A 41522-nucleotide genomic window follows, 5' to 3' on the forward strand; every position below is an offset into this window, starting at 1 on the left:
GCTACAGTAACCCCGGACTCCAAATGGTTCCGCTACTGAAAGCGGGGGGACGTCGTTCCCCCACATCGTTGCCTAAGCCCTGGACCTCCACATGAACACCACTACGAACCTAATCATCGCAGCCGCCATTTCCTGGTTCCTGCTCCCCGCATTCGCCGCTGGCATGGCATGGCTGTCTTACGACCTCACCAAGCTTGTCTGGGTGCTGGCTGCTTTGGCGACAGCCTCGGTGCTGTTCGAGACGCCGCGGGAGTGGATCCTCAACCGCTTCCAGTAAGCACATGCGCATCCTCGAATCCCACATCGACCCGATTTCCGGCCACACCTACGCCGTCATCGAGAACCCGATTGCAGAAGGGCTGGCCGAAGGTCCCGCCTTGCGATACCGGCTCATCTGTGCGCTGGACCCGGACTGGGTGAGCAGGGCTAACACCCTGCGGTCAATCTCGCGAACGCCTCGGGTACACATCTACGAGACCGTCGATGTCCTGGATGTCTACGAGGACCTGCCCGACAGCATGGAGCGCATCAACGCGCTACGCCGGGAGTCCCGAGACCTGGGAGGCGTGCCCTACAAAGAACAACTCCGGAGCCGCCAATGATCACCAACGAACGCTACTTCTCCCTGCTCCAACACGAAATCGAACGCGGTTCACTTTCCCGCTTGAAGGTGGCCATGGAGTGCATCAGGGCCGACTACGTGAAGGGCAAGGTCGAGCAGGGCCTCCTGAGCCCGAAGTTCGTCCGGATGAAGTCCATGGGTCTGATGGTCAGCCAGGGTCTGGTCGATGTGCGAGGCAAGGACGACCTCACACCCATCATGTGGACCTGCATGGTGTACCGCCAGAAGTCGCTGGACGGCGACCATCTAGGCGCCCAAGCGGCCGACGCAATCGCTGATTGGCTGCTGCAGGAGCAAGCGTCCGTGGGTGCCCAAGGTGGACGGGAAATCATCCGGAACACCGACCGCCGGACGGGCGATGTGATCCACGAGCGTGGCCGGGGCAAGACCATCATGGAAGCCCTGGGCTGGGACAACCTGCCGCCCAGCGTGCAGCACCACATCAAGCGCCGTCGCCTGGTGATCGAGCCCGAGCTGGCAGCCGCCTGATCCGTTGTCTCCCTCGGCAAGCCCAGCCACAATCGGGGCGATTGGGGGACAACCATGCCATCTCGCGCCAGCCTGACCTTCGACCACGCCATCCAGGACGCGGTCGACCTCGTCAACCACTTTGACAAGCTCAACACCCAGCCACCGCCGCCAGAGAACGAGGTCCTAAAACGGGCCAGTCTGGTCATGGCGCTGGCCGCGCTCGAAACCTACTTCGAGGACCGACTGGTCGAGGCCGTCGACGCCTTGTGCGGCGAGGGTGACTCCGCCCAGACCCGCTTCATGCGCGACAGCCTGGCCAACGACTTGAAGTACTTCCACACGCCCAGTACCGACAGGGTGCGTCCGCTGTTCCAGAAATACCTCGGGCTGGACATTACTGAGGGCTGGAAGTGGAACATGATGGAGCCCAGCGGCGCGAGAAACGAGCTGAACAAGCTGGCGAAGAAGCGGGGCGACATTGCCCACCGCTCGGGGCGTCCCGCCAATGGTGTGCCCGCCAAGCACGCGGTCTCCCGCGATGACCTCAGGCGCCACATCCATTTCATCCGTCAGCTGGTCGTGGCCACGGACGCAGTGTTGGCCAAGCCGGGCTAAGCCTGCGCTTCGGCCCATCGCCGGCACGCCGTTCCGTACCGAGCCACGATGGCCATCTCGTCTTCTGGATCGATGGGAAACGCGGTCGGTGAGCGGCGGGTCGCCATCCAGGACACGTAAGCCGCGGACGCTTCGCGGTACTCCCGCTCCACGTCTTCCTGTTCCCTGGCGGCCCTTCGCCGCTCCGCCAGTCGGCGCATCCGCAGGGCGCTGGCCCCGACTTCCCGCGCAGCCGACACGGGCAAAGGCACCAAGACTCCGCCCACCTTGCGGGCGCGCAGTTCACTCACGCTGGCTGACGACACCCACCAGTGGTCCTGGAAGTCGCGTAGCTCAGTGCGTCGACCGATGCCGATCACCCACGCGTTGGCGTCGATCAGTTGCCACACGACGCGGCGGAAGTCGGTGTCAGTGAGCGCGTACACGGTCAGCCGCTTGTCGCGGTGGAGGGGTGTTCCCCCCAGTCGGGCGAGCAGGTGCGCAAGTCCCTTGGACTCCCGGTCCCCGTAGCGCCGGGACACTCCCAAGAGGCAGGACCCGTCATCGGGTTGGGCAGCGTAAACACGCGAGCGCGGCATCGCATGACGCTGGGCCAGAGCTTGGCGAACCTCAGTTAGCGTTGCGGACTTGGGCAGGGAGGCGGGGTGGTTCTGGGAGAGCTGCAGCACGGCGAGGCGCTGGTCAGCGAGGTGGGCGGGAAGGTCAGGGAGGGTCAGCAAGTCAGTGGATGCGCGCGACTGCTGGCAGCGACGGCAGCACACGAAGAGGTTATCGACGGTCAGCGGTCCCCCCAGGAAGGTGTGCACACAGGTGGCAATGACGGGGGCGGAGAAGGAGCGGGGAGTAGTGCGATCGAAAGGTGAACGGCACAGCGGGCAGTGGTCGGGAGCAGCGGCAAGGATCTTGCGGCGGGCGTATCGAGGCGCACTCAAATGGAACTGAACATCGCGGGAGGCGATGGCTTGCTGGAAGTCGGCGAGCGTGATGGTGGGGCAAGCAGGCGTCATGGGATGGATGGGGCTGTTCTGCATTGAGTGTGGCGGGGAGCGCGATGTTGGCAAGGGTAGTAGGGCGCTGAGGCGTGATGCGGGCGGCGCGACGACTGGTCTTGGTGGAGCGTCAGACGCAGTCGTCGCGAAAAGCAAAAGCACGAGGCGAGTGGTCAGAAGCTGTCGGGGACGTCTGCTTGCGTGGCTGGTCGAACGAGCTTCGTCAGCAAGCGCAGAGCAGAGTCAGGGGCATGGACAACACGCACCTTAGGTGGATTGACGGCGGCGGTAAGAAATCGCCCGAAACCGCTTGAACCTCAACAGCGTCGCGGGCTTGCACCCTACCGCCACGATTACCGCCAATCCGCGTGTTGCGGTGGGATTCGCTAAATCTGTCAGTCGTTTACGCATTACCGCCATCTAGTGGTTGCCAGAACGGGCTACCGCCATACGGTGAATGGACCTCCACGGGAGTCCATCCCTACCGTTCATGGCTGCCAAGAAGACCAGCATCGCGCTCGACCCCCAGGATCTGCTTCGCTACCGCAAGGCAGCAGACCTCCGCGGTCTCTCCGTCTCGGCCTTCCTGAAAGACACAGCCGACGCGGCCCTGGCCACGCCTGACCCGAAGGCCGACCTGCGCGCCTTCGCGGCCGACTTGCGAGCTGACCTTCGCGCCGAGTTCGCCAAGGTCTACGAAGCCATCGCCCTGAACAACGAACGCCACCGTGCCTCGGCCGACGAGTTGCGCCGACTGCACTTGGCCTTCCTGCACGACTTGAACGAGCAACAAAAGGAGGCCGTAAAGGTCGCCCTCGGCATCGGCCGCCAGCACGGGCAGGCCGAAGCACTCGCCAAGAAGACCCCGGCCAACAACCTCCGTCCCTCAGCCACCCCCCTCGCCTAGGAGCCCTCATGAAGTCCCCGATCCTCTCCCTCATCATCGCCGCGGTTCTGGCAGCCAGCACTCCGGCGCTCGCCCAGGAGACGCCACCCGCTGCCGAGCAGAGCCAACCCAGCAAGCCCAAGGCGGACAAGAAGCGTCTGTTCAAGGCTGGCGGCATCGGCTGCATCACGGGTGGTGCGCTGGCGTACCTGACCGGCAACAAGAAGAAGGCGTTGGCCAGTTGTGCTGTTGGCGCCGCCGTCGGTTCGGTTGCGTCTTACCGCAAGCAGATGGAAGAAGCGCGCGACTTGGCAGCCGAAGCGGAGCGCGCTGGCATGTCGGCCACCGTAGACACCAAGCAGGTGGAAGCGAAGTCCGGCGAGAAGGTCGAGGCCTTGGACCAGGTGGTCATCGCCTACGACCCCGCTTCCATGAGCGCACGCGACCCGAAGACGGTGGCGGTCCTGGATCGCATTGCGGCGTTGGCGAAGAAGTCCAAGGAGCCGTTGTCGATCGCAGCCGAAGGCCGGGACATGAAGGCCTGCCAGATCCCACTGGCTGAACTCAACGCACGCGACGCCTTCCCTCCGGCGAAGGCCATCGACCGGTGCGGCAAGGGCAAGGCCCAGCTCGTCATCTCGCCTGTGCCCGACCTGACCTGATCCCACTAAGGCCGGTCTCGAGTCCGGGGCCGGCCACTAACTTGGACCTCCACATGATCCGCATAAACAACGACACCAAGGAACTCCTGATCACGCTTGCGGCTCACCCCGCACCGTTCGAAGGACTCACCCCCGAAGACATCTCGGCCTTCTTCGCCGAGCAACCCATCACGTCGCCGGAGCGTGCGCCGTTCCAGGGCTTCACGCCTGACGATATCGAAGCGCTCTTCGCTGATGCCACCCATACCGGCCTGGTCGACAGCCATGACTGAGCCGGACGATCTCTTCTCATTCCTGGATGAGCCCAGCGTCAAACCCGCCAGGCCCGTCCTCCCGAACCTCGCGGACAGCTTGCGGGACGAAGGGCTGCTCCCGCAGCAAGGCAAGGAAGAGTCGGCCAGCACCGAGCTGCAGGAAGCGGAAGGACGATCATCCCCAACGCTGGCCACGGTCGAGCTGTCGGTCTCTAACGAGATGCGGCCAGAGGTTGCCGTGACGTCTTCCGAAGACAAGGAGGCGGTTGCGCCAGCCACCGTTGTGCGGGACGAGCCTGAGGCCGAGGAACAGCAGTTGCCGAGCCAGCCTCCCATGTCCGCGCTTGTTGCTGCTCCCGCAACGCATGTTGAGTTGCCCACCCCCGTCGCAACGACGGTCCCGGACTCCAGGTTGTCTCGCAAGCTCATCGTTGCCAGTGGAGCGGTTGCCGGGCTTGCCGTCGTGGGCTGGCTGCTGGCCTCCTACATACATAAGGAGTCTGCACCGCCCATCGCCGTGCAGGCGCCGCAGGTGGGGGCAGCACCTACGTCTGCCCCTGCTCCTGTCGTGGTGGAGCAACCCGCTCCTAAACCCGTCGCGGTCATTACGGAGCCCATTCCAGAGGCACTCCCGCCACCAGTACCCGAGCCAGCGGTCACCCCACCGCATGCATCCCCGAAGCGCGCTCCACAGACGAAGGCAGCGAGTCCTGACACCAAGAAGATGGCCACGCCTGCGCCCAAGCCCGAGCCGCAGTGGCAAGACGACGCCATGGATGCGCTGGACGATTTGGAAAAGCGCTTATGAACTCGCAAGACGAAGGGTTGCCATTTACTGCATCCGTCTTAGCGTGAAGTCATCCACACGAAACCATCTCTCCCATGATCCTAGAAGCCATCTTCATCCAGTTGCGCCGCGGTCGGCCGACGAAGTTCTTTGCATCCATCGTGTTGTCGTTCTACGGCGACCGGTTCATCAAGCGCCCCACCATGGCTGACCTTCCCAAGGAAGCGGGCGAGGAGGTCAACCAGCGGATCATCGATACCTGGTTCAACGTCCAGGAAGACCGGCTGCCACCAAAGCGGCTTCCGAACTGGGAAGTCGGCCAGTTGAAGGCCTCCCAGATCCGCGACGTGGAACAGCACCAAGTCGCCCGAGCCGTCGTTCTCAACACCGCCATCCTCTGCACGATGTTGGCCGCTCTGGGCGGAATGGTCAGCAAGCTGCAGCCCTGGTGGGACAAGCACAAGGCCGCTGCCGCCGCGGAAGAGGCACGTGAGTACGCGATCAAACGAGAAGACCTGAAGAAGGAGTGGGCCACCGAGATCGCCGGCTACTCCGCCCAGAAGTGCCTGGACGAAGTCTCTGACCTACGAAAGCGCACCACCCCCGAGCAGCGCGATCGCTATGCGGCACTGGAAAGCGGTTGCGCCCAGCACCGAGAGGCAATCGCCGGCATCGCGCGCACTTGGTCGTTGGACGACTGCGCTGACTACGGCATCAAGGCCAACAAGGTCCTGGCCGACGGCGGACAGGCCACCTGGGCGGACCGAGTGCTGTTCCAGGACGTCTGTTTCCCCAAGTACGGCGACGCGCTTCAAGCGCTCGTGAAGTAAGGAGCTCCACATGACCGCCATGACTGCCTACGACTCCCTAAACCTGTTCGACAAGCTGGCATTCGCCATCCGCTCCATCGTGATGCGTTCTGAGACTGCACAGCCGCGAGACAACCGCAGCTGGGTGTACCAGCGCGCCCAGGAGCGCTTCGACTACCTCGTGGAGGGTGGGGACCTGATCAATCTGGCCCCGATCCCTGCAGGGGAGCCCTTGGTCAACGTCCTGCCAGAACACTGCGACCAGCTTTTGGGCTTGGGGGCGATCGAACGCGATGGCGCGTTCCTCATGCCCGACAAGCTGGACGAGGAGGAAATCTGGAAGTTCAAGGACTGGTTCCCGCGTGCGCCCAAGGATTTGGAGTCGCAGGATCTGAACTGGCATCTCACGCGGGACGGCAAGCCAACCAATGGTTGGATCACGCCCGAAGATCTGGTTCGTAGTTCCGACTCCACGGCGACCTCCCTCCTGATCGGTGCGTTCCCAGTCCTGTTCGCTGCCGGTCAAACGCTCTGGCAGTTTCCTGGGGTTGGCCCCACGGCAGCGATGGCTGTATGTGGACCACTGCTGGCCCTGCATGCCTTCGCGCTCTACCAGGCCGAAGGTGCGGGCACGGTGGCCAAGGCCATTGCCATCGGTGGCGGTATTCCGCTGCTGGGCGCCGGGTTCGTTGGCTCAGGACTCGATCCCACAACCATGGGTGCCCGTGGACTGACCATAGGTGGTCTGGGCTTCGTATCGGTGTTCGGGCTGTGTGCCGTCCTTGCTGCTGCGTTCAAGGGACCGGGCAAGCAGTCGAACCTGTTCTCGTTCTTCTCGCGTGCCAAGCACCTTCTCATGGTCGTGGCCGCGGTCTACGGGCTGAATGTGGCCCTAAGCCTCTTGCCGTCCTGGCTGGGCTGGCTGAAAGCGTTGGGTTGGTACCTGCCGGCCTGTGCCTACCCGCTGTACTACACGCTAGGCAACTTCAAGGCGCGCACCGCTCAACTCGAACTGCAGGACAAGCGGGGTCTAGGATCCACTAGCGGCTCGGCCAGCATGCTGGGCAAACGCGCGAACCTGCGCATGTCGCAGATCCGCAGCGCCCATCGTGACAAGTCGCCCTTCATGGAGCTGGGTAAGTCACTGGGGGTCATGTGCCGCTACGACCTGGCGCTAGCCCCGGATCGTGGCCAGATCATGGGCCTCACCCAAGAGGACGCCAAGACCCATCTGATCATTTTCGGTTTGAGCGGCAAGGGCAAGACCGCCAAGGGCATCCGCAAGTTGATGCTCGAACTGTCCAGTTTGCCCATGCCCATCGGCGCCTTGGGCGCTGACGGCAAGTGGGCCCTGGTCGCCGACACCCGCGACTGGTGGGACCTGATCATCGAGCCAGGCATCAAGTTCGCACCCTTCCAGGGCATGACATCCCTGCAAGTCGCCCGCGCCTTCACCGAAGCCAGTGTCGGATCGAACGACAAGGAGTCGATCTGGGTGCAGGGCGCGATGGATACCCATCGCTATGGTTTGGCGATCCTCGAAGCTCTGGTCGCCCATGAGAAGAGCCGTCGTTCGTCTGAGTTCCAGCGGCTCGATGCGCTGGAAGAGCAGATCGACCACTGGTGTTCCGAGAAGCTGCTACGCGAACGAGCGGGGCAGGACACGTCGGATATCGATGCCAGACTGGCCGACCTGGAAGAGGCTGCGGATCACGCTAAGGGTGAGGTTAGTGGGCCTCGGCTCTATCGCTGGGATCCGGATGCTTACGTCAAGCTGATCAATATCATCGGCTCGGGCGAAACCTCCGATGGAAAGACCTGGCGTCCCAGCGCTCGTGCCATGGCGCTTTTCGACTACCTCGGCTTCAAATCCTCCGAGGAACGCAAGCTGCTGGAACCCGACACGGTTCACGCGCACTTGGCCGACTCCAGTCGTGTGCTGTCCAACTCCTTGTTCTACTTCACGGAGACCTGGTTCAAGGGCAAGACCGAGGAACAGCGCCAGTCGTTCCTGTTGAACATCGACAAGGACTTGCAAGGCTTCCTGCAGAACGACGAGTTGCGCGGCCACCTCATCGATGGGGTGGATCACGGTGAGGAAGCGTGGTCTCACACTGAGGAAGGTGTGGACGTCATGCAGTGCCTGTACGGCAAGAAGGTAGGTCTGAACCTGTCCGACCGCTACGGCAAGACGGCCAAGGTCATCCACAAGCTGATCCAGACCCGTGTGTATGACGCGCTTCAAGAACGTGGTGAGAAGTACGGCGACAACTGGATGGAGAAGACGGGCCAGACCTACGTCGTGGACATCAAGGACGAATGCCAGGATCTCATCGGCCCCTCGGAACTGACACTGTCGGCCAAGGCACGCTCCCTGGGGCTTGAGATGGTGTACGCCACGCAGACCTTCGAGGGTCTGAATGAAGCCTTGGGAGGCAAGGCAGCAACCATCGCCTTCCTGTCCAACTTCCGCTCCCGCATCGTGTTCGAGTCCTCGGCCGAGACCTACGAGTTCCTGCAAGGCGTTGCCGGAACGGCCAAGAAGAAGACGTTGCCTGTCAGTGTCCAGGCCACGATCGACACCAGCCGCGCCCTCAACGTGCTGGACAACAGTATCTACTCCAACCCCGATCACCCATCTGCCTGGGCGCTGCGCGACATGGCCCGCCGTGGATCGACGCGGCTCCAGATCGTCGTTCAGGGCGTGAAGAACTTCATGGGCATGACACGGAAGGTACCCATCGACGAGATGGACGAGCAGAACTACATCCCCGTCCACCAGGGCGGTGAATACAAGGAAGGGCCGATCCTCGAAATGACGGACATGACCGCCAACCTCATGGAGGAAGGGGTGGCCCTGCTGTACCTCAACCGTGCCAACCAGCCGCGCATCGACTTCGCGCGCATGGAGCACATCACCACTGCCGAGTTCGCGCGACGTCTCCGCACCATCCGCGCACGCCAAGCCACCACCTAACCAGGAGCCCCCATGTCCGCCAACCACGAAAACGATCTATCACTGGGCCGCCGCTACAAGAAGTACGAGGGTGCCTACAACCTGGCCTTCGCGGCCGACCCCAACCCGCAGTTGCGCCACTTCGACGAAATGGCACCGAAGGACGATCCCCAGTGGAAGCGACTAGAAGTGTTCCGCGGAAACGATCGAGAGGCGTACCACGCCCACAAGTCCAACCCGAATGACGCACTTGTTCGGCCCACTGACAAGGAGCAGGCCATGTGGGATGCCAACCAGCAGGACAAGTGGCGCATCGATCGTGAGCCCGCATTCGGCCAGCACCCCATGACGAACAACAAGTGGTTCGACATGTCGTTGGAGCAGCGTCGCTCCGACTCGTCCCAGAACTACTTCAACAGCGTTGAACAGCGGCACGGCGACGGATACGACGCTTGGGCGGTAAAGGCGGGTAGTTCCGTCGTGGCCAAGGACGACTACCTGCAGACGATGGCGTCCCTGGACATCGAGAAGGCACAGACAGCGCGTGCACAGAAGCAGGCTCCACAGGCTGAGCCGACCCAGCAAGAGACGGAAGTGCCGGCCACAGAGCAGCAGGTGGCGCCGAAGAGGACTCGATTGTCGCTGGCCGAGTTTCAGGGTTCTGCGGGCCAGTACATCGAGCAGCGATCCCGTGACCTCGCATCGCTTCCCGACGAGGGCCTGCGACAGGTCAATGATCAGACGAAAGCCGACTACCAGGCCCGAGGGCTGGGTCGGATTGAAGATGCGGGTCCAAGGATTCAGGCCATCAATGCCTTCCACGCCCGCGAACAGCAGCAACGCAATACGCCATCACAGGAGGTGCCCTCCGAGGCGTTCACCCAACGACGAACAAGGCAACAATGATCAACAAGGCGAGGGCCTCACTGATCGCAGCACTGGTACTGGCAGGCAACGTCCATGCGGCGGTTCCGAAACACATCGATGGCATGTCGCGCACCACGCGCATGCATGCTTCCCAGGCCTTGGCCTGCTCGCAACGCCTAGGTAGGCATCCCGATCTGTTGATCGTGGCCGACATGCGCTTGCCCAGCTCGGCCAAGCGGCTCTGGGCGATCGACACGCGCAGTGGCGAAATCCTGGTGCGAACTGAGGTGGCACATGGCCGTGGATCCGACCCCGGGCGACAGGGTCTCGCCCAGGTCTTCTCGAACACGCCGGGCAGCCTGATGACTAGCGTTGGGCTGTACGCCATCGCAGAGCCCTACCGGAACACCAAGGACGGTTCGACTCGTCGCCGGTTGGACGGTCTCATGCCCGGTTTCAATGATGCAGCACGCGAGCGTGCTGTCGTGCTTCATCCCGCCCGCTACGTGCGCGACGGGTGGGCAGGGCACTCGGAAGGTTGTCCGGCTGTCTCCTACGCCGTCATGGACCAGCTCAACGACCGTGGTCTGGACAACGCCATCTTGTGGATCGAAGGAGACCAGGAAGGGTTGGCCGAGGCCGTGGCCTCCTGTTCCATGACCAAGCCCACCCATCGGTTCCGGTGGCCCTGGCAGAAGCTGCCCACCAAGCCTGAGTGGAAGCCCGATGCGTCTGACGCCGTGAACCCCATGTTCGACATCCAGGCCGAGGGGTTCTGCCCGGTGAGGACTGACCTCGTGTGGTTCAGCCAGGAGGCACCCCTGTTTGCCAACTTGGCTGGGGATCGTTGGCCACTTGCGATGTGGTAGCCCAAAAAAGAAGAGGGGGGCTTTCGCCCCCCTCTCTTGTAAGCCGCAGGCTTACTTTTCTTTACGAACGCCCTTGAAGGGCTGCTTGTCCGATTTCACGTCCATGAAACGACCCGTGTCGGCGTTCCGTTTGACGTAGTGACCCGAGGGCGTCTGGGTCTGGGAACGGTTGCGGACAGCGCCGTTGCGATGCCCGTCACCTTTGGGTGGATTGGTAGCCATGAGTGTCTCCTGTGATTGATGATGGGGCTAAGCCATTCCCGCCTTCCCAATGACTGGGCAGCATTGCTGCTGCCCAGTCACCTACGCGATTACCTTGCGGTGTCATCGCGTACCCAGATCGGCCAGGCTTTCAGCCCTTTGGAGGCGGCATGCAGCTTCTTGCCATTCCTCAGGGTGATCACAGGCCTGAAAATCAGCCTGTAACCTGGACGATGGGGGTAGATCGGCGGAGTCGTTGTCGACATGGCCGTAGCCCTCGTGTTGGAGGTATCCAACCGAGAACTCACGGGAGGGGGCGTCTTATTGACAGGCTCGAAGAGTAATAGATATACTTTTTCGGCTGTCTTGGCGGACAGGCGCTCCACCCGCAAGACCACACGATGCTGGATACCGTGCAAGCGTGGTTTTGGGTCTTAGGGTCGATTTACGAGATCGACCACTAGATCTAGGTTGTAAAAGAGCTTGAAACCCAACTTCTAGGGCTCGGCCTCAGCGCCGGGCCTTTTCGCATTTCTTCAAGATTAGCACTCGTCGATGCCGATTGCTAACTTTTTTCGTCCCCGCAGGGTTTTCCTGTCCGGTAGACCGAACAAGTCGATTCTCTCAGCCGAGTTCGGGGTTGTCAAACGGAAAGTTCGGTGTAGTAGTATTTTCCCGATCCCAGTACCCAGACCCACCCCATGGCGACACGTCTCGGCGAGAAAATCCGACAGCTCCGGAAGGAGCAGCAGATGACCCTGGATGCCTTGGCTCTCGCCGCGGGGATGAGCAAGAGCTACCTATGGGAACTCGAGAACAAGGAGTCGCCTCGGCCGTCGGCGGAGAAGCTCGATGCGTTGGCGAAGATACTTGGGCGACCTGTGTCCTACTTCCTGGATAGCGAGGAAGAGGTGCCAGAGGAAGAGCATCTGAACGAGGCCTTCTTCCGCAACTACAAGGACCTCGAGAAGGAAGACCGGGAACGCATTCGAATGATCGTGGAGTCGTTCCGGAAGCGCTCCTGATGGCCGACCCGCTAACGGCGTCCAAGGCCGCGTACAAGTTCACCCGAGTGCTGGACTTGTTCGCCGCCCATCACGGCACACAGCGGTTCCCGATCGATGTTGTCGCGCTCGCCAAGGATGCAGCCAACCAGTTCGGTGGCTCGGATCCCATCACCGAAGTGCGTGCCGCTGACATCAAACGGTTCGAAGGGGCGCTGGTCCCGGGCGAGGATCGCCGCGAGTGGATGTTGCTCTACAACGACAAGATCCGATCCGAAGGTCGCATCCGTTTCACGCAGGCGCACGAACTCGGGCACTACCTCCTCCATCGGCATAAGCAGGAGTCCTTCTCCTGTGCCGAGAAGGATGTGGTCAACCTGGAAAAAGACGAGGCTACGATCGAAGCTCAGGCGGATGTCTTTGCATCGACTCTGCTTATGCCGTTGAACGACTTTCGGGAGCAGATGTCTGGTTCCGCGGATTTCGATGGGATCGGCGCATGCGCGAACCGCTATGGTGTTTCGCTCACGGCGGCAGCCCTGCGTTGGCTACGCCATACCGATACCCAGGCCGTTCTGGTCGTTCATCGTGATGGCTTCATGCAATGGGCTTTCTCGAGCGAGGCGGCGTTCAAGAACGGCGCGTTCTATCGAACCAGAAGCCAGACTGTGGCGATTCCAGACGCGTCTTTGGCGGCGAACGCAAACGTGGATCACGAGCGGTGCGGCGTTGAGATGCCGGCGCAAACCTGGTTTCCACACGCACCAGCCGACCTCTCGTTGCGTGAAATGAAGATCAGCGCTAACGAATACGACTCAGTGATGACGTTGCTGGTACTGCCACGCGGATCAAGCGTGTGGCAACCCTGGAACGAACGCGGAGCCAGGTAGCAGAGTTCAGTGCAGCCCTGCGTATTCCATCGCGGGCCGGGCTAGACAGGCCGGCCAGGCTGCCCACCCTGTTGTAGGTGAAGCCCGCCACCTACGACTCCTTCGGTCCACCAGGAAAGCACATCGACGCATCGATCCCAGTGCGTCGATGGGACCTTGGGTTGGCCTATGGCCTGCTGGGCGGTGCCGCCGGCTTTCTGCCGGTCGCACGCTACGGGCTTGGCTGGCCCGATACCTTTCGCGCGCTGGCCCTGGATCCGGCGTTCTACTCTCGCCTCGACAATCCGCACTGGATGGCCGATTGGTCCACGCTGGCAGTAGCCACCACCGTTGGCTTGGCCATGGGTGGCGGTGCGGCCTGGCTCGGCTTGATCCCGCGCTCGAACCAGTGGGTCGTATCGGGGCCACGACTCCTGGAAGGCAAGGAAGCGATCCGTGCTGCGCGTCGCCGCTCGCCCAGCAAGCGGGAGCGCAAAGCAGACCGCTTCGGGATGTATCTGCACCCCGACCTGTGGCTTGCCAAGAAGACCCTGTCGCGCCATATCCTGATGTACGGATCAGTGGGCTCGGGCAAGACGCAGATCCTGCTAGGTCTCCTGCAGCAAGTCTTCGCCCACAAGGAAGCCAAAGCCCTGATCTACGACGTCAAGGGCGATATGACGTCGAAGTTTCCCCAAGCCCAAGCCAGCCTTTGCACGCCATTCGATGCCAGAAGTCGATGTTGGTGGGTAGCGCGCGACGTACGCACGGCCACGCAGGCTGCGGCGTTCGCAGATAGCTTGATTCCTGAGGACTCAGGCTCGGGCAAGTTCTGGACGCAAGCAGCCAGGCAGATCCTGCTGGGCGTCGTGCTGTCGTTGCAGAACGAGAAGCCTCAGCGCTGGACCTGGACGGATTTGGCGCAGCGCGTGTCGCTTCGCGCCCGAGAGATGGCGCCCGTTCTCGATCGGAACTATCGCAAGGCATACGGCCTGATCTCCAATCCGGACTCGCAGACGAGCTTCAACGTGCTTGCCACGCTGCAGGGCTTCACGCGCGTCATCGATGACCTGGCGCGAGCATGGCCTGACTACAACGTGGGCAAGAACCTGACGCCAGACACCCCATGGCCAGGGGAGAAAGGCGAGGCGAAGTGGAACGCGAAATGGCTTCGTGGACGCCGGCTGTTCTCGCTCACCGAATGGGCGATGGATGACTACCAGGGGCCGAAGAAGGTCATCCTGCAAAGCGGCCCGGACTCAGGACTGACGGCGGCCTACATCGCAGCCATGGTCAACGTGGCGGTGCCGGCCATCATCTCGCCGCAGCTACCGGACAATGAGAACGGCCGCTTCCTCGGCTTCTTCTTGGACGAGCTGGCCAGCATCGGCAGGCTGAACATTGCGCCGCTCATCGACAAGGGCCGCAGTAAGGGATGTGTGGTGGTGGCCTGTACCCAGGACCTGGCCCAACTTCGGACGCCCCAGCTGTACGGCGAACACATGGTCAAGGCGTTGCAGGGCATGGTGGGTACGCACATCGTCTGCCAGATCCAGATGGGTGAGACGCGAGAAGAACTGTCCAAGTTGATGGGCTCGAACAACGTCGCCCGCATGGACCACTCGCGCGAAGCGCGCCTCTCCAACGAGGCCAAGCCCGTGGTCTACCCGTCGCAACTCACGGACATGCTGGGCTTCCGCAAGACGCCCAAGAAGGATCCCGGCTTCGTGATCAGGGCCGTCGTCCAGCAGGGCGGTGACTTGCTGCTCTTGGACTTCCCGGGGCAGCCCATGCCCGACCTACGACCTGGGCAGGTGCCTGCCAAGTGGACGCAGCGGGCGGCCGGGTACGAGCAGGATCGCGACGACGAGCCCTTGGTGGCTGGATGGGCGGGTAAGGCAATCGGTGAGGCCTTCACGGAGCGTGAGATCGACGCGTTCTTCCAGAGCAAGACCATTGAGATCTAGCGAGACTGTTCGCACCCCGCGTAGTTGCCATTTACAGCATCAAGGACATGCTGGGATCAGGTCTCCACACACCTGTCTCCATGAGCCTCTTCAACTCGGCTGGGTTCCTACAACCCGCTTACCACTTCCGCGAACTGCTTCAAGCCGGTGCCGACCCCAACGAGATCTGGCGATCGGAGCCAGGCACAGCGTTCGATGTGCGAATGCCGTTGCTGGCGGCGGCCAAGTCCCGCGACGGGTCGGCCCACCTGCGGCTGCTCCTGGCTGATCCACGGACCGACCTAAGGGCTGGCGACCCGCAAGGCCTGACGGCCCTTCATTGGGCCACGGCCAATAGCCACCTGGAAGCCATGGGTCTGTTGCTGGGCGCAGGCGCTGATCACCGACTTGGTGATTGCTCCGGGCGTACTTCGCTTCACATTGCGTGCCAGTCCGTCGATGAAGGTCCCATGCGCGTATTGCTTGCCGCAGGCGCTGATCCGAACGCTACATGGGCAGGCCGCGCGGCCCTGCACGAAGTGATGTCGCGCTGGACCTCCTGGCCTAAGCCTCAGGAGGCAAAGGTGGTCTTGCTCCTCGCCTCGGGGGCGCGGGTCAACCAGCGAGACCGACAGGGCATGACCCCGCTGTACTACGCCGCCTGCTCGGGCTGGGCTCGCCTGACCTCGCTGCTCTTGAAGCACGGCGCTGACCCCACCCTGCGGGCCGACAAAGGTGAGCGTCCGTTGGACGCCGTCTTGCGCCAGGTCGCTGTGGGTCCGGGGCGTCATGAGTCCGGGTGGCAGGAGACGCTAGAAGTGCTCCTGGATCACGACCGTAAGGGTTTGCTTGCCTGCCTGGCCCAGGTGAGCGAGCGCGTGGCGATGCGCCGCGCCATGTGACTTGCCAACGCGGCCACTTTTCGGACACTAGAACATGCTCAAGCTCAAAGACCTCTCGGCCACAGGCCACAACGCCAACGGCGACAACGTCATCGACTACCTCATGAACACCGAGGCCCTGTCGAACTATTACGTGGGCCAGAAGGGCATGGAAGAAGAGACCATGCGCTGGCGTGGCCACGGTGCTGCCATGCTCGACCTGCTGGGTAAGCCCGTTGAAAAGCAGCAGATGCTGGAACTGGCAGCCGGCTACTCGCCCGACGGGAAGAAGACGCCGCTTTGCCAGAACGCAGGCGTGCTGCCCCAGAAGAAGTTCAAGCTCGATCGCGATGGCCAGCCACGCCTGGAAAAGAATGGCAACCCTGAGTTCGTCTGGCAGGGCGGCCACCAGGTGGGCTACGACTGCACGCTGAGCGCACCCAAGTCGGTGTCGTACCTCATGGCCATTGCGCCTCCCGAGGAGCGTGGTGAGATCCTCGCGGCGCACCGTGCCGCCGTCGACCAGGCGTTGGAGTACCTGGAAGGCAAGGTCGAAACACGCCGCGGGAAGGCGGGCAAGGACTTCCACACGGTCGATGGTCTCGTCATGACCTCTTGCGACCATCTCTGTGAGCGGACGAACACGTTCTCTCTTCACACCCACACGCTCATATACGGCGTTTCCTATGGACCAGACGGGGAGTGGAGGACGTTTGAGTCCAGCGAGCTGTATCGGCATCAGAAAGCGGGCGACGCGGTCTACATGTCCCACCTGGCCGAGAACCTGCGTCAACTCGGCTACGGTATCGAGCAGGATGCGCTCCTGGACAAGGAGCAGCAGGACACCGGCATCCGGTCCTGGCGTGTCGCCGGCATCAGCCGCGAGACCGAACTGATGTTCTCCAAGCGTCAGGAAGAGATCCAGCAGGCCATGGAGACAGGCTTGTCCCACCAGCAAGCATGGCAGCAGACCCGCAAGCATAAGGATGAACCCTCGCCCGAGGAGCTATTCGCCAACTGGCAGGAGACGATCAAGGGGCTGTGGCAGGAGACCGATATCGCTCACTACAAGGGCCGTCCCGATGTACAGGCGCCACGTCGATCAGACGATGACATCCTGGCTGCGCTGCACAAGTCCACAGCGGTGGTGACCGAGGCCGATATCCAGTGGGCGGTATACCGCGCTCGTGCCGGCGAGAGTCCCGACGCCCTGCAAGCGGACGTCCAGCGCTTCAAGGACACCATGGTCCACATCGCGCCCGAACGGCAGGCTGCCGTCGATCAGGGTGAGCATGTCTCCCGGCGCTACTCTGAAACTCGCTTTGCATGGTCGAAGATCGTGGACTGGGAACAAGAAGTCTCCCGGCGCGCGTCCGAACGCAAGGATGACCAGAGCGTCCGTGTTCCCAAGACAGTTCTGGCCCAGGCGATCGCAAGCTACCAGCAGGAGAAGGGCTTCAACCTATCCGACGAACAATCAAACGGCCTGTATCACCTGTGCTCGGAGTCGGGTGGATACGCCGTGCTGGCGGGTGTCGCCGGAAGCGGAAAGACCACCATGTCCGACGTATTCAAGAAGGCATTCGAGGCCAACGGCCAGCATCTGATTGGCGTATGCGTTTCAAACAAGGCGGCCAACAAGCTGCAAGAAGAGTCTGGCATGGAGTCCATCAACATCAAGAAGATGATCTCGCGTCTGGATCGCGGCAAGCCGTTGACTGACTGCGTGCCTGCGCTCACCAGCAAGTCGGTGGTGGTCTTGGATGAGGCGGGAATGGTGCCAACTTGGGAGGTGCGAGAGCTGATGCGCCACGTGGACGCCGTTGGAGCGAAGCTCCTACTTCAAGGCGACTCCAAACAGCTTCAGCCGATCGGGCCTGGCTCAGGTATGTCCTTGGTCTCCGAACAGCTTGGACAGGCTGAACTGACTGAGATTCGACGGCAGAAGCACGAGGCGGACCGTGAAACGGCCGTGTCGTTCTACGACCGCGACGAGCAAGGCCGCATCATCTTGGATAACCGCGGGCCCAAGTCGAGGCATGAGATCCACGAGAAGAGCGTTAGGATCTTCAATAGGCTGGACCGGGGCGGCTATATCGAGTCGTTCAATAGCCGACCAGAGGCGATGGATGGGCTGGTGCGCGACTGGCTCGATTGTCCGCATGCCATCGATAACCGACTGATACAGGTCCACGACCATGCCGACAGCCAAGCGCTGACCGCCAAGCTTCGCGACGGTCTACGCGAGCGTGGAGTCCTGGCAGGACCCGACCACACCTTCGTGGGACGACGCGATCAGCGGGAGTACGACATGAGCGTGGCCCTGGGCGACCGGGTCCGGATCACCAAGAACGACAATACGCTGGGCGTGGAGAACGGCGACATGTGCGAGGTCGAAGGCATCACGCGAACCAGCAAGGGTTCGCTCGCCTTGAACTTGCGCGTGGAAGGGCGACATGGCCAACCCAGCTTCGCCGTCGCTGTGGACACGGAGGAATGGAACCACCTGCAGCATGGCTACTGCCGTACCGTCCACGATGCCCAAGGGCAGGGAAAACCCGCGGTCTTCCACTTCGCCAACGCCAAGATGGTCGACAACCAATCGGCCCTGGTGGCCTTCACTCGTCTCACGTCCGACCGATACCGCATGTACGGCGCCGAGGTCGAGCTAGAACAGGTCCGTACACGACTGGGTGCTGACCGCTTGAAGCAGAACGCCACCCAGGAAGGCTTGTGGCGGGCCAGGACTCCGGTACCCTCGGCGGAGCAGCAGTACGACCAGGAACTGCGGCGGCGGCTAGATCAGGAGGTAAGTAGCGGGCTCCAGATGTAGGCGGGATGCGATCTGTCAAGAGACATCCTACACTTCACGAAGAAGTCAATGCCTATCGACAAGGAGAGGCCGATGTCGCGAGTACTGATCTATCCAATTGGAAGCCTTTGGATGGTTCGCGTGATTGACAATCATGGGAACTCGGAGCAGTTCTCCGGCGGAGAAAGTCAGAACGAAGCAAAGCAGCACGCCGCTGACTACTTCGCGCAGATCGGAAATGCGATGCCTAATGTGGAGTACTTGAACTCTAAGCCTCAGGCCGACATTGAGGCGACGAAGGTCAACGGCATTGTCTCCGTTACAGCTAAGGCCAATATGAGATCTAAGAGGCTTGAACGATTGACGAGCCTGTTAGGAGACTATGCAGACCCCACAATGACTCCTCGAGACCTCGGGGATATTTGGCAAGAAGTCGAAGGCGAACTCGAGGCTATCAAGGCCCTCAAATAGCCCTCAAATAGGCCACCCCACCAAGAACCGGGTTCGCCAAGCTTCCAGTCGTCGCCACCACGGCATACGCCGACCCAGGTTCACTACCAAGTTGGGCGGCTGGACGTAGACGGTCCAGCCTGCCGTATGGGCCACCCAGCGCCATACGTACTCCCGCCGCTCCGCATCGCCATAGGTGCCATCGATAGCTTCCAGGACAACCATCCTGTGGGGGCGCAGCCATCCGCTGCGCGAGGCGCGGTGCTGGCTGGCTCGCTGCCTAGGGTCGACGGACTGCCCGATGTAGACCGCACGCTCGTCATCGAAGACCAGCGCGTACAGGTGGCGGGTGCGCCGCTGAAAGTGAGAGCGTCGGACATGATGGGCCATCCCTCCAAGGTAGGAAGGGAGCCATTTCTGGCAACCCTGAAACAAGACGCCCCCGGCGAACCGGGGGCGGGGCATAGAGACCCAGCGGCGAGGGCGAGGGAAGCCCGCCGCCCTCTTACGATGCGCAGGGTCGGTCGGGAGTCAAGCGCGAGGCCTTTGAAGCTCTACACCGCGGTCCGCTTGGCCAGCACAAGGGCGATGACCTTGGCCGCTTCGTCAGCGGGCATTTCCGACAGCATGGATGCTGCAGCCTCGATCATGGACTCGTCTACCAACTCGCCCTTAGCCAACCGCCTGCGGTCGGCTTCTACCATCTTCTTGCGCATGGCATCAGCCTTCGGGTTGTAGTAGCGCATGAAGGAGCCGAGGTCTTCGTGGCCTGAGATCTTGGCGATCATCGCCGCGGGCATATCCTCGCCCAGTTCAGTGATGCGCGTATGGCGGAGGTCGTGGAGCCTCTTGTTCAACAAGAGGGGGGCGTCGTGCTTCTTTGCTGCTCGGCGGCGCGCCCGCTCCCACGCTTTCGTGACAGCGTCCGCCCAGATTCGATTGCCAGCAACGGTCAGAAAGACGGCACCTGATTGCGCCTTGCTGGCCTCACGACGTCGAGCCAACATTTCCTCGATGACGGGGACGAACGGAACCACGCGCTCCCGCTTCAACTCTTTACCATTCACCCGGCGACTCTTGGTGTTCGTGAGCCTGGCTGAGGTGTTGTCCGTGGCTACCCGCTCCCAGTCCAGCTTGACCGCTTCGCTTCGACGCATGGCGGAGTAGCGGTTCATCAGCACGATGTCGAGCGTTGCCTGATCGCAGTCCTTCATTTCGTCCAGGATCCATCCGAACTCTTCCTCGGTCAGGATCTCGTCGCGTCCAGGATCTTTGGGCAAGGGTGGCAGCGGAACCTTTGTAAGGTCCAGGTTCAAGCCCCACTCGCGGATGGCATGCCCCATCACCGTGCGGATAGTCTGGATCAGCTTGATGCTTGCGCCATTCTTCGGCAGCTCGCCGTTCTTGCCCTTGTAGTGGAGCAGGATCGCCCTGGGGTGAAACTTCGCGTGTTCGGTATAGAAGTCCGTGGGCACAAGTTCGTCCATCGGTTTGTCGATCACCGGGGCGAAAGCCTTGTTCTTGGCGTTCGCTCCCTTCTCGGCAATACCCAGCAGGACACGAACGCGGGAGCGATCAGAAGCGCAGGAACGGTACTTGATTGAGCCGTCATCCAGCCCTTCCAGATACAGGGTGAGCAACGCCCTCAGCGTCCACGAACTGGCCTGCGCACTGCGCGAAAACTTCTTTCCGGACTCCTTCAATGCGTGCCATTCGGCCTCAGCCCATGCTTCTGCCTGCTTCTGCCAATGGAGAAGATCCTTTTCGGTGTAGCCACCCGTCTTGGGGCTGATCGACAGCTTCCAGACATGGGTCTTGTCACGATGAGCGGTGTTTTCCTTTTGCCAGCGGATGCGTGCAGCCCATCGGGGCTCGCCAACGGCTATAAAGAAGACGCCCGGAACGGAGGACGGCCAATCCTGTGCCAGCAGCGCTTTGGACTTGGCCCTGGCCGCCATTACTGCCTTGGAAGGACGCGCCATTTTTGCCCCTGATTTGCCACGATTACCGGATGCTACCCTGAAATGATTGCAAAAACAGCAACATACGGAACACCTATGTTCCATCAGGAAGCCAAGATCGCGCAATCGGGCCTGACCGACCTGTTCCACCGCATCGAGGTCGTCTCGGAGAAGGACGAGGCCACGTACGCGCGCGTGCTGCGCGAACTGGACGTAACGCCTTCGCACTTCGCGATGATCGGCAATTCGTTGCGATCGGATATCGAACCCGTGCTCGCCTTGGGCGGGTGGGGCATCCATATGCCGTACCACGTCACTTGGGCGCTGGAGGCCGAGCACGGCGTCGACGCCGATGCGCCGCGCCTGCACGTGGTGGAGAACGCGGGTGGACTGGTGGATGCATTGGCGAGGATCGAGGCGACAGCTGATGCCTGACGACATGCGTGGTGCAGCGGCCCTGGGACACAGTGCCACGGTGAAGCGTGCGCTGCCGATGGCGTTCCTGTTGTCCTGCGCCCTGTCCATGGCGACCGGCATGCCCGCGTCCGCGCAGGAAAGCGCGGAGACCTATGCGCCCGCGTCCGGCGATACGTCGGTGGATCGCCACCTCGCCGACATCAACGAATACGCGGCCCGCTATCCCGCTGCGTTCGCGGACGAGATGGCGCGCTATTACGCCGTCCCGCGCGCCTATGTCGAAGCGATGCAGCAACAGCCCGACTGGACGGCCGGCGACATCTTCATGGCCTGCGCGCTGGCGCAGATCGTGGGCCAACCCTGCCGCGCGGTCGTCCGCGAATGGTCGCGCGACCATGAGGGCGGCTGGAGGGCCGTGGCGGGTCGTCTGCAGGCGGAACCGGGCGGCGCGCAATACCGTCGCCTGCACAGCGCCATCGACGCCAGCTATGCGCGCTGGGACAGGCCAGCGCCGCGCAACTGAGCGCGTGCCGGTAAGGTCTACGGCGCCTTGCGTGCGTACGTGATCAGCAGCACCAGATCGTCCGTGCCATCCTGGCGGATCGCATGGGTACTGCCGGGACGCGTCAGCATCGCATCGCCTGCGCGTACTTCCTGCGCTTTGCCATCCAGTTCGTAGATGCCTCGCCCGCTGAGCACGTAGTAGATCTCATCCTTGTGGTGCTGGTGCAGGCCGATGCCGGCGCCGTGGCGCAACACACGCTTGCGGAATTCGACGTCCAGCGCGGGCACATCCTTGAAGAACGGGTAGGCGGTACTGGTTCCCGCGCCGCCGTGCGGGCCAGGCTGGTCGATGGCGATATCGCGTTCGTGCACCACGAGTGACGGGCGGAGCTGCGCCTTGCGGTCCGCCAGCGCGGTTGCAGGTGCTCCGCAATCGGTATCGCGCTTCACGTGCACCCCGAGCGACGGGTCGATCTGCTTCCAGCCCGCGACGACCAGGCACGCGGCCATCACGGCACCGCGTTGCTGGAAATGGGTGTCGTCCTGCTGGTCCTGTGCCGGGACGTGCATGAAGTACGCCTTGCTTGCGTCGTCGCCGGCCGCGCGCAGCCAGTCCATGCTCAGGGCGGTCAGGTCGATCAGGCCCACCTGTTCGCGCTGGGCAAGGTCGCGCACCGCCTGCGCGTACACGCCATGGGTGTCGAGCAACTGACCACGGTCGAACTTGCGGCGTGCCACCGGCGTCACCAGGATCGGCGTCGCGCCCTTGTCGCGGGCCAGCGCGACGTAGCGCATCAGCCATTCGGGAAACGCGCGCTGCGGCTCGTTGTAGCGGGTGGGGTCCTCGATCTTTTCGTCGTTGTGGCCGAACTGGATCAGCAGCACGTCGCTGCGGCGCATCTCCTTCGCCATGCCATCGAACCAGCCCTCGGCGACGAAGCTGCGCGAGCTTCTCCCGCTCTGTGCGTGGTTGCGGACCACGTAGGCCTTGTCGTCGAGGAAGCCCTGCAGCTGTTGGCCCCAGCCCTCACGCGGCGCACGCTCCGGACCGTACTGGCTGGCGGTGGAATCGCCGGCGATGAAGACCTGTCGTGGCGGGGTGGTCTGCGCGAGGGCGGGCAGGGCGACGAGCAGGAGCAGCGAAGCGAGCGGACGGATCATGGCGACACCGTGTGGGCGAGTAGAAACGACACGGGCCGCGTCCGAGAAGAGCGCGGCCCGTGTTGCTGAAGCAGGAAGCGGAAGCTCAGCGTGCCAGCCAGCCGCCGTCGACCGGAATGACCGCACCGTTGACGTAGTCGGACGCGCGCGAGGACAGGAACACGGCGGTACCGCCCAGATCCGACGGTTCACCCCAGCGAGCGGCCGGGATGCGGTCCAGGATCGCCTTGTTGCGGTCTTCGTCCGCGCGCAGCTGCGCGGTGTTGTCGGTGGCCATGTAGCCAGGCGCGATGGCGTTGATGTTCACGCCCTTGGCGCCCCACTCGTTGGCGAGCAGGCGGGTGATGCCGGCGATGCCCGACTTGCTGGCGGTGTACGACGGCACGCGGATGCCGCCCTGGAACGACAGCATCGACGCGATGTTGATGATCTTGCCGCGCCCCTGCGCGATGAAATGACGACCTGCCGCCTGCGACATGAAGAACGCGGACTTGATGTTGACGTTCATCACGTCGTCCCAGTCCTTCTCGCTGAAGTCGACCGCGTCCGCGCGGCGGATCAGCCCGGCGTTGTTGACCAGGATGTCCAGACCGCCAAGGCCATCCACGGTTTCCTTCACCAGGCGTTCGACCGGATCGATGCTGATGAGGTTCGCTTCGAGATTGAGGAAGCGGCGGCCGAGCGCACGCACCTTCTCACCGGTGTCGGCGGCTTCGACAATGCCGGCGGCGGCGATGTCGGCACCGGCTTCAGCCAGTGCCAGTGCGATGCCCTGGCCCAGGCCGGTGTTGGCGCCGGTCACCAGCGCGACCTTGCCTTCGAGACTGAACGGATTGCTTGCCATCGTGGATTCCCTCGGATGTTGGGTGGCGCCGCGGTTACTTGAGCTGGCAGATGTCCAGCACGTGCATGTCGGTGTAGTCCAGGTTCTCGCCGCCCATCGCCCAGATGAAGGCGTAGTTGCTGGTGCCCGAACCCATGTGGATCGACCACGGCGGCGACACCACGGCCTCGTCGTTCTGCACGACGATGTGGCGCTGCGCTTCCGGTTCGCCCATGAAGTGGTAGACGCGGTCGTTCTCGGCCAGGTCGAAGTAGAAATAGACCTCGCTGCGGCGGTCGTGCAGGTGCGGCGGCATGGTGTTCCACACGCTGCCGGTCTTCAGCACGGTCAGGCCGAGCAGCAGCTGCGAGGACTGGCAGGTCGCCGGCACGATGAACTGGTAGATCGTGCGCTCGTTGCTGGTTTCCAGCGCGCCGCGCTCCAGCGCCACCGCATCCTTGATCGACAGCTGCTTGGTCTCGAAGCGCGCATGCGCTGGCGTCGAGGTCAGGTAGAACTTGGCGGGATTGGCGGCATCGTCCGATTCGAACGCCACGTCGGCGCTGCCCATCGCCACGTACAGGCCATCCTTCGGACCCAGCGCATAGCTCGTGCCGTCGACGGTGACTTTGCCTGAGCCACCGCCCACGTTGATCACGCCCAGCTCGCGGCGCTCGAGGAACGGCTTGCCGGCAGCGGATGCGGGCTCGGTCTGGCGCGGCAGGTCGACCTTCTTGGACACCGGCGCGGCGCCACCGATCACGAAGCGCTCGTTGTGCGAGTAGTTCAGCTGCACGGTGTCGTCGGCGAACAGGTTGCCGATCAGGTAACGGTCGCGCAGTTGGTCGTTGCTGGCGCCGTCCATCATGTCCGGATGGGTGGCGTGATAGGTCTTGCAGAACATGGGCGGAGCTCCGTCGGATGCAGGACGCCGTTCGAGCAGGGCGTCGGGGAAGGCGTGGGAAAGATTCTACGGTCTTTGGTAACCGGTGTCATTTTGCGTTGCGGCACCGGCGCGGCCGTGGGCGTGCCGGGCGCGGACTTACTCGGGGGGCTGGGAGGAGTCGCGGATGACCAGGTGCGGACGGATGCTGGCGGCGGCCAGCATCGGCGTGCCTTCCGGCTGGATCAGCATGGCGGCGGCGGTCCGGCCGGTATCGCGGGTATTGCGGCGAACCGAGGTCAGCGAAGGCCACAGCCGCGAGGCGAGCGGGCTGTCGTCGAAGCCGATCACCGACAGCTGGCGCGGGATGCTGATGCCCGCGCGCATGGCGACCTTGTAGACGCCGGCCGCCATCTCGTCGTTGCCGGTGAAAATGGCGGTGGGCCGGTTCTTCGACGACAGCAGTTTCTCGGCCGCGACCACACCGGACTCGAACGTGTAGCCGGCTTCGATGATGCGCGACTTCGGCAGTTCCAGACCCCGCTTGGCGAGGGCCTGCACGAAACCGTCGGTGCGCTCGATCGACGACCGGTACGCGGCCGGGCCGGTGATCAGCGCGATATCGGTGTGGCCCAGCGACAGCAGGTACTCGGCGGCTTCGGCGGCACCGTCGCGGTCGTGGGTGACCACCATGCGGGCGGGCTCGTCCATCGACACCGAGGCGATGCGCGTGTAGCGGCAACCGATCTCGGCCAGCATGTCGGCCAGCGCCTGGTCTTCCGAGGCACGCGGTACCAGCATCACGCCGTGCAGCTTCTGCTGCTGCACGAAGCGACGCACGCCGTCGATGTAGCCGGGGCTGCGGCTGTCGCAGGGATGCACGACCAGTTCGAACCCCGAATCACGCAGCGCGTCCAGCGCGCCGTACTGCATGTTCACGATGTACTGCGCGGTCGGGTTGTCGTAGACCATGCCGATCAGGAACGAGCGCCGGAATGCCAGCCCGCGCGCCATCGGGTCTGGCACGTAACCCACGTCCCGCATCAGCGTCTCGACCTTCTCGCGCGTGTCCTTACGGACCAGCGGCGAGTGGTTGATGATGCGCGAGACGGTCTTCTTGGAGACGCCGGACAGTCGCGCGATGTCGTTGATGGTCGCGGCCTTGCCGGCGGTGGGCAGGGTCGCGGGGATTTCGGGCTTCTTGCGCGCGGGCATGGGGCTGGGCGGGTCCGTTCGTCTGTCGGAAGGATTCTAGCGGCTGGGGGTGTCGTCGCGGGCGGTAGCCAGAATTACCTGCAGGCGCCTCATTTCCGCCATGACCGCAAGGAAAGCGTGGCCGGGCAGGGGCGAGAGTGCGTGCAGTCGGCGTCCAGGCTGATGGCGCTATCCCCGCAACGTCCGCGGCAGCCAGAGCGACAGCTCGGGGAAGAACGCCACGACCAGCAGTACCGCCAGGGCGGCCAGCCAGAACGGCCAGATCGTGCGCATGCTCTGCGCGACGGTGATCTTGCCGATCGAGGTGCCGATGAAGAGCACCGAACCCACCGGCGGTGTGACCAGGCCGATGCCGCCCGCCAGTACCATCACCAGGCCGAAGTGGATCGGGTCGATGCCGTAGGCTTTCACGACCGGCAGGAAGATCGGCGTGCAGATCAGGATCTTCGGCGCCAGGTCCATGAACATGCCCAGCACCAGCAGGATCACCACGATCATCAACAGCACGGTGCGCTGGCTGTCGGCGATCGACTGCAGGAAATCCACCGCGGCAGCGGGCACCTGCAGGTAAGCGAGCAGCCAGCCGAACACGGCGGCCGTGGCGATGACGAACAGGATCACGCCGGTCGTGCGTGCCGCATGCACCACGGCGCCCCGGAACTCGGCCCAGCGCAGCTGCCGGTAGAGCAGGGCGGTGACGAGCAAGGCGTACACCACCGCGATCGCCGCCGACTCCACCGCGGTGAAGATGCCGGCACGGATACCGACGAAGATCAGCGTCACGAGGCCGAGACCGGGCAGTGCGCCGATCAGGCGCATCATCACGGCACGCCAGCCCGGGAAGGGTTCCGTGCCGTAACCACGATGGCGTGCCACCACGTAACCGGTGATCATCATCGCCACGGTCATCAGCAGCGCTGGCACGATGCCGGCCGCGAACAGGTCGGTGATTGATATGCCGCCACCCGCTGCCGCGGAAAACAGGATCAGGTTGTGCGATGGCGGCACCAGCAGCGCCACCAGCGCGGCGGTCATGCACACGTTCACCGCATAGTCCACGTCATAGCCGCGCTTGACCATCTGCGGGATCATCGTGCCGCCGACCGCCGAGACGTCGGCCAGTGCGGAGCCGGACACGCCGCCGAAGAACAGCGACGACAGCACGCTGACCTGGCCCAGTCCGCCGCGCATGCGACCGACCAGCGACGACGCCAGCGCGATCAGCCGCTCGGAGATGCCACCCCGCAGCATCAGCTCGCCAGCGAAGATGAAAAGCGGGATCGCGATCAGCGACACCGAGCCCGAGCCCGCCGAGATCTGCTGGACCAGCACGATCGACGGCACATCGAGGTAGAGCAGCGTGGCCAGCGCGGCGACGGCGAGCGCGAACGCGACCGGTACGCCGAGCAGCAACAGCAGTACGAACGCACCCAACAGGATTGCGATGGCCACGGATCAGACTCCTTCTGCATGCGCAGGCGTCAACGCCTGCCACGTCTTGTTGAGCCCGAAGACGCAGATCAGCACGCCGCCGATCGAGAGGGGCAGATAGTTGATGCTCTGCGGCATCGAAGCGCCGGCGATCTTGATGTCCAGACCATCGAGCAGCAGGACGCCGCCCCAGCCGGCGATCATCGCGCCAACGGCGGCGATCAGCAGCGGACGTGCGATCGACAGCACGAAGCGTGCCGCCGCAGGAAGATTTTCGGCCAGCAGGTGGAAGCTGAAGTGCCGGTTGGTGTGTACGCCTGCCGCCGCACCCAGGCTCATGGCGGTGCTGAGCAGCAGCAGGGTCACCGGTTCGGTCCAGCTTGGCGAATCATTCAATACGTAGCGGGTGAACACTTGCCAGCCCTGCACGACGACCAGGCCGATCAAGGCGGTGGCGGCAACGCCGATGGCAATGTCGGCCAACCGGTCCAGTGCGCGCTGCACCGGGCCAAGGGGGGCGGAAGAGGCGGTCTCGGTCATCGGGCTGTTCTCGTCAGGCCAGGTCGCGGATGCGACGGTAGAGGGCTTCGATCTCGGGCTGGCGGTGATAGGCGTCCAGCAGCGGTTGCGCCGCTTTCCGGAACGCATCCATGTCGACCTCGTTGGTCCTGATGCCGTGCGCCAGCACCGCCTTGCGCGCCGTATCCTCGGATTCGTCCCACTTCGCGCGCATCACCGGCACCGATTCGCGCGCAAGCCTGGCCAGCAACTCGCGATCTTTCGGCACCAGCGACTCGAAGCTCGCGCGCGACATCACCAGTACGTCCGGCGCGTAGGAATGGCGCGTCTCGGACCAGTACTTCGCCGCTTCGAAATGGCGGCTGGAGTGGAAGCTGCGCATGTTGTTCTCGGCGCCATCGATCATGTGCGTCTCCATCGCAGAGAAGGTCTCGCCCAACGACATCGGCGTGGGGTTCGCGCCGAGCAGGCGAATCAACCGGATGAAGATGTCGGAGGCCGCCACCCGCATCTTCATGCCATGCAGGTCCGCAGGCGACGTGATCGGATGCTTGTTGTTGTAGAAGCAGCGGGCACCGGAGTCGTAGATCGCCAGGCCAACGAGGTCGCGCGCGCCGAAGCTGTCGAGGACCGCCTGGCCCACCTCGCCATCGATCACACGGCGGAGATGCGCCACGGAGTCGAATACGTAGGGCAGGCACAGCGCCTGTGTCAGCGGCAGCGCATTGTTGAGCGCGCCCGAGAAGACGCGGGTGATGTCGATGACACCGAAGCGCGCCATGTCGATGGCTTCCGATTCGCGGCCCAACTGGCCGGAGTGGTACTGGCGCAGCGTCAGGCGACCGCCGGTCTCCCGTGCCATCGCATCGCCGATCCAGCGCACGGCCTCGACCGTCGGGTAGTCCTTCACGTGGACATCGCTTGCGGTCAGCACGCGCCGGCCTTCGTTGGCGGAGACATGACGGCTGGCCAACGGCAGGGCCACGGCGGCACCGAGCCCGGTACCGAGGAAACGACGACGGTTCATCATGCGCGCCAATCCCCCTCGTCCTTCGGTGTCGCCGCGATGGCGAGGCATTCGATGCTGCCATGACCATCGAACTCGATGCGGGCCTGCTGGCCCGGCAGGATGTCGTGGATGCCGGTCGCGTTGCCGGTGGCGATCAGTTCGCCGGCCTTGAGTGGCCTGCCGCGCCGCGCCGAGCGCGCCAGCGCGAACGCGAACGCCGCGCGCAATCCGCCTGGCAGCGTGGTGGCGCCGCCCTGACCGACCTGCTGGCCATCGATCCAGGTCGAGCACGTCAGCGAATCATCGCTGCGTTCGGTCCAATCCGGGATCTCCGCGCCCATCACGAGCCCATTGTTGTTGCCGAAGTCCGACACGACGACGCGCGGACCGAGCTGGTTGATCGTGGCCAGCGGACTGCTGGCCACTTCCATACCGATGAACAGTGTCGACGGCACGGTGGCGGCTTCCTCCGGGGTCCAGTCGGTCTTGCCGGCGGGCGCATCCGCATCGAGGCGCAGCACGTACTCGGCTTCGACGGCGCCGAACCCGCCAGAAAATACCTCAAACCTGCTCTGACTACCGGTGGTCAACTGAAGCTGGCGTGCAAAGATCGGCCCGAGCAGGCGCTCGTCCCCCGACGCATCCCGGCGTTCGGGCGCGATGAAGCCGACCTTCCATCCGGCCACGCCGTCCGGCCACTGCGCGATCGCCAGGTCCTGCACGCGGTACGCGGTAACGAGGTCGTCCGGGATATCACCGGGAAATCCGGGCAAAGCCCGTCCCTGGCGGCGCGCACCGACAAAGGCGTCGGCGATGGCGGCCAGCGCAGGCGCGTCAGCGCGTGCGTCGGCGAGGGCATTCTGGTCGTTACTCAAGTGGGCTCTCCCCGCTGGGGTTTGCTGCACTGCCGAGTGACAGTGCAGGTTGATGGCCTGTATATGGTAAACCGGTGTCATTGACAATGTGCACTGCCGCAAAAACCCATCCCGATGCCACGATGCGTCGATCCACTCCTGGGAGGGAGCCAATGCTTCACATCCGTTTCCCCACGCGCGCCAGCGGATTGGCTTGCGGGCTGGCCGCCCTGTTCATCGGCTTCGCCGCGACCACCTCCACGGCCTTGGCTGCCGACACGCGTCCACTCGCCTTTCCGGGTGCGCAAGGCGCGGCAGCGCACACGCCCGGCGGGCGTGGCGGCAAGATCGTCCGTGTCACCAGCCTGGCGGCCGATGGCCCCGGCTCCTTCAAGGAGGCGGTCAGTGGCAAGGGTCCACGGACGGTGGTGTTCGAAGTCGGTGGCGTCATCGACCTGGGCATGAAGGAACTGCGGATCACCGAGCCGTTTCTGACCATCGCCGGCCAGACGGCACCGCATCCGGGCGTGACCATCATCAAGGGCGGCCTGACCATCGCCACGCATGATGTGGTGATCCGTCACCTTCGCATCCGGCCCGGCGACGGCGGCATGCCGAAGCGCTCCGGCGACATCGACGCCATCACGACCGTGCGCGGCGCGCATGACGTGATTGTCGACCACTGTTCGCTGACCTGGGCAACGGACGAGAACCTCAGCGCCTCCAGCACGCGTTTCCACGGCGAGAACGAAGCCGAATGGATGGCCAATGCCTCGCGCCGCATCACCTACAGCAACAACATCGTCAGCGAAGGACTGGCGCACGCCACCCATCCCAAGGGCGAACACTCCAAGGGCTCGCTGATCCACGATCACGTGAACGAGGTGCTGATCGTCGGCAATCTGTATGCGCACAACTACGAGCGCAGCCCTCTCTTCAAGGGCGGCGCGCGCGGCCAGGTGATCAACAACCTGATCTACAACCCCGGCCAGCGGGCGATCCACTACAACCTGATCGCGGAAGAGTGGCAGGGTCACCCGTATTCAAAGGGCGACATGGTGGTGCGCGGCAATGTCATGCGCGCAGGCAAGTCGACGGAGCCGCTGGCGTTCCTGATGATCGGCGGTTCCGGCGATCTGGACCTCTACGCGCAGGACAACCTGATCGTCGACCGCACGGGCCATACGAGCATCCAGGAGATGGGGAGCTACACCACGGCGCCGGTGAAGCTCAATCGCGTCAAGGCGGCACCAGCGCTGCCCTTCGGCGTAACGCTGCTGCCGTCCGGAAAGGTGCAGGACGCGGTCATCGAGACCGTGGGTGCCACGCCCTGGAACCGCGATCTGATCGATCGTCGCATCGTGGCCGACGTCATCGAAGGACGTGGCGAGATCATCGACAGCCAGGAGCAGGTCGGCGGCTATCCGCAATACAAGGAGAGCCGCAAGCCGTTCGTCGAGAGCGAATGGCATCTCGATGTGATGGAACCGGTTGCCGGTTATACGCGCGGCGAGCCGTTGCGCTGAGTCGTACCGGCACCGGCTTCCTCTGGCGGATCCGGTGCCGACACTGAGCCGGCCTTGAGGATCGCGCGGCGGAACGCCCGCCGCATTCGCACGATGGTCGCGATCCTTCCCAGCAGGCAGGCGGACGCACTTGTGGTTGCCGAGTGCGTCATGACGAAAGATCACGCATCCGGTCGGATCCGAGACGCGGGTCGAGGCATGGCGCCTGACCGGCAGGTGCGATCCTCGCGCGGGCCCGCTCGTGCGACGGTCCCCTCGAAGGATGTCGCGGCCGACACGTGCTGCCAACCGTGAGCCCTGTCCGGCGACGTCGGTGACACGCTGGAAGACGAGCCGCCTGGCCTGAGTTGCAGGGAATACGGCGGATCGCGGCAGAGGCGCTTCATGAGCATCTGCCGCCATCGCAGGCAGGATCAGGCGCTTGCGGCGCGTGTCATGCCAACGTCTTCCCGTTTGCGATGCCGGCGGACGCCGCGGCACGCAGTGCCGCAACGGACACGATGCGCTGGCGGTATGGACATCGGGGGTCCCGCGCACGAGCCGGCGACCCTTCGATGAAAGAAAACCCGGCCAGTTCCCTGGCCGGGTTTTGCGGGTGACACGCATGGTAATGAGCGCGTGCTGCGACTTGCTTCAGAACTTGTAGCGCAGACCCAGCAGATACTGGCGTCCGGTTTTGCTGTACTCGAGGGGCAGCTGTAGGGCGGGATTGGACACCCAGGACTCCTGCGCCTCGTTGGTCAGGTTGCTGCCTTCCAGGCTGACCTCCAGATTGCCGTTGATCTTGTAGCGGATCGACGCATCGAGGACGGTGGTTCCGCTCTGTCTGTGCACGCCACCGGCATCGCTGTTGAAGCCCACTTCCGTGCCGGGCACCTGGATCAGGTAGGCGGAGCGGTTGGTCGCCGACACACGACCCGACAGGCGCTTGCCTTCGTAGTACAGCGACGCGTTCCAGCCCGTCTTGGAAGTGCCGGTCAGCTGGTCCTTCTGTGCCAGCGCACCCGACGACAGCATGTACTGCATCTCCGAATCGACGTAGGTGTAGTTCAGCTGCGTGCCGAAGTCCCTCAGGATGCCCGGCAGGAAGGTGAACGGCTGGGTGTAGTTCAGCTCGATGCCGCGCAGGCTGCCGCCGGGGGTGTTGATCGGCACAGTGAAGACGAAGTCGTCCGTGGGCAGCGCCGTGGTGCCGGCCAGCAGGCTGTTGGGCAGGCCGCTGGTGTTGTACGGGCGTGTCTCGCGCGTGTTCTGGATGAAGCTGCCGATGTCCTTGTAGAACAACACGGCACCCAGCATCGCGCCTTCGTTGAAATACCACTCGAAGCCGAGGTCGTAGGTCTTGGCGCGCTGCGGATTCAGCACCGGATTGCCGGCAGAGACGGTCCTCGCGGAACCGCTGACGCTGACGGTCACGCCAGGGGTCAGGTTGCCAAGCGGCGGGCGCGCCATGACTTTCGCGGCGCCGAAGCGGATCAGGAAGTCAGGCGTGATTTCGGCGACCAGGTTCAACGAGGGCAAGGTGTCGCTGTACTCGCGATTGGCCGTGATCACCGTGGGTGTGCCGTTGATCGTGCCGACGCCGGTGGAACTCTGGCTGGTCCGCACATAGCGCACGCCGAAATTGCCGGAGAACGGCACCGGACCGAGATCCGTGCTGAACTCGCCCATCAGGTAGGCACCCCGGTCCTTTTCGCCGACGCGCTGGTCGCTGGGGGTGTAGTTGAGCATCGTGAACGTGCCGCTGTCGCTGAAGATGTCGTACATGTTGGCGACGGCGTCGAAATCCGGCACCACCCAGGTACCGGGCGCGCCGCTGATGCCGCTGAGCCGCGCCTGGATGATCTGGTTGCCCGGCAGGGGCACGGGCGTGGCGGAAGTGCCGCCGGTGGTGTTGGTCGGCACGACGGTCTCGGTCGCGCCACGGCGACGCTCCCTGGATACGAAGCCGAAGTTCTTGGCCTGGACGCCGCCCTTCAGGGTGAACGTCGGCGACATGATCCAGGCGAAGTCCAACTGACCGGTGTTGTAGTCGTTGGTGACGTAGTTCTCGCGAAGCCGGATGACCGACAGGTTCCAGCCCGCGGGATCGGTGGGATTGATGCCGTAGTTGAAAACGGGCAGGTTCGGGTTGCCGCGGAAGTCGTAGCTGTAGCCGTTCACGCCATAGCGATCCATCATCACCGTCGCCTGGATCGGATTGCTGTGCTCCGACTTCGAGGTTCCGACCTTGCCGGTGACGCGGAAGCTGTCGCTGAAGCGATGTTCGCCGTCCAGACTGACCTGCTTGAACGTCGTCTGCCATTCGTCATGGCGGTTCTCGGCGCGCAGGCCGACGTTGTTCATCACCGCATAGACCAAGGCCCCGTTTTCGACCACGCCGTCCATCACCCGGATGTCGTTCTTCTTGCCGGTGCCACTCGACTTGCTCAGGCTGTTGGCTTCGATATAGCGCTCATCGCGGACCGCATCGATCTTCGAATACAGCGCGTCCAGGCTGAACGTGGTGTCGGGCGAAGGCTTGAACTGCAGCGCCGCCGTCACGCCCAGGCGCTTCTGGTCATGTTCCATCAACGTGTAGCGCGGGAACCGCGGTGAATAGACGTTGGCCGCCAGCGCCGGGGTGAAGGGCGATGCCGCATTGAAGCCGCCGTTGGTGGTGCCGCCAGCCCAGCGCACGGTGCCCGAGCCTTCCTCCACGGTGTTGCGCTCCGAGTAGGCGACCGACAGCAGCGCACCGAACCGTCCGTCCGCCCAGCTGTTCGAGATCAGGCCGGCGAAGCGCGGACTGGTGGTCTTGGAGGCATCGTTGAAGCTGCCCTGCAGGTTGCCGGTCGCGGTGAAGCCGTCGAAATCGAGCGGACGCGCGGTACGCAGGTCGACGGTGGCGCCCAGCGAGCCTTCCTCGACATCCGCCGAGGCGGTCTTGCGCGCGATGAGCTGCGAGAACAGGTCGGAGGCGAACACATTGAAGTCGAAGCTGCGGCTGCGGTTGGCGCCGCCCTGGCCATCGCTGCTGCCGACGGAGCTCATCGCCTCGAGCCCGTTCAGTCGTACGCGCGTGAACTGCGGGCCCAGGCCGCGGACGGTGATGTTGCGGCCTTCGCCGGCATCGCGTGTGATCACCACGCCGGGAATGCGCTGCAATGATTCGGCCAGGTTGAGGTCCGGGAACTTGCCGATGTCCTGCGCAACGATGGCATCGACAATGCCTTTCTCACCGCGCTTGATGTCCAGCGCCTTCTCGAGGCTGGCGCGGTAACCCGTCACGCTGATCGTATCGAGCGTGGTGTCTACCGGCTCTGTGGCGGCCTGCGCAGGCGTGGCTTCCGCCTCCTGGGCATGTGCGGCCGCAGTGACCTGCAGCGCCAGCGCGATCGAAACCGCAAGCAAGGTAACCGGTGTCTTCCGGTTCTGGTGACTAACTGGCATGTTCTCCCCTCCTCAAGGGACCATGGCCGCGTACCGCGACTGTTTTAGTGGCAAAAACCGCTGCTTATTCCCTTCTGAACCCATCCAGGCGGTAAAATGACACCGCTGGTCAAAAACAACGCTAACAGAGTGTGCGCTGCAACAACAACTGCCGTCCCGGCACGCTTTTCCTTGTCCCGTGGACAAGTCGGGAGGGACACGCGAGGCTGTTGCGCCACCATCACGGGAGGAGTCGGGTCATGGGCAAGATCGTCTGTTTTGGCGAACTGCTGTTGCGATTGGGGGCGCCGGGTCGTCAGGTGTTGCTGCAATCGCCAGTACTGGACGTGCATATCGGTGGTGCAGAAGCGAACGTCGCCGTTTCGCTGGCGCGCTTCGGGCACACGGCGCACATGGTGGGGTTGGTCGCCGACAACGCGCTAGGGGAGGCCGCGCTGGGTGAACTGCGCCGGCATCGCGTCAACACCGATGGCGTGCGGCAGGCGGCGGGACGCATGGGCCTGTACTTCCTGACGCAGGGCGCCATCCAGCGACCGAGTGAAGTGCTCTACGACCGAGCGGACTCGGCGTTCGCGCGCGCCGGTGGCGGCACGCACGAGTGGCGCACGCTGTTGGCGGGCGCGGACTGGCTGCATGTGTCGGGCGTGACGCCCGCGTTGGGCCAGGACGCGGCGGATGGCGTCCTTACGGCCGTCAAAGCGGCGCGCGCAGCAGGGGTGAAGGTGTCCTTCGACGGCAACTTCCGTCCCAAGCTATGGGAAGCGTGGGGTGGCGACGCACCCTCCATCCTGCACGGCCTGATGTCGGAAGCCGACATCCTGTTCGCCAGCCATCGCGACCTGCAGGTGGTGTTGGGCCTGGAGTTCCCGCAGGCGACACCGCAGGAGCGATTCGCTGCCGGCGCGGCAGCCGCATTCACGGCCTTCCCGCATCTGCAGCAGATGGCGGCGACGGTGCGCGTGCAGCGCAGCGTCGATCATCACGCGTTGTCGGGCATCACCGCACTGCGCGACAGCTCACTGCACACCACGCCTGCGTACGAGATCTCGTCGATCGTCGACCGCATCGGCACCGGTGACGCGTTCGCGGCAGGCGTATTGCATGGCGGGCTCGTGGGGATGACACACGCGGAGGCGCTGCACTTCGGCGTTGCCGCCGCTTGCCTGAAGCATTCGCTGCCGGGTGACTTCAATCTGGTGGCCGCGACGGATGTCCACGCGTTCCTCGGTGAGGACAGCCTCGACGTGAAGCGCTGACGCGCGCTTTACGCCGAATTTACGCCGCCACGCGCACTGCGCATGGCGGCTTTACGCGGGCCAGGACCAGACTTTCGCGGTCGGCGGAACGTCTTCCGCCTGGATCGCCTTCATGTCCTTCTCCCGTTCTTCTTCGCGCAGGCCGTCGCCTGCGCTTGTCGTGTCTTCCCTCGCCACCGGCCTGCTGCTGGCCGCGGCGTCCACCGCGCAGGCCGCCAGTTTCAGCGGTTCCGGCGCGCTCACCACCGACTACGTCTGGCGCGGCGTCACGCAGACGCAGGGCGACCCTGCGGTGCAGGCGGGCTTCAAGGCCAGCGCCGACAACGGCGTGTATGGCGCCGTGTGGGGATCGAACGTCGAGTTCGCGCCCGAGACGAAAGCCAGCAGTGAACTCGACGTCACCGTCGGCTGGGCCGGCACCCTGTCCGACGACTGGGCGCTCGACGTCAACCTGACCCACTACCGCTATCCGTCCACCACCGTTGATCTCAACTGGACGGAGGCCATCGGCACGCTGACCTGGAAGCAGAACACTTGGGCCCAGCTCGGCTACTCCAATGGCGCGCTGGCGACCGGTGAAGCCGGCACCTACGCGCAACTCGGCACGAAGCTGCCGTTGAACGAACAGGTCCGCCTGGAAGCCGCCGCCGGCTACTACTGGCTGGACGACGCCTACGACGACAGCTACGCGCATGCGCAACTCGGCGCCGTGTGGGCGTTCAAGGCACCGTTCGAGTTGCGGGTGACCGCGCACGCGACGGACCGCAGCGCCAAAACACTGTTCCCCGGCCTGGCCGGTTCGCGTGTCGAAGCCGCGCTGCAGACATCGTTCTGAGGCCGCCATGCTCACGTCCTTCCTCTCCCTGTTGCTGGCGCTGGCGGGCGTGCTCGCTGGTGCCGGCGTCCTGTTCCTGCTGATCACGCGGCGCGTACGCATGCCGTCAGGTGACTCCCGATGATCGAATTCCTCATCCTTATCGCGCTGGTGCTGGCGCTGGGCTGGCCGCTGGGTCGCTACCTGGCCGCGGTGATGCGCGGCGCACCGATGCGCGGCGATGCCGTGTTCGGGCGCATCGAACGTCCGCTGTACCGGCTGTTCGGCGTCGATCCCGCGCAGGGCATGGGCTGGAAGACATATGCCACGACCTTCCTCGCCAGCAACCTTGTCGTCGGCGGGCTGGTGTGGGCCGTGTTCATGACGCAGGCCTGGCTGCCGCTCAATCCCAACGACGCGCCGAACATGCGCTGGGACCTGGCGCTGCACACCATGGTGTCCTTCCTCACCAACACCAACCAGCAGCACTACTCGGGCCAGGCGCAGCTGTCGCACCTGGCGCAGATGACCGGCATCGTCGGCCTGCAGGTGATCACGCCGATGATGGGCCTGGCGCTGGTCGTGGCCACGTTGCGTGGCTTCTTCGGTGGGCGCGGCGACCAGGCCACGACGCCCGCCACCGATGATGCCGATGTCGGCAACTACTGGGCCGACGTGCTGCGTCCCACCGTGCGCGTGATGCTGCCGCTGTGCCTGGCATGGTCGCTGCTGCTGACGTGGCAGGGCGTGCCCTCCACGCTGCAGGGCGGGCCGGTCGCCACGCCGGTCGACGCCTCGGCGGAGATGGCCGAACAGAAGATTCCCGTTGGTCCGGTCGCCGCGATGGTTGCGGCCAAGCAGCTCGGCAGCAACGGCGGCGGCTGGTACGGTCCCAACAGCGCGGTGCCGCTGGAGAACCCGACGCCGTTCGCCAACGTCCTGGAGACGCTGGCGATCCTGCTGATCCCGGTCGGCGTGGCCTTCATGGTGAGCGCGTTCACCGGGCGGAAGAAGTTCACTGCGCTGGTGGTCGGCACGATGATGGCGATGTGGATGGCGACGTCGGCGCTGGCGATCTGGTTCGAAAGCCACGCCGCACCTGTGCAGGACATCGCAGTGATGGAAGGCAAGGAAGTGCGCATCGGCGCCGACGCCTCGGCGCTGTGGGCCGCCACCACCACCGCCGTCAACAACGGTTCGGTCAACGCGATGCTGGACTCCGCCGCGCCGCTCACCGGCCTGGTGGCGATGGGCAACATGCTGGTCAACGCGGTCTGGGGCGGCGTCGGTTGCGGCCTGCAGCAGTTCCTCGTCTACCTGCTGCTCAGCGTGTTCCTCGCCGGCCTGATGACCGGCCGCACGCCGGAGCTGTTCGGCCGCAAGATCGAAGCGCACGAGGTGAAGCTGCTCGCCGTGCTGGTGCTGCTGCAACCGCTGGCGCTGCTGGCGCTCACCGCCATCACGCTGGCCGTGCCGTCGATCACCGGCAACTCCAATCCGGGTTTCCACGGCATCAGCCAGGTGTTCTACGAGTACGCCTCGGCGTTCGCCAACAACGGCTCCGGCTTCGAAGGCCTGGGCGATGCGACCTACTGGTGGAACCTCAGCACCACGCTGATGCTGCTGCTCGGCCGCTATCCCGCCCTGATCATCCCGCTCGCCATCGCCGCGTCGCTGGCCCGCAAGCGCGTCGCGCCGGACGGCGTCGGCACGCTGCAGATCGAAACCCCCACCTTCGCACTGACGCTGATCGCCGTGGTCGTCATCCTGACCCTGCTGCAGTTCATGCCCGTGCTGGTGCTCGGCCCCGTCGCCGACCACCTCGCGCTGATCGCGTCCTGAGGACTGTCGCCATGACCGATTCCACGCTTGTTTCCCACCGCCGCCCGGCCGCGCTGCTCGACAGCGCCGGCTTCCGCGCCGCGGTGATCGCCTCCTTCACCAAGCTCGCCCCGCAGCACGCCTTCAGGAATCCGGTGATGGCCGTGGTCTGGCTGGGCACGCTGCTGACCGCCGGCCTGACGCTGGCCGGCACCACCACGCCCGGCCTTGGCTGGGCGGTGACCGCGCTGCTGTTCGTCACCGTGCTGTTCGCCAACTTCGCCGAAGCTGTCGCCGAAGCGCGCGGCCGTGGCCAGGCCGCCTCGCTGCGGCGTGCCCGCAAGGACCTGGTCGCGCGCCGCGTCGATATGCCGCTCGGTGGCACCGAGCGACGCATTCCTGCGGCCGACCTGAGGCCGGGCGACTACGTCATCGTCAGCGCGGGCGAACAGGTGCCCGCCGACGGCGAGATCGTCAAAGGCCTCGCGACGATCAACGAGTCCGCCGTCACCGGCGAATCGGCCCCGGTGCTGCGTGAGGCCGGTACCGACCGCAGCGGCGTGATCGGCGGCACCCAGGTGCTGTCGGACGAGATCGTGGTGAAGATCACCGCCGAACCCGGCCACAGCTTCCTCGACCGGATGATCGCGCTGGTCGAAGGCGCCAACCGGCAGAAGACGCCGAACGAGATCGCGCTCGGCCTGCTGTTGCTGACGATGACGCTGACCTTCCTCATCGTCGTCGTCTCGCTGCCCTTCATCGCCGGTTTCGTCGGCGCCAGGCTCGATCCGCTGCTGCTGATCGCGCTGCTGGTCTGCCTGATCCCCACCACCATCGGCGGCCTGCTGCCGGCCATCGGCATCGCCGGCATGAACCGCGCGCTGGCCGCCAACGTGCTGGCCAAGTCGGGCAAGGCGGTGGAAGTGGCCGGCGACGTCGACGTGCTGCTGCTCGACAAGACCGGCACCATCACCCATGGCGACCGCCAGGCCACGCTGTTCCATCCGCTGGCCGGCGTCGACCGCGAGCAGCTGCGCGATGCCGCCATGCTCGCCTCGCTCGCCGACCCCACCCCGGAAGGCAAGTCCATCGTGAAGCTGGCGCGCGAGCAGGGCGCCGTGCTGGTGGAACCGCAGCGCGCGACGTTCATCGCGTTCACCGCGCAGACGCGCATGTCCGGCGTTGACCTGCCCGACGACGGTCGTGGCAGTGCGCGCGGCATCCGCAAGGGCGCGGCCGACGCCATCGTGCAGCACGTCAAGACGTTGGGTGGCACCGCGCCGGCTGAACTCACCGCACGCGTCGAACAGGTCGCGCGCAACGGCGCCACCCCGCTGGTGGTCAGCGACGGCAGCCATGTGCTCGGCGTGGTGGAACTGTCCGACGTGGTCAAGCACGGCATCAAGGAGAAGTTCGCGCACATGCGGGCGATGGGCATCCGCACGGTGATGATCACCGGCGACAACCCGCTGACCGCCGCCGCCATCGCCGCCGAGGCCGGCGTCGACGACTACATCGCCGAAGCCCGGCCCGAGGACAAGCTGGCGCGCATCCGCCAGGAACAGGCCGGCGGCCGCCTCGTCGCCATGGTCGGCGACGGCACCAACGACGCGCCCGCGCTGGCGCAGGCCGACGTGGGCCTGGCGATGAATTCCGGCACGCAGGCAGCGAAGGAGGCCGGCAACATGGTCGACCTCGATTCCGATCCGGCCAAGCTGCTGGACGTGGTCGAGATCGGCAAGCAGCAGCTGATCACGCGCGGCGCACTGACCACGTTCTCGCTGGCCAACGACGTGTCGAAGTACTTCGCCATCCTGCCGGCGCTGTTCGCATCCGCCATCCCCTCGATGGCCGCGCTCAACGTGATGCAGCTGTCCAGCCCGACCAACGCGGTGATCGCGGCGCTGATCTTCAACGCCATCATCATCCCGCTGCTGATCCCGCTGGCGCTGCGCGGCGTGCGCTTCCGCCCGGCCGGCGCCACCGCGCTGCTGCGCCGGAACATGCTGGTCTACGGCGTCGGCGGCGTGCTGCTGCCGTTCGCCGCCATCAAGCTCATCGACCTGTTGCTGGCCGCCGTCACCGGCGCCTGAGGAGTTCCTATGAATGCTGTCTCTGCTTCCTCTCCGAACGTCTGGCGCGCGTCGCTGATGCTGGCCCTGGTCACGCTGCTCGGCTTCGGCCTGCTGTACTCGCTGGCCGCGACCGGCATCGGCGGCCTGCTGTTCCCCGCGCAGGCGACCGGCAGCCTGATCGAACGCGATGGCCGGGTCATCGGCTCGTCGCTGGTCGCGCAGCCGTTCGCTGACGACCGCTACGTGCAGCCGCGTCCGTCCGCCGCGGGCTACGACACGATGGCGCTGGCTGGCAGCAACCAGGCGCGCACCAATCCCGATCTGCGTGCCCGCATCGACGAAGCGCGCGCCGCGGTCGCCACGCGCGAAGGTGTCGCGCCGGCCGACGTGCCGAGCGACCTGGTCACCCAGTCCGGCGGCGGCATCGACCCGCATCTGTCGCCCGCGGCCGTGCGGATCCAGGTCGCCCGCATCGCCCGCGCACGTGGCGTCGATGCGGCGGTGATCGAACGCCTCGTCGCGGCGCATACGGAAGGCCGCCAGTTCGGCCTGTTCGGCGAACCGCGGGTCAACGTGCTGGAACTCAACCTTGCGCTGGATGCGTCCGGAAAATCCGAGTGAGGCGGCATGGGGCTGCAGGCGGAGCGATGCCTGGCGTTCTCTTCTCCCCCGCTTGCGGGGGAGAGGATGCCGAAGGCAGGTGATGGGGAGAACGGAGCTGGGGTCGCTTCCAGGCCTGGTGCTGCCGCCGCGTCTTGCCCCCTCACCCCAGCCCTCGCCCCCGCATGCGGGGGAGAGGGGGCGGAAGCGGGGCGACGCGTGGCTTTCTCTTCTCCCCCGTTTACGGGGGAGAGGATGCCGAAGGCAGGTG

General features: G+C 64.4%; 37 protein-coding genes and 1 pseudogene. 26 read left to right on the forward strand and 12 right to left on the reverse strand.

The genetic code is table 11. The features are described from left to right. Positions 1–91 precede the first annotated feature (91 nt). From AX730_RS17255 to AX730_RS17270, 4 genes are read left to right on the forward strand one after another with little or no spacing between them, the layout of a single operon-like run. The gene (locus AX730_RS17255) at positions 92–277 is read left to right on the forward strand and encodes a hypothetical protein (protein ID WP_062358442.1); all 186 of its coding nucleotides are present in this window, start codon (positions 92–94) and stop codon (positions 275–277) included. A 4-nt stretch (positions 278–281) separates the two neighbouring features. Beyond that, complete coding sequence (locus AX730_RS17260; protein ID WP_062358443.1) at positions 282–602, forward strand: hypothetical protein; 321 nt, start codon at positions 282–284, stop codon at positions 600–602. Beyond that, positions 599–1111, forward strand: coding sequence for a hypothetical protein (locus AX730_RS17265; RefSeq protein WP_062358444.1), 513 nt, complete (start codon positions 599–601; stop codon positions 1109–1111). Before AX730_RS17260 ends, AX730_RS17265 begins: the two co-directional genes overlap by 4 nt. A 54-nt stretch (positions 1112–1165) precedes the next feature. Then, on the forward strand, positions 1166–1708 hold the full coding sequence (locus AX730_RS17270) for a HEPN domain-containing protein (RefSeq protein ID WP_062358445.1): 543 nt from the start codon (positions 1166–1168) through the stop codon (positions 1706–1708). Here AX730_RS17270 and AX730_RS17275 read toward each other — a convergent pair. After that, a complete protein-coding gene (locus AX730_RS17275; protein ID WP_157074329.1) occupies positions 1705–2715 on the reverse strand; it encodes a hypothetical protein in 1011 nt (336 codons plus the stop codon). The two genes, AX730_RS17270 and AX730_RS17275, sit on opposite strands and share 4 nt — an antisense overlap. 472 nt (positions 2716–3187) lie before the next feature. Here AX730_RS17275 and AX730_RS17280 point away from each other — a divergent pair, with 472 nt between their 5' ends. The 8 genes from AX730_RS17280 (at position 3188) to AX730_RS17315 (ending at position 10787) form a co-directional block, all read left to right on the forward strand. Continuing rightward, on the forward strand, positions 3188–3604 hold the full coding sequence (locus AX730_RS17280; protein WP_062358447.1) for a hypothetical protein: 417 nt from the start codon (positions 3188–3190) through the stop codon (positions 3602–3604). An 8-nt stretch (positions 3605–3612) separates the two neighbouring features. Next, entirely contained in the window at positions 3613–4245 is a 633-nt protein-coding gene (locus tag AX730_RS17285; RefSeq protein ID WP_062358448.1) for a hypothetical protein, read from the forward strand. Between the two features lie 53 nt (positions 4246–4298). Then, complete coding sequence (locus AX730_RS17290; RefSeq protein ID WP_062358449.1) at positions 4299–4517, forward strand: hypothetical protein; 219 nt, start codon at positions 4299–4301, stop codon at positions 4515–4517. After that, positions 4510–5307 carry a hypothetical protein gene (locus AX730_RS17295; RefSeq protein WP_062358450.1) on the forward strand — a complete coding sequence of 266 codons (798 nt, stop codon included), beginning with the start codon at positions 4510–4512 and terminating at the stop codon, positions 5305–5307. The genes AX730_RS17290 and AX730_RS17295 overlap by 8 nt, the downstream gene beginning before the upstream one ends. Before the next feature lie 74 nt (positions 5308–5381). Next, positions 5382–6116, forward strand: coding sequence for a hypothetical protein (locus tag AX730_RS17300; protein WP_062358451.1), 735 nt, complete (start codon positions 5382–5384; stop codon positions 6114–6116). 10 nt (positions 6117–6126) lie between these two features. Further along, positions 6127–9072, forward strand: a complete 2946-nt coding sequence (locus tag AX730_RS17305; RefSeq protein WP_062358452.1) for a type IV secretory system conjugative DNA transfer family protein — start codon at positions 6127–6129, stop codon at positions 9070–9072. A 12-nt stretch (positions 9073–9084) separates the two neighbouring features. Further along, positions 9085–9957 carry a hypothetical protein gene (locus tag AX730_RS17310; RefSeq protein WP_062358453.1) on the forward strand — a complete coding sequence of 291 codons (873 nt, stop codon included), beginning with the start codon at positions 9085–9087 and terminating at the stop codon, positions 9955–9957. Then, positions 9954–10787, forward strand: a complete 834-nt coding sequence (locus AX730_RS17315; protein ID WP_062358454.1) for a murein L,D-transpeptidase catalytic domain-containing protein — start codon at positions 9954–9956, stop codon at positions 10785–10787. Before AX730_RS17310 ends, AX730_RS17315 begins: the two co-directional genes overlap by 4 nt. A 51-nt stretch (positions 10788–10838) precedes the next feature. Here the strand turns inward: AX730_RS17315 and AX730_RS19235 are convergent, their stop codons facing one another. Further along, positions 10839–11009, reverse strand: a complete 171-nt coding sequence (locus tag AX730_RS19235; RefSeq protein WP_180890675.1) for a hypothetical protein — start codon at positions 11007–11009, stop codon at positions 10839–10841. Positions 11010–11689: 680 nt separating this feature from the next. On the opposite strand from AX730_RS19235, the gene AX730_RS17320 reads away from it, so the two are divergent. The 6 genes from AX730_RS17320 to AX730_RS17345 all read left to right on the forward strand — a co-directional run bounded on the left by AX730_RS17320 (position 11690) and on the right by AX730_RS17345 (position 18971). Continuing rightward, positions 11690–12013 (forward strand): helix-turn-helix domain-containing protein, encoded by a 324-nt coding sequence (locus tag AX730_RS17320; protein WP_062358455.1) that lies wholly within the window; start codon positions 11690–11692, stop codon positions 12011–12013. Further along, entirely contained in the window at positions 12013–12882 is an 870-nt protein-coding gene (locus AX730_RS17325; protein ID WP_062358456.1) for an ImmA/IrrE family metallo-endopeptidase, read from the forward strand. Before AX730_RS17320 ends, AX730_RS17325 begins: the two co-directional genes overlap by 1 nt. Positions 12883–12959: 77 nt before the next feature. Continuing rightward, positions 12960–14828 (forward strand): type IV secretion system DNA-binding domain-containing protein, encoded by a 1869-nt coding sequence (locus tag AX730_RS17330; RefSeq protein WP_157074330.1) that lies wholly within the window; start codon positions 12960–12962, stop codon positions 14826–14828. A gap of 80 nt (positions 14829–14908) precedes the next feature. After that, positions 14909–15709 carry an ankyrin repeat domain-containing protein gene (locus AX730_RS17335; RefSeq protein WP_062358458.1) on the forward strand — a complete coding sequence of 267 codons (801 nt, stop codon included), beginning with the start codon at positions 14909–14911 and terminating at the stop codon, positions 15707–15709. A gap of 34 nt (positions 15710–15743) precedes the next feature. Continuing rightward, positions 15744–18521, forward strand: a complete 2778-nt coding sequence (mobF, locus tag AX730_RS17340; protein WP_062358459.1) for a MobF family relaxase — start codon at positions 15744–15746, stop codon at positions 18519–18521. Positions 18522–18593: 72 nt separating this feature from the next. Next, the gene (locus AX730_RS17345; protein WP_157074331.1) at positions 18594–18971 is read left to right on the forward strand and encodes a hypothetical protein; all 378 of its coding nucleotides are present in this window, start codon (positions 18594–18596) and stop codon (positions 18969–18971) included. A 533-nt stretch (positions 18972–19504) separates the two neighbouring features. On the opposite strand, the gene AX730_RS17355 is transcribed toward AX730_RS17345, so the two are convergent. Further along, positions 19505–20932, reverse strand: a complete 1428-nt coding sequence (locus AX730_RS17355) for a tyrosine-type recombinase/integrase (RefSeq protein WP_198147240.1) — start codon at positions 20930–20932, stop codon at positions 19505–19507. Positions 20933–21007: 75 nt separating this feature from the next. On the opposite strand from AX730_RS17355, the pseudogene AX730_RS17360 reads away from it, so the two are divergent. Then, positions 21008–21346 (forward strand): annotated as a pseudogene (locus AX730_RS17360) (HAD family hydrolase); the annotation flags it as partial. Further along, entirely contained in the window at positions 21339–21851 is a 513-nt protein-coding gene (locus AX730_RS17365; protein ID WP_062358463.1) for a hypothetical protein, read from the forward strand. The pseudogene AX730_RS17360 and the gene AX730_RS17365, both read left to right, overlap by 8 nt. Positions 21852–21868: 17 nt before the next feature. Here AX730_RS17365 and AX730_RS17370 read toward each other — a convergent pair whose 3' ends face one another. From AX730_RS17370 to AX730_RS17405, 8 genes are all read right to left on the reverse strand, one after another. Further along, on the reverse strand, positions 21869–22993 hold the full coding sequence (locus AX730_RS17370) for a GDSL-type esterase/lipase family protein (protein WP_062358464.1): 1125 nt from the start codon (positions 22991–22993) through the stop codon (positions 21869–21871). Positions 22994–23078: 85 nt separating this feature from the next. Next, positions 23079–23837, reverse strand: a complete 759-nt coding sequence (gene kduD / locus AX730_RS17375) for a 2-dehydro-3-deoxy-D-gluconate 5-dehydrogenase KduD (RefSeq protein WP_062358465.1) — start codon at positions 23835–23837, stop codon at positions 23079–23081. A 34-nt stretch (positions 23838–23871) separates the two neighbouring features. Beyond that, positions 23872–24720, reverse strand: coding sequence for a 5-dehydro-4-deoxy-D-glucuronate isomerase (gene kduI, locus AX730_RS17380; protein ID WP_062358466.1), 849 nt, complete (start codon positions 24718–24720; stop codon positions 23872–23874). A 138-nt stretch (positions 24721–24858) separates the two neighbouring features. After that, positions 24859–25914, reverse strand: a complete 1056-nt coding sequence (locus AX730_RS17385) for a LacI family DNA-binding transcriptional regulator (protein WP_062358467.1) — start codon at positions 25912–25914, stop codon at positions 24859–24861. A gap of 168 nt (positions 25915–26082) precedes the next feature. After that, entirely contained in the window at positions 26083–27366 is a 1284-nt protein-coding gene (locus AX730_RS17390) for a TRAP transporter large permease (protein WP_062358468.1), read from the reverse strand. Positions 27367–27369: 3 nt separating this feature from the next. Then, positions 27370–27885 (reverse strand): TRAP transporter small permease, encoded by a 516-nt coding sequence (locus AX730_RS17395; RefSeq protein ID WP_062358469.1) that lies wholly within the window; start codon positions 27883–27885, stop codon positions 27370–27372. Between the two features lie 13 nt (positions 27886–27898). Continuing rightward, positions 27899–28894 carry a TRAP transporter substrate-binding protein gene (locus AX730_RS17400; protein WP_062358478.1) on the reverse strand — a complete coding sequence of 332 codons (996 nt, stop codon included), beginning with the start codon at positions 28892–28894 and terminating at the stop codon, positions 27899–27901. Continuing rightward, a complete protein-coding gene (locus tag AX730_RS17405; protein WP_062358470.1) occupies positions 28891–29748 on the reverse strand; it encodes a 2-keto-4-pentenoate hydratase in 858 nt (285 codons plus the stop codon). Before AX730_RS17405 ends, AX730_RS17400 begins: the two co-directional genes overlap by 4 nt. Before the next feature lie 152 nt (positions 29749–29900). Here AX730_RS17405 and AX730_RS17410 point away from each other — a divergent pair, with 152 nt between their 5' ends. Next, on the forward strand, positions 29901–31253 hold the full coding sequence (locus AX730_RS17410) for a pectate lyase family protein (protein ID WP_062358471.1): 1353 nt from the start codon (positions 29901–29903) through the stop codon (positions 31251–31253). A 633-nt stretch (positions 31254–31886) separates the two neighbouring features. Here AX730_RS17410 and AX730_RS17415 read toward each other — a convergent pair. Beyond that, complete coding sequence (locus AX730_RS17415; RefSeq protein ID WP_062358472.1) at positions 31887–34685, reverse strand: TonB-dependent receptor; 2799 nt, start codon at positions 34683–34685, stop codon at positions 31887–31889. A 239-nt stretch (positions 34686–34924) separates the two neighbouring features. Here AX730_RS17415 and AX730_RS17420 point away from each other — a divergent pair, with 239 nt between their 5' ends. From AX730_RS17420 to kdpC, 5 genes are all read left to right on the forward strand, one after another. Further along, entirely contained in the window at positions 34925–35941 is a 1017-nt protein-coding gene (locus AX730_RS17420) for a sugar kinase (protein WP_062358473.1), read from the forward strand. Between the two features lie 112 nt (positions 35942–36053). Continuing rightward, positions 36054–36776 carry a TorF family putative porin gene (locus tag AX730_RS17425; RefSeq protein ID WP_062358474.1) on the forward strand — a complete coding sequence of 241 codons (723 nt, stop codon included), beginning with the start codon at positions 36054–36056 and terminating at the stop codon, positions 36774–36776. A gap of 120 nt (positions 36777–36896) precedes the next feature. Beyond that, positions 36897–38597, forward strand: coding sequence for a potassium-transporting ATPase subunit KdpA (gene kdpA, locus AX730_RS17430; RefSeq protein ID WP_062358475.1), 1701 nt, complete (start codon positions 36897–36899; stop codon positions 38595–38597). Between the two features lie 11 nt (positions 38598–38608). Then, positions 38609–40669 (forward strand): potassium-transporting ATPase subunit KdpB, encoded by a 2061-nt coding sequence (gene kdpB / locus AX730_RS17435; protein ID WP_062358476.1) that lies wholly within the window; start codon positions 38609–38611, stop codon positions 40667–40669. A 9-nt stretch (positions 40670–40678) separates the two neighbouring features. After that, complete coding sequence (gene kdpC / locus AX730_RS17440) at positions 40679–41272, forward strand: potassium-transporting ATPase subunit KdpC (RefSeq protein WP_062358477.1); 594 nt, start codon at positions 40679–40681, stop codon at positions 41270–41272. The last annotated feature ends 250 nt before the right edge of the window (positions 41273–41522 follow it).

Source organism: Pseudoxanthomonas mexicana, assembly GCF_001556105.1.
GTDB classification, from domain to species: domain Bacteria; phylum Pseudomonadota; class Gammaproteobacteria; order Xanthomonadales; family Xanthomonadaceae; genus Pseudoxanthomonas_A; species Pseudoxanthomonas_A mexicana_A.

What these genes read in the sequence shown, in the direction of transcription:
- AX730_RS17310 (WP_062358453.1), top strand. Translation starts at nt 9,085, where the DNA reads ATGTCCGCCAACCACGAAAACGATCTATCACTGGGCCGCCGCTACAAG.
- AX730_RS17365 (WP_062358463.1), top strand. Translation starts at nt 21,339, where the DNA reads ATGCCTGACGACATGCGTGGTGCAGCGGCCCTGGGACACAGTGCCACG.
- AX730_RS17285 (WP_062358448.1), top strand. Translation starts at nt 3,613, where the DNA reads ATGAAGTCCCCGATCCTCTCCCTCATCATCGCCGCGGTTCTGGCAGCC.
- AX730_RS17275 (WP_157074329.1), bottom strand. Translation starts at nt 2,715, where the DNA reads ATGACGCCTGCTTGCCCCACCATCACGCTCGCCGACTTCCAGCAAGCC.
- kdpB (WP_062358476.1), top strand. Translation starts at nt 38,609, where the DNA reads ATGACCGATTCCACGCTTGTTTCCCACCGCCGCCCGGCCGCGCTGCTC.
- AX730_RS19235 (WP_180890675.1), bottom strand. Translation starts at nt 11,009, where the DNA reads ATGGCTACCAATCCACCCAAAGGTGACGGGCATCGCAACGGCGCTGTC.
- AX730_RS17305 (WP_062358452.1), top strand. Translation starts at nt 6,127, where the DNA reads ATGACCGCCATGACTGCCTACGACTCCCTAAACCTGTTCGACAAGCTG.
- AX730_RS17420 (WP_062358473.1), top strand. Translation starts at nt 34,925, where the DNA reads ATGGGCAAGATCGTCTGTTTTGGCGAACTGCTGTTGCGATTGGGGGCG.
- kduD (WP_062358465.1), bottom strand. Translation starts at nt 23,837, where the DNA reads ATGGCAAGCAATCCGTTCAGTCTCGAAGGCAAGGTCGCGCTGGTGACC.
- AX730_RS17415 (WP_062358472.1), bottom strand. Translation starts at nt 34,685, where the DNA reads ATGCCAGTTAGTCACCAGAACCGGAAGACACCGGTTACCTTGCTTGCG.
- AX730_RS17355 (WP_198147240.1), bottom strand. Translation starts at nt 20,932, where the DNA reads ATGGCGCGTCCTTCCAAGGCAGTAATGGCGGCCAGGGCCAAGTCCAAA.
- AX730_RS17255 (WP_062358442.1), top strand. Translation starts at nt 92, where the DNA reads ATGAACACCACTACGAACCTAATCATCGCAGCCGCCATTTCCTGGTTC.
- AX730_RS17290 (WP_062358449.1), top strand. Translation starts at nt 4,299, where the DNA reads ATGATCCGCATAAACAACGACACCAAGGAACTCCTGATCACGCTTGCG.
- AX730_RS17260 (WP_062358443.1), top strand. Translation starts at nt 282, where the DNA reads ATGCGCATCCTCGAATCCCACATCGACCCGATTTCCGGCCACACCTAC.
- AX730_RS17410 (WP_062358471.1), top strand. Translation starts at nt 29,901, where the DNA reads ATGCTTCACATCCGTTTCCCCACGCGCGCCAGCGGATTGGCTTGCGGG.
- mobF (WP_062358459.1), top strand. Translation starts at nt 15,744, where the DNA reads ATGCTCAAGCTCAAAGACCTCTCGGCCACAGGCCACAACGCCAACGGC.
- AX730_RS17370 (WP_062358464.1), bottom strand. Translation starts at nt 22,993, where the DNA reads ATGATCCGTCCGCTCGCTTCGCTGCTCCTGCTCGTCGCCCTGCCCGCC.
- AX730_RS17315 (WP_062358454.1), top strand. Translation starts at nt 9,954, where the DNA reads ATGATCAACAAGGCGAGGGCCTCACTGATCGCAGCACTGGTACTGGCA.
- kdpC (WP_062358477.1), top strand. Translation starts at nt 40,679, where the DNA reads ATGAATGCTGTCTCTGCTTCCTCTCCGAACGTCTGGCGCGCGTCGCTG.
- AX730_RS17335 (WP_062358458.1), top strand. Translation starts at nt 14,909, where the DNA reads ATGAGCCTCTTCAACTCGGCTGGGTTCCTACAACCCGCTTACCACTTC.
- AX730_RS17325 (WP_062358456.1), top strand. Translation starts at nt 12,013, where the DNA reads ATGGCCGACCCGCTAACGGCGTCCAAGGCCGCGTACAAGTTCACCCGA.
- AX730_RS17280 (WP_062358447.1), top strand. Translation starts at nt 3,188, where the DNA reads ATGGCTGCCAAGAAGACCAGCATCGCGCTCGACCCCCAGGATCTGCTT.
- AX730_RS17400 (WP_062358478.1), bottom strand. Translation starts at nt 28,894, where the DNA reads ATGATGAACCGTCGTCGTTTCCTCGGTACCGGGCTCGGTGCCGCCGTG.
- AX730_RS17395 (WP_062358469.1), bottom strand. Translation starts at nt 27,885, where the DNA reads ATGACCGAGACCGCCTCTTCCGCCCCCCTTGGCCCGGTGCAGCGCGCA.
- AX730_RS17270 (WP_062358445.1), top strand. Translation starts at nt 1,166, where the DNA reads ATGCCATCTCGCGCCAGCCTGACCTTCGACCACGCCATCCAGGACGCG.
- kdpA (WP_062358475.1), top strand. Translation starts at nt 36,897, where the DNA reads ATGATCGAATTCCTCATCCTTATCGCGCTGGTGCTGGCGCTGGGCTGG.
- AX730_RS17425 (WP_062358474.1), top strand. Translation starts at nt 36,054, where the DNA reads ATGTCCTTCTCCCGTTCTTCTTCGCGCAGGCCGTCGCCTGCGCTTGTC.
- AX730_RS17300 (WP_062358451.1), top strand. Translation starts at nt 5,382, where the DNA reads ATGATCCTAGAAGCCATCTTCATCCAGTTGCGCCGCGGTCGGCCGACG.
- AX730_RS17385 (WP_062358467.1), bottom strand. Translation starts at nt 25,914, where the DNA reads ATGCCCGCGCGCAAGAAGCCCGAAATCCCCGCGACCCTGCCCACCGCC.
- AX730_RS17265 (WP_062358444.1), top strand. Translation starts at nt 599, where the DNA reads ATGATCACCAACGAACGCTACTTCTCCCTGCTCCAACACGAAATCGAA.
- kduI (WP_062358466.1), bottom strand. Translation starts at nt 24,720, where the DNA reads ATGTTCTGCAAGACCTATCACGCCACCCATCCGGACATGATGGACGGC.
- AX730_RS17320 (WP_062358455.1), top strand. Translation starts at nt 11,690, where the DNA reads ATGGCGACACGTCTCGGCGAGAAAATCCGACAGCTCCGGAAGGAGCAG.
- AX730_RS17345 (WP_157074331.1), top strand. Translation starts at nt 18,594, where the DNA reads ATGTCGCGAGTACTGATCTATCCAATTGGAAGCCTTTGGATGGTTCGC.
- AX730_RS17295 (WP_062358450.1), top strand. Translation starts at nt 4,510, where the DNA reads ATGACTGAGCCGGACGATCTCTTCTCATTCCTGGATGAGCCCAGCGTC.